The sequence below is a fragment of the Mucilaginibacter gossypii genome (genome assembly GCF_900100945.1).
Classification (GTDB): domain Bacteria; phylum Bacteroidota; class Bacteroidia; order Sphingobacteriales; family Sphingobacteriaceae; genus Mucilaginibacter; species Mucilaginibacter gossypii.
Map to the genome: position 1 here is coordinate 1 of NZ_FNCG01000007.1, position 56736 is coordinate 56736.

Genomic DNA, 56736 nt, shown 5'->3' on the forward strand with positions numbered 1-56736 from the left:
TTACTTATACCGATATGATGAAGCTTATGCAGGCTTGCTTTCATGCCGCTGATTACTTCTCTGCTGCTGGTGCATCTGTTAAAAACGCAGTAAAGCATCGTTACAAGATGTGTATAGGTATCAAAGTAACGGTAGTAGAGATCGTGATCCCCACGTCTTGCTAATGATCGAACATTATTACGATCTATTAAACCTAATAACTGATTCAGGACCGGCTGTCCGGTAAAAAAAGTACTTTTGCTCATGTTGTGTATTTAAGTGTGGTAACTCAAATATCAACACAAAGGGGTAGTCTTTCGGCTATCCCTTCCTTTTTCCCTAAAAAATCTTTACCGGACAACAGTGCATTATATTTGGCGTGACACTTTTGTGTCGCACTAAACCATGTTACAATTAATATCCAAACTACAGCATAATACTTACAAAAAAGGCGAGTACTCAGATGAAGAATATCGCAACCTCGATGACACCATCCAACTCATTAAGGATTTCCCCTGGGATGCCGAGCGTGCATTAACTGATATTCAGTTAACCGGCCCATCAGTAACTATTCAGGATAATGATTTGAATTATCTAAAATTAGGACTTTACTTTAACAGCAAGTTTTGTGTTTATTATCTTGATATAGATAATCACTTGTATGAATATCATGCACCTAATGTTGAAGAAGCTTGTAATCTGGTAAAGGATTTTTTTGGACAAGCTCTGGAACAACATATCATGACTTATTACAAGACTGACATTGAAGAGATAATTCATAAACAAAGTCGTAATACGGCTGATGTAGAAATAAGATTTAAAAACGGAGAGGTTATAAAACCCACCATGTTAATTAGCGATGCCGATCTTCTTCAGAAATTTCCGGAAAAATCAGGCGTTAAAATTACTTTTATCGTAAAAACGAGGTTCTTCGGTGAATCAAAATCCAATTTTAACAGAATTTAATTTGGTTGACCTATTATTTTTTACAAAAAATAAAATTTTCTATTGACAAACTCTTTTTTTACCGTACATTTACGTCGTAATAAAGAAACAACAAATGAAATTAACAGGTGCATATTTTTTTGGCTACTACTTTTACTTTACCAGTGAGAGCCGGGACTAATATGTACAAAACAAACATATAAAGAAACTAAAAAGTCCCGGCCTACCAGCCGGGACTTTTTGCTTTAAGCAGGTTTATGAAAATAGAACAACCAAAAGTTGCAATTCAGGGTATCCGGGCCTCTTTTCACGAAGAAGCTGCATTGAAATACTTCGGCGAAAACACCGAGACCATTGAATGCAACTCTTTCAAACAAACGTTTGAAAGTTTAAAAAACCGTGAGGCCGATTATGTGGTAATGGCTATCGAAAACAGCATTGCCGGCAGCATCCTGCCAAACTATACCTTGCTGCTTGATTATGGCTTTCCCGTAGTTGGTGAAATTTACCTGCCCATCCAGCTGCACCTGATGGCTTTGCCCGGGGTAAAATTCGAGGATATTAAATATGTAACCTCCCACCCCATTGCCTTACGCCAGTGTGTTGATTTTTTTGACGAATATCCACACCTCAAAATTGTGGAGAGCAGTGATACCGCGGCCTGTGCTAAACGCATCAGAGATGAGCAACTAACAGATACGGTTGCTATTGCAAATTCCTTAGCCGCGAAACTTTACGGCCTGGATGTTTTGGAGCGTCGCATCGAATCGAACAAAAGAAACTTCACTCGTTTTCTGATCCTTACCCATCATGATAATATCGAAAAGAAACCGGCTAACAAAGCTTCTTTATGCTTCCAGGTAAGTAACAAAGTTGGTGCATTGGCTAAAGTGCTTAATATTTTTGCCGAAGAAGGCGTAAATATGAGCAAAATCCAGTCGATGCCAATTTTGGGCAAGCGCAACGAGTACAATTTTTATGTAGATATAGAATGGGAGGAGCAAAAACAATATGACGCTTCCATAAGGCAGATCCTTAAGTACACCCATAACTTCAATATCCTTGGCGAGTACGAAAGGCACGATGATGAGCATGCGGTGAGCCCAAAACCTCGCCGGGCCGAACGGAGCATCCGCAAGTATATCAATATCAGGCGTAGTGTATAATAAAGACAATCGGCAAACAGAACCCAAAAAACTAAATAATTTAAATTATCAACTAACACTCCCGGCTACCACCGGACAAACAAAAAAACGATGAAACTAAATTTAAACATACAGCCGCTTAACACCTGGATTAAAACAGGTAAGGAACCTTTGGTTATTTCAGGCCCTTGCAGCGCTGAAACAGAAGAACAATTAGTAGCTACAGCTCATTTATTAGCCCAAACAGGTAAAATCTCAGCTTTGCGTGCAGGTATTTGGAAACCACGTACCCGTCCGGGTGAGTTTGAAGGTATTGGCAGCATTGGTTTGGAGTGGTTAAAACGCGCCAAAGAAGAAACAGGCTTGCCAACTGCTGTTGAGGTTGCTACTGCAAAACACGTTGAAGAAGCTTTAAAAGCGGGTGTTGATATCCTTTGGGTAGGTGCACGTTCAACAGCTAACCCTTTCACCGTTCAGGAAATTGCTGATGCTTTAAAAGGTGTTGATGTGCCTGTAATGGTTAAAAACCCAGTAAATCCTGATCTTTCATTATGGGTTGGCGCATTAGAGCGGATCAACAATGCAGGTATCACCAAATTGGCTGCCATTCATCGTGGTTTCTCATCTTATGAAAAATCAGCTTTCCGTAATGAACCGATGTGGGATGTTGCTATCGCCTTAAAAACCCTGGCCCCTGAACTGCCTCTTATTAATGACCCGAGCCATATTTCAGGTAATCGCGATCTAATCGGTTATGTTTCACAAAAAGCTTTAGATCTTGATATGCAGGGCTTAATGATCGAATCACATATCGACCCAAGCGTAGCCTGGACAGATGCTAAACAACAGGTTACTCCAGCTGCTCTTGCCGATATCATTGACCACTTAACTTTGCGTAAAGCGGAAGTTAGAAATTCTGAAGTAAACGATAAACTGGCTGAACTACGTAATCAAATCGACAAGATAGACGACTTGGTAATCCAGAAAATTGCTGAGCGTATGCAGATTGCCGAAAAAATCGGTCAGTACAAAAAAGATAATAACATTACTATTTTACAGGTTGGCCGTTGGGATGAGATCCTTCAAAAACGTACAACTTACGGTAAAGCATTAAAATTAAGCGCCGAGTTTACTGAAAAATTGCTTGAATTAGTTCACAACGAATCTATCCGCAGGCAAACAGAAGTAATGAACGCCGACGCCGCTCAGGGCCAGGCAGCAGAAAAACTTACACACGCCTAATATTTTAAATGATGCATAACATCATTCTGAAAAGAAACAACAAGTTCATTAACGGCACGGTTAACCTCACCGGTTCAAAAAGTGAGTGTAACCGCGCCCTGGTCATCGAAGCGTTAAGCAAAGGTAAAGTAAGAGTTGAAAACGTATCTGACGCCGCTGACGCTGTTTTACTGGCAGGTATTTTAAGGGAGAACCAAGAGTCAAGAGCCAAGAGCCAGGAGGTTCTGGCAGGAAACGCTTCTCCTGATAATTCCGAAATCGAAAATTGCAAATCCGAAATCGTAGACATCGGTCCGGCGGGTACGGCTATGCGTTTTTTGACGGCTTACTATGCTATACAGGAAGATGAAGTGATCTTAACCGGTAGTAAACGCATGAAGGAACGGCCAATAGGTATACTGGTTGATGCATTACGCGAGCTGGGCGCCAATATTGATTATGAAGAGAATGATGGCTATCCTCCTATCAAATTAAAAGGCGGCTTTAAACAACAAACCGGTCAAATCAGTATCAAAGGCAATATCAGCAGCCAGTACATTACTGCTTTGTTACTTATTGCCCCAGCCCTGCCTTTGGGCCTGGAATTGCATATTGAAGGCAAGTTAACTTCACGTCCTTATGTTGAAATGACCCTGGCTATGCTTGAAACTTCTGGTATCAAGCACACTTGGGAAGGTAATGTTATTGCAATTTCAAATCAGGAATTCACGACAACATCATTGTACGTTGAACCGGACTGGAGCGCTGCCTCATATTGGTACGCTATTGCAGCACTTGCTGATGAGGCCGAGCTATTTTTAACTGGTTTAACACCATATAGCTTACAGGGCGACAGCGTGATCACCGAGATCATGGCTAACTTTGGTATTACTTCGCAGTTCAGGGATGGTGGCGTTCATCTAAAAAAAGAGAACAAACCTATCTCCCGCCGTGAGTTTGACCTGAAAGAATGCCCCGACCTGGCACAAACAGTAATTGTTGTTTGCGCAGCGCTTAATCATGAAGCATCTTTTACCGGCCTTGAAACTTTAAAGATCAAAGAAACCGACCGCATCCTGGCCCTGCAAACAGAACTTGGCAAAATGGGTGTTAAGCTGATTGAAAAAGATGAAGTTTACACGCTTGATTGCAGCGGGAAATTTATCCCCGAAACTGTCTTCATCAACACATATCACGATCACCGCATGGCAATGGCTTTTGCGCCGCTCGCTCTCATTCTTCCTCAAATGGAATTTGAGAACGGACCGGTAGTTGAAAAATCATATCCCGCTTTCTGGAACGATCTGGAAAAACAGGGGTTTGAAGTAGTAGAGAAGGAAGCTTAAAGCTGAAGGCAAAAAGCCTAAAGCAAAAAACAAACAAAAAACGCGTCACTACGGGGTACGAAGTAATCCCAGGCGAGGTTAGACTTACGAAGTTTTAAAACTTCGTAAGTCTGGATTGCAAAATGACGATTATAAAACAACCAATTAAAGATATCCGGATAAGATTTTCTCATATCTCATATCTAACATCTCATATCTAAAACTATGGCAGGCAATTCATTCGGGCAATTATTCAGGATAACAACTTTTGGCGAATCACATGGCGAGGCCATCGGTGTAATTATTGACGGATGCCCGGCCGGCTTACAGGTTGATCTTGATTACATCCAGGGCGAACTGGATAAACGCAAACCAGGCCAGTCAAAGATCACTACCCAACGTAAAGAAAGCGACACGGTAAGAATCCTTTCAGGTGTATTTGAAGATAAAACTACGGGTACCCCTATTGCTATGCTGATCCCCAATGAAGATCAGCGTTCGAAAGATTATAGCCACAATGTGGATGTTTTCCGTCCATCGCATGCAGACTATACCTACGAAGCTAAATATGGCATCCGCGACCATCGCGGTGGTGGCCGTTCCTCTGCCCGTGAAACTGCGGCCCGTGTTGCTGCCGGCGCTTTGGCTAAACTGCTACTTAAAACACTGGGTATAGAAATTGTTGCCCATGTAAGCAGCGTAGGTAAGATCAATGCACCAAATGTATTTATAAACGATCCGATTGAGTTTATTGCAGAGCGCGAAAAAAATATTGTACGCTGTGCCGATCCGGCCACTGCGGAAGAGATGATCGAATTTATTGATAGTGTGCGAAAAGATGGAGATACAGTTGGTGGCAAAATCAGCTGCTATGTAAAAAACTGCCCGGTTGGCCTTGGCGACCCTGTGTTTGATAAATTGCATGCCGATTTAGGCAAAGCGATGCTAAGCATCAACGCCGTTCACGGTTTTGAGTTTGGTTCAGGCTTTGAAGGTAGCGAAATGCGCGGGTCTGAGCATAACGACATCTTTGTAAAATCACATCTGGGTGATATACAAACCATTACCAATTTTTCGGGCGGAATCCAGGGAGGCATCAGCAATGGCATGCCTATCGAATTTAAGGTAGCCTTTAAACCCGTAGCCACCATAATGAAAAACCAGGCAACTATCGACAGCCAGGGAAATGCTGCCGAAATATCAGGCAAAGGCCGTCACGATCCTTGCGTGGTTCCGCGCGCCGTACCTATTGTTGAAGCTATGGCAGCCCTCGTTTTGGCCGATCATTGGTTGAGGAACAGAAACGCCCGTTTAAGCTAAAAGCGCTCAGTTAGCCGAAAGCAAAAAGCCGAAAGCTTAAAGCGTTCCACTGAGAACATTTGAGTTTTCGGCCTTTTATTTTCACCAAGCTTCTTTTGCTTTTGGCTTTCTGCTTTAAGCTTTCAGCCCAATAACCTACCTTTGTAAAGCCATGCTTACCTCAATTATCCAATTATACAAACAAGCCTATAGCGGACTTTCAAAAAACAGCTGGTACCTGAGCATCGTAATGCTTATTAACCGCAGCGGTACCATGGTTGTACCTTTCATGACCATTTATACCATCAGGCAACTGCATTTTACCATTGAACAGTCTGGATATATCATGGCAATTTTTGGCGTGGGTGCTGTATCCGGCGGCTTTATTGGCGGTAAGCTGATCAATAAAATAGGCTTTTATGATTTACAGGTGGGTGCATTACTTACCGGTGGCTTGCTTTTCCTGGTACTGGGTTACCAAACAAGTTTCATCAGCATGGCTATCTTCACGTTAGTTTTAAGCATCTGCAATGAATCGTTCCGGCCCGCAAACTCAACTGCTATAGCGCACTACAGTACTGAAGAAAACAAAACGCGCTCCTACTCGCTTAACCGGTTAGCTACAAACTTAGGCTGGGCCTTTGGCGGCGGGTTAGGGGGATTATTGGCGGCTATAAATTATCATTTACTTTTTTGGGTAGATGGTTGTACCAATATAGCAGCAGGCATACTGTTGCTTACTTTGATGCCCCGTTCAAAAGTAGCCAAAACCATTAAAGAAGCAGTGGCCGGTTTTGATGAAGTATTTTCATCGGCTTATAAAGACGGGGTTTACCTGCTGTTTATCTTATTGGCTACCCTGTTCGCAACTTGTTTTTTCCAGTTCTTTATTATGCAGCCTGTATTTTATAAAATACAATGGCATTTTAATGAGCGTTTTATCGGTTTCCTGCTGGCTTTAAACGGGATACTTATCGTTTTGATTGAAATGATATTGATTAACTGGCTTGAAGGCAAACGCCATGCCCTAACCTATATTATCTCGGGCATCCTGGTTACCGGAGCCGGTTTTGTTTTGCTTAATCTGATGCCGCATGTGCCTTTGGTAGCCATATTAATTGTCTGCATGATAACTTTGGGTGAAATGCTTTCCATGCCATTTATGAACACGTTTTGGATAAGCCGTTCAAATGTACGCAACCGAGGTGAGTATGCTGCATTATACAGCATGTCATGGGCCGGCGCACAAATCATTGCTCCATTTTTGGGCAGCCAGGTTATCGCCTACGGAGGGTTTGAGCTTTTGTGGTGGCTACTTGGCGGTGTCTGCCTGATTGTGGCCTTCGGCTATTTGATCATGAAACGTTCAATACATACCACTAAACGTGTGCCTGTTTTACCTTAATTTGCTATCATGAAAAAAGCCATCATATTAGATCTTGATAATACCATATACCCTGTAAGTTCCATTGCCGATCATTTGTTTAATGAACTGTTCAACTTTCTTGATCAGCATATTGCCGGCGAGGGTATCGAGCATATCAATAAAGCAAAGGAGGATTTAAAGAGGATTCCCTATCAAAAGGTGGCAGACAAATATCAATTCAGCGAACTCGTTAAAAACAAAGGGCTCGAACTATTAAATAACATCGAGTACAACCGGCCGATGCAGCCTTTTGATGATTATAAACAGATCCGCGAAGCAGAGGTCACCAAATTTTTGGTTACCACAGGTTTTACCAAACTGCAATGGAGCAAAGTTAAAATGCTGAACATTGAAGCAGATTTTGAAGCCATCCACATTGTTGACCCTGAACTTTCGCCCCTAACCAAGAAAGATATTTTCGCGTCAATATTAGAGAAATACGATTATAAAACGCGAGACGTACTCATTATTGGTGACGATCCCGAATCTGAAATAAAAGCTGCAAGCGAATTGGGTATCGATACTTTTCTATACGATCCCGAAAATAAACATCCAAACGCCCAGGTAACCTATCGCTCACAAAATCTTAAAGACGCGGCCGCTATTGTTGCTTAAGCACCTTTACCGTAACCAAAAGCTGCCCAAGATGGCGCATGGTATGCTCAGCCGAATGCGTGTACAAGCCGATAACTGTAGATGGTAATTGCCCCCGGCCTACTCCTCGCCATTCGGTTAATATGGTCTCGTCGGTAGCTTTGAGTTGATCGATAGCGTTATCAACCTGGATATTAAACGCTTTTATCAAATCAACAACGGTAATTTCACGTTCACCAGGTTTACCTTCGGCTGCAAGATAATTCAGTTGTGCCGCGCTAAGCCCCTCTCTTTTTGCATAGGTAAAAAGCCGGCTAAGTACCCCAGTGAGGTGTTGTAAATGAAAACCCGGCGATGCCATGCCGGCAAGCTTTTGCCACAGCAGCTTTTCCGGAAAATCGGCCATCAATTCATTAAGCTCCTCTCTTGCCTGCAAAAGAGCATGGGCAACAGGCTGAAGCAGGGCCGACATGTCATCCAGTGGCCCGCGAAGCCAAACTTCAGGTAATTTTTGAGTAGACATTAGTTTTTATTTAACATGGTTTTCACTTGTTCATGATTCAACGTTTGAGGCAGACCATAAATGGCTCTTACGCGCTCATGTGTATTATCAGTCCAAAGCCAGCTCGTCCAAACCATAAACCAGGCCCATTCGGGTTGGGCTGCCAGAATTTCGGGTTTTGGAAGTTCGCCGGTTTCTGTAAGCGCAATGATCTTGCCATTAGCAACCTTTAGCAAATCGTTATAATCCCGTTGTTCATAATCGAAATGATAGATATCAGCACCTAAAATGTCTACGTAATCGGCACCCGGATAAAAGTCTTTATAGTCATACGCTTCATCTAATGGAAGGTCGCGCAAACCGTTTGGGCCCCATACCCAAATCAGATTATTTAAATGATGATAATTGGTATACCGATCGTACATCATTTTCCAAAGCTTGATGATCCCGTCGTTCCCTTTTTTGTTTCCCCACCAAAACCATACGCCGTTCATTTCATGGTAAGGCCGCCACAAAACAGGCACATAGGCATCCCTGAGCTGTTTCAGGTAACCGGCTACCACGTCAATTTGGGCAAGCCATTTTTTATTCAGATCGGTATTGGGTGTAATTAACTCTTTCCATTGGGCATCAGTTATTTTGCCCTGAATGCTTTGCTTCCAATCATATGGCGGGTTATCTAAAGGGCGCCCCTGGTGCCACATGAGTGTTACCAGATAGCCATCCTGCCATTTTTGCTTAGCTTCGTTTACAAGGTCCTGCCCCAGGTCTTTGTCTCCCCAAAGCATGAAATCTGAGCCCCAAACGGCAGGATATTGTCCTGTAATTGCCTTGGCACTGTCTGAAAAAACGTCACGATCGCTGTTATAATTTTGTTGACCCGATAAAATATGTTTGCCTTTTATACTATAAAGGAAGCTAAGCAATTTATTTACCTCAGGCGACGCTTCTTTATTTACTGGTTTAAAACTTTGTGCTAATGCCATGAAAGGCAATGATATGATTAAAGTAAGCGGGAATAGTTTTTTCATTTTAATTAAACTGGCTATTCGGGTTAAAGGAGATAACAGGCTTTGTTCAAAAATAAATAAAAAGCACGGCCGTTTATGGTATGGCTATTGCTATTCATAAGCAATATTTAACTATCTTTCGTCTATATGATACCTATTCCCTTTAGGAAACACTTTATCCCGATTATACTTTCCACGTGTTTGGTTTTGCCTGCTGTATTACAAAGCTGCAAGAAAAAGCATGAAATGATTGCTGAAGATATGTTCAGGATCACACAAAATGAAATTTTTAAAAAGGCCGATACTGAAGGATACATCCCTGTTTTTAAAAGAGTATTCACAAAATACCGGTCTAAGACTGCCAATCCGCTGGCTATCGAATCGTTTTTCAAAAAGAACGAATACCAGCCGCTCTTAGTTATAAACCACTTGAACAATGGCGATCTCGAAGCTTTACCAGAATATCTTGATAAGATCAATGAACACGGCCTCGATCCAACTATGTATCCATCGGCAGAGATCAAAGCACTTGTAGCCAAACTTAAAGACAAAAAGGCGATAAAAACAATTGATGAAGCCTATGAAACTGTTGCCAAACTTGAGGTGTTAACAGCGGGCGCATTAATAAAATATTCCAATGCCCTGCAATACGGTGTGATCAATCCTAAAAAGATCTACTCGAGATATTTTATGGCCACCCGCCGGCCCGATAGCACAACGATGCTTGCCACTTTAAACCGAGCAGACTTTAAGACATTACTTGACAGTATCCAACCCAAAAGCCCTCAATATTTAGCGTTGCAAAAAGCATACAGGGACAGTGTAACTATCGAAGGCCTTTCCCGCGAGGAGAGCAAACGCTACTTATTGGTTAGCCTGGAGCGGCTGCGTTGGAGAAATAAACCTTTCGAACCCAAATACGTGATAGTAAACATCCCCGATTTCAGGCTCGACGTTATCGAAGATGGCAAATCGGTTTTAAATATGAAAGTTTGTGTAGGCCAGGGACGAAACATGAAAAACCAAAACACGCTTGAACATTTTGATGATACAGCGAGAGCCGATAAACCTTTTCCGCGAGAAACGCCAATACTGAACAGCCTGATCCATAGCGTTGAGGTAAATCCTATTTGGAATATTCCCCGCAGTATTGCAACAAAAGAGATCATTGTTGAGGCTGCCGACGACCGTTACTATCTCTCAAATAAAAACATAGATGTTTTTAAGGACGGTAAAAAGATTGAGGATCCGGAAACTATCGACTGGTCGCAGGTTACGCCCGACAATCTGGAATACGAGTTTAAACAACGCCCCGGAGAAGACAACTCGCTGGGTAAAATAAAGTTTCTGTTTAAAAACCGCAGCAGCGTTTACCTGCACGATACACCTAATAAAGAAGCATTCAGGCATGCTATGCGTGCAGTAAGTCACGGCTGTGTACGATTAGGTGATCCGCTTGGCCTGGCACAAAACCTATTTGGAGAAGGTGCAGACCTCGATACCATTTCGAAAGATATGGTTGAAGATAAACCGAACCCTACCAATATCGGCTTGCCAAAGAAAACGCCTATTTACATCACCTATGTAACCTGCTGGGCAGATGATAATGGCACCATTCAATACCGCCCGGATGTTTATGGTTTAGATATAGTGCTTTACGCACATCTGCAAAGTTTTTTGGCCAAATAAAAAAAGCCCGGCAAACTTTTCGGTAAGCCGGGCTTCATGATTTGGTTTATAGTTGGGTTGGATTTAAAACTTTGTAAAATTGAATGACGTATCGGTGCTCGCCATTAAGTTAAGCGGCCCCGTTTCATCCAGGTATTTTGAATAGTACGACTCATCGTTTCCATTAATAAATAAAACGGTTTTGCCGGCAATGGTATTGATAACTTTATTAACCACTTTCGGCGATACAGCAGGGCAACCAAAGCTTCTGCCGATATATCCCTGCTCATTGATAGCAGCCGGCCCAACATAATTAGCGCCATGTACAACAATGCTGCGCATACGGGCATTCCCGTTAAAGCCTTCATCCATACCGTCAAGGTATAGTGAACGGCCATGTTTACCATTATAAACCTTATCAGTTACATAAAATCCGAGACTACTTTCATGTGAATCGTTAGCATCCGAAAAATGATTTGCCATTTCCTGACCGCTGCCTGATCCATGTGCAACCCATGTATTGAGCACCAACTGCTTGTTTAACAAATTTATAATCCACATACGCTTTTCACGGCTTGATTTGGAGAAATCAACCACGGTAAGCACCTCACTGCTTTGAGGTACTAAATGTGAAAGCTTTAAATTGGTATAACCAGTAACCGCTTTTTCAAATACGTTGAAAGCTAAACCGGCCTCCTTAAGGCGCGCTGCCTCGTATAAATTATTAACGTATTGCTCAAATAGTTCCTTTGTTGTAAACGCTACATTTTTTTTCTTTACACTCACTGATCTATTTGCACCATCCGATCTCCAGCTTAAAATTGTTGCCGAAAGGAAAAAGATCGCCATAGTAACCCACAAAAAATGTTTCCTCATACGCTTGCCTGAGTTTAATTTAATTTTAATTAATTAGGGTATAGTAACAGGGTTTGGATAAAAGGTTAACCTGCCATTAACAGATTAATACAAAAATATACTTTAAAACTTGAAATCCAAATTAGCAATATGATATATTTACTAAAATGAAAATAAATTTAAAAATAAGCAATATTTTAAATTCTTATACGGAGCGAAAAAAGGAAAGGTTATAGATTAAATTTATTTAACCCATTTAATTTTATTTTCAAGCGGAATAGTGCGTTTACCTTCGGGATACTGGTCGGCATAACCAAGATATAATACGCCCATTACATTATCTTCATCCCGCAAATTCAAAAATTCTTTAAAAGTGGGTTTCAAGATAGCACCGCCGGTACTCCAGAAGGAGGCCATATTTAAGGCGGTTGCACCTAAAAGGATATTCTGAATAGCGCTCGACACAGCTGCAACTTCCTCGAACGGCGGTATTTTAGGCAAATCGCCGCGCTGCATTATCGTAATGATTACATGCGAAACTTTGTTGCCAAGGGTTTTCAGGTTATTGTATGCAGCCTCATTAAATTCTTCGGCAGATACACTCTGTTTATAAACTTCGGCATGTTCGGCACAAAACTGATCGGGGTTTTCATAAACAATAAAGCGCCAGGGTTCGGTGAAACCATGTGTCGGCGCCCAGTCGGCAAGTTCCAGAAGTGCAGCGATATGACCATTTGGAGCCTTATGACCATTCATCATGGCTGGTTTTACGGTACGGCGGGTTTTGATATTCTCGGCGACTGTTAAAAAAGTATTGTCCATAAACAGATAAAAAGCAGTTGTTGAAAACGGGATTATGAATCACTGATTTCAACAACCTGTAGTTATGTTATTAATAAATAGCGGGATATTTTGAAGGGTTAGCCTCATTCATCATAGCGTAAACGGTTTCAACAACATCATCAACAGAAGGCTTGCTGAAATAATCACCGTCCGAACCATAAGGCGGTCTGTGTTCTTTTGCGGTAAGCGTTTTTGGCTGGGCATCAAGTGCATAATAGCCATTTTGGCCTTCCATTATCTTTTGCAGGATATAAGCTGAACCCGCTCCCGGTAAATCCTCATCAACTACAAGTAACTTGCTGGTTTTCTTTAACGAAACAGCACAAATACCCTCTGTATCAAAAGGGTACAAAGTTTGCGGATCGATAATTTCGATATTGATACCCATTGCTGCAAGCTCTTCCGATGCTTCCTGCACGATGCGCAGCGTTGAACCATAAGATACAACCGTAATATCGTTGCCTTCGCGTAAAACCTCGGCTTTACCAAGCGGTACAGTAAATTCGCCGACATTGGCAGGTAACTTTTCCTTCAAGCGGTAACCGTTCAGGCATTCTATTACGAGCGCAGGTTCATCCCCCCTTAACAGCGTATTGTACATACCTGCTGCCTGGGTCATGTTACGGGGCACACAAATATGAAAGCCGCGCATCGACCCTAGAATAACACTCATTGGCGAACCTGAATGCCAGATCCCTTCTAAACGATGGCCCCGGGTACGGATAATAAGCGGAGCTTTTTGCCCGCCCATAGTACGGTAACTTAAACTTGCTATATCATCACTGATGATGGTTATGGCATAGATCAGGTAGTCAAGGTACTGGATCTCTGCGATTGGCCTTAGGCCGCGCATAGCAAGGCCCATACCCTGCCCTATGATACTTGTTTCGCGAATGCCCGTATCTGTAATGCGGATTTCGCCATATTTTGCCTGTAAACCGGCGAAACCCTGGTTAACATCGCCTATCGCACCCAAATCTTCGCCAAATGCAACGATGCTTTTATCGCGCGCAAAATTAGCGTCGAAAGCTGCGTTCAATACTTCTCTTCCGTCCAATAACTTTGCATCATCGTTATAAATAGCGGGCACAACAGGAACATACAGAGGCGATTCAGGAGTTCCGGTAAAAAGCTTTGAGTTATAACGTTCCGTATTTTTTGCTTTCTCAACTTTTAACCATTCTGTTAAAAGCTGGCGTTCAACATTATTTTCGGTAGTAGTTAACCGTAATGTTTTGCGGATGGCTGAAAAGATTTCGCGACGCCCGGCATCAATACTGGAGCGCACACCAACTGATAATGCTGATATTGCTTCTTTTTTACCCGGTACTGTTTCGGCAAAGGCTTCGATCAATGCTGCAGCTTCTTCTATTTCGCTTTTTATTACGACTGCCAATTCATTAGCGGCCTCACGCTGGCATTCGCGTACATACCTTTTCGCTTCAGCTTCAAGCTCTTCCAGTTCTATTTCGGTCGAGATAGCCGATGTAATCATCCACTCGCGCATTTTTAACAAACAATCGTGCTCATCTTCCCAGGTAAGGCGTTCCCTACTTTTATATCGCTCATGTGAGCCCGAAGTTGAGTGCCCCTGTGGTTGGGTCATTTCGGTAACATGGATCAGTACAGGCACATGTTCCTCACGGCAAATATTAATGGCACGCTCGTAAGTTTCACAAAGGGCTATATAATCCCAGCCACGCACTTTAAAGATCTCGTAACCGTTGCTTCCGTTTTCGCGCTGAAAGCCTTTTAATATTTCAGAAATATCTTCTTTGGTGGTTTGCAGGTTCGCTGGCACCGAAATAGCATAAGCGTCATCCCAAATAGAGATGGCCATAGGTACCTGCAGTACCCCCCCTGCATTAAAAGTTTCAAAAAACGAACCTTCGGATGTAGCGCCGTTACCAACGCTGCCAAAAGCAACTTCATTACCATTAACCGAAAATTGTTTCAGGTAATCCAGTTCTTTATTTTGGCGATATAGCTTTGACGCGTAAGCTAAACCTAATAAGCGAGGGATTTGTCCGGCAGTGGTTGAGATATCCGACGAACTGTTCATTGTTTCGGCCTGGTTAACCCAACTGCCATCAGTATTTACAAAACGCGTAGCGTAGTGGCAGTTCATTTGTCTGCCACCAGAGGCTGGATCTTTTTCAATATCGGGGTTAGCATATAACTGGGCAAAAAACTCTTTCATATTGCTCATGCCCGTAGCAAACATAAAAGTTTGATCGCGGTAGTAGCCCGCGCGCCAGTCGCCGGCGCGGAAAGCCTTGGCCATCGCCAGTTGCGCAACCTCTTTACCGTCGCCGAAAATACCGAACTTTGCCTTGCCCGTTAGCACTTCCCTGCGGCCTATTAAACTGGCCTGACGGCTCTCATAACCAATGCGGTAATCATCAATAACAATCTTCTTGAAATCATCAAAACTGAGCTCGGCAGTATTAAATTTACTGGTAGCGCGTGTTGTAGTTTCAGGCATATAAAATTTTGTTTAGACGGTAAAAGTATAAAATTCTATTCTGTATTAAGCAAACTAACAGATAAAACCCCGAGTTTGAGTAATAGTTTTGTAATTACATTAAACCTTTTATATTTGTAATAATCAAATATAACGTATGAAAAAGATATTAATGATTTGCGCTGTAATATTAGGCTTTGCCTTCACCGCATCAGCACAAGATAGCGGAAAAGCTGAGTTTAAATTTAACGAAGAAAAGCATGATTTTGGTAAAATACCACAAGGCACTCCCGTTACTACTGTGTTTGAATTTACCAACATTGGTAAAGAACCGCTTATTTTAACAGAAGTAAGGCCAACCTGCGGCTGCACCATCGCCGATTACACTAAAACACCGGTAAAAAGCGGTGATAAAGGCATGATCAAGATCACTTACAATGCTGCTGCTGCTGCTCCGTTTAACAAAACTATCGTAGTTAAATCAAACGCAGTAACACCCGAAAAATATTTGAACATTGTTGGTGAAGTAGTAGCTAAACCCGCGGCGAGCAAATAACTGATTACATGCTTTAAATATCCCGTATATCAACCGGGATATTTAAAAATAATATTTAAAAGACCCGGTTTCGGGTCTTTTTTCGTTTACAAAGGTTTTACAAAACAGTATTTTGATTTTTAGTAATTTTGCAGGATGCCAAAAATATCTGAAAAAGGGCAACGGATGCCCGCATCACCGATAAGAAAATTAACACCTTACGCTGATAAAGCTAAGCAGGATGGAAAAAAGGTGTATCATCTCAACATCGGCCAACCCGATATTGCTACACCCGAAGGCATGCTGAATGCCATTAAAAATATTGATTTTAAGGTTTGGGCTTATACCCCGAGCGAAGGTACATTAAGCTATCGCAAAAAGCTTACTGAATATTATAACAAGCTGGATTATAATATTACTCCCGAGGATATTATTGTTACCACTGGAGGCTCAGAAGCAATTACTATTGCCATGATGGCCTGCCTTGATTCGGGCGATGAAGTGATCATCCCTGAACCTTTTTATGCCAATTATAATGGATTTGCAAGCCAGGGCGATGTTGTGGTTAAGCCTATATTGTCATACATTGATAATGGTTTCGCGCTCCCTCCTATCAGCGAATTTGAAAAGCTAATAACGCATAAAACCAGGGCCATCATCATATGCAATCCTAACAACCCTACCGGGTATTTATACTCAAAAGAAGAGATGGAAGCATTGAAGCAATTGGTTTTAAAGCATGACCTGTACCTGTTTTCGGACGAAGCTTACCGCGAGTTTTGCTATGATGGCCGTTCATTTATATCACCGATGCACATGGATGGGCTTGAAGAAAACGTTGTAATACTGGATACAGTAAGCAAACGCTATAGCGCGTGCGGTGCCCGGTTAGGATGCCTGATCACTAAAAATAAAGAGTTGCGTGCCACAGCTTTAAAATTTGCCCAGGCCCGTTTAAGCGCAGGCATGGTAGAACAAATTGCAGGCGAAGCTGCCGTTGATACTCCGGATAGGTATTTTGAAGCTGTAAATAAAGAATATACCAGCAGGCGTAACACACTTGTTAGTGCATTAAACAAAATGGATGGCGTTTATTGCCCTAATCCCGGCGGGGCTTTTTATGTGGTTGCCAAACTGCCTATTGACAATGCCGACAAGTTTTGCCAATGGATGCTTGAAGGCTTCAGCCTCAACAACGAAACCGTGATGATGGCCCCTGCCACCGGCTTTTACAGCACACCGGGCGCGGGACTCAATGAAGTGCGTATGGCATACGTTTTAAATAACAACGAGCTTGAAAAAGCGATGATTTGTTTGGATGAAGCATTGAAAGTTTATCCGGGCAGGACGGTTAGCAGTGAGCAATTATCAGTTGGCAGTTTGTAACAGGCGGTTGTAGCAGGCAGTCGCTTAATTTATAAATGGAAAACCACTGCTTAAAACTGCAAACTATTTCCGTATATTTGTAACCGCTTTACTGCAACTGCCTACCGGCTAATACAAACTAAAAAATGGGGTCGACCGGAATTGACAGGATGGAGATAAGTAGGTAAGCATGCAGCGCGTTGGGTGAATTAGCGCTTTAATCTGAACGCTCAAACTTACAAATGGCGAAAATAACTACGCCTTAGCTGCCTAATTTAGAATTAGCATAGCTTTTGTCCCGCCGGTTTTCCGTTTCATCGGATCGGCAACCGGGGCATCGAAAGATGAAACTGGCCTGCTTAGGGTGTGATAAGCGGGTAAGATAAAGCACCTAAGGAAGACGGTACAGGTAAGCGGCTGACCTTCCCCTTCACTACAATTAAACAGAAGCTAAGCATGTAGAAAGCTTACCTTATACCATGTTTGGACGAGGGTTCGAATCCCTCCGGCTCCACTAAGTAAGTATCAAAAAGCACTAAAACCCCTCATACGCTACGTGTGAGGGGTTTTTTGTTTTGTTTTGGTGCCTTTTGCTCACTTTTGAATGCCCATTTTGGTGAGCATTCTGGTGAGCACCCATTTTCAAAACAAGTGCTCACCAGGACACTTGTAACTAACTGACATATAACATGTTCACCAAGTGAACATCTTGTGAGGATTATGCTGTAAAGGTAAATTTGTTTAACTTTTTTAACAGCTTTTTATGATCAAAAATGTGGCAATCCTCTTTTACTTGAAAAAGAGAACAAATGCAAAAGAAGAAAAAGTCCCGGTTTATGTACGGATCACCTGCGATGGACAGCGTGCCGAACTTGCAACCGGTCAGAAAATCGAGGCAAAGTTCTGGAATCCAAGCGAAGAAAGGGCGAAGGGCAAAACGGATGGCGTTAGTAAACTAAACACAGAACTCAACGAAGTCCAATTAAGGATTACTGACACAATCCGTTATTTAAAGGATTGTGGGGAAGAACTCACTGCTGAAAAAATTAAAAACCGCTTCCTCGGTAAAACCGAAAAGCCAATTATGCTGATTGAAGTATTTAAAGAGCATAACCGGAAAGTTGCGGCTTTGGTGAACCAGGAATTTGCTCCTGCTACAGTTACCCGGTATGAAACCACGCTGAAACACACACAAGACTTTATGCAGTGGAAATACAAGATCAAAGATATACGTGTTAAAGAAATTGATCACAGATTTATTAGCGAATTTGAATTCTATCTCCGTTCTGAAAGAAAATGCAATAATAATTCTGCATTCAAATACATTAAAAATTTCGGCAAAATTATCCGCATTTGCCTTGCAAGCGGCTGGATAACCGTTAATCCATTCCTTAATTATAAAATCAAAATCAAAAAAGTCGACCGCCCATTTCTTTCAAAGGAAGAATTGGAGATTATGGCTTACAAGGAATTTTCCAGCGTACGATTAGAACTGGTTAGAGACATTTTTTTATTTAGTTGTTATACAGGCCTCGCTTATATCGACGTGCAAACGCTTAAACGCTCAGAGGTCGTCAAGGGATTTGATGGTGAGCGGTGGATATTTACAAGCCGTCAGAAAACTGATACTCCTTCACGCATTCCACTTTTGCCTTACGCATTAGGTGTCATAGACAAATATGAAAACCACCCTCAATGCGAAGGCGAAAATAGTTTGCTGCCGATATTAAGCAATCAAAAAATGAATGCTTACCTGAAAGAAATCGCTGATTTGTGCGGTATAAATAAGGATCTTACGTTTCATATTGCCAGGCATACCTTCGCAACTACAGTTACTTTGCTGAATGGTGTCCCAATCGAAAGTGTTTCCAAAATGCTCGGACATACCAACATCAAAACAACGCAACACTACGCAAGGATCTTGGATTTAAAAGTTGGTGAAGATATGGGCTTGCTGAGAAAAAAACTGCAATCATAGTTATCCAAATGAAAATACTACTCTGATATCGATAAACAACCATTTATGAAAGGACTTCATGCCGGCGATCAGGAAATTGCTGAAAAAATATACCTCGTCCAAGGACACAAGATTATGTTAGACAATGATATTGCTGAAATGTATGGTGGGAAACAAAACGATTGATTGAACAGGTCAAAAGAAATCCACTTAGATTTCCTGCGGAATTTATGTTCCGTCTCACTAATGAAGAACTTGATATTTTGAGGTCGCAATTTGCGACCTCAAAAAGAGCTGGCAGGAGATACGCCGCATACGTTTTTACTGAACATAGTATACTTATGCTTTCCAGCGTGCTAAGTAGTACGCAAGCCATTACTATGAGTACTAAGATCATTGAGGTATTTTTTAAATTCAGGGAACGTTTATTTCTCACAGAGATCTCCTACTTAAATTTGAACAGCTTGAAAAGTTGATCATTCATCATGATGATATTCAATCCATTTTTCAGGCGTTAAAGCAATTGATACAGCACAGCATGAACCATGGGAGCCAATCGGTTTCAAGTTGAACGGGTAATTGAACAGACGCTACAATTACACTTTGTTATTTCTCCTGATCACCAAATGCGTTTTTGCCGGATCGTTCAATAACTGTTCAAATACCTCTTCGATGATTTCCCTAACATCCTGTTTGATCTGCAAATAATTGCGTTGAATAATACCCGTATTAATCACCCGCACAGCCGGTAATGGCTGGTAAGCAGCTGCCTCTTTTTTCAAGGCCTCATGATCGTTGACGATCTCGCAATGAAAAGCCTTCAGTTCGATCTTCTCATCCGGGTTATCCGCAACCAACCCGACGAACTCGCCCGAACTCAAAGCCGAGATCCTTGAAGCCGGCACCGCAGCCTCCAATTGCTTCGACCGGCTGATCGACGTATCGCTCCTGTTGATAGATAAACTCTCCCTGTCCTGCATGATGCGCCCGATCTTTTCCGAAACCATTTTGGCCGTATCACCCGCTACCTGGCCGACGGCTATATTGCCGACAATATTCATGATCACATCGGCCGCTTCACGGCCATACTCCTTGCGCAACTGACTGGCATCCTGTATCCCCAAACAGGTACTGATCAGGTTACTTCGCCCGGTCGCAATCGTAGCGATCACATCAGCCACCAGGCTGGGGTACTCATCTAAAATTAAACTGCACTTCAACCGGTTTTTCTGGTTGATGATCTTCAGCAAGCGGTTCACAAAAAGCGACAACACCGCCCCATAGATCTGTATTTTCTGCGGGTTATTCCCCATACAAACGATCTTTGGCTTGGCCGGGTCATTGATATCCAGCGTAAACTCGTTACCCGACAAGATATAATACAGCTGCGGCGAAGCGATACGCGACATCGTGATCTTCGCCGAAGCGATCTGCCCCTCCAGTTGCTCCACCGCGTCCCGCAGGTAAGCGCTGACAAAAGGGTTGATCAGCACATCGATCTCCTGTTCCGTGTGCAACACCGTAAACAGCTTATCATATTCTGCCTGCATCAACTCGATCACATGCGGCAGTGTGCAAAACTCGCCGCCCTGGTAACGCCGCAAAAACCAGATAATCGCCGTCAAAAAGTTAATCGGTGATTCCACAAAGAAGTCCCCCTGCTTCTTCACCCATTCCCGGTTCAGCCCCAGCAGGATCGTCCGCGCAGATTCCACCGCGTCCGTGATATCGTGCATCGCCGACGGGTCCAGCGGGTTACAGCGATGACTGTGCGCCAGGTCATCAAAATTGATACTGTAGAAATCCGGTGCGACCTTATACGCATCTTTATGTTTCAGCCAGGTATTATAAGCGATGACCGAGAGGTCGGGCATCTTAAAATCATACACGAACATCGCAAAGCCCTTGCGGATATGCTGCGTAATAAAATGCCGGATCAGGAAATAACTCTTACCCGCCCCCGGACTGCCGATCACCGCCGTCGAACGGAAGGGATTGATAATATTCAGCCAGCCAACCCGCCATTTCCCCCGCAACCGGTAACGCGTCGGCAGGTTCACCGAAAACTCATTTTCCAGCAGTCGCTCCTCCTGCGGAAAGGCCTCGTTGTCCCGGTTAAAGATATCCCCCGAAAGCCTGTCCCGGATGATCCGCGAGAGCATCGTCCCGCCGCTCAAAAACAGCAGGAAACCCAGCCCGCAAAGCCCCATATAGCCAGCAGCCAGCAACTGCAGATTACCTCTGGTCAGCAGAACCAGCTCACTCCCAAAAAACAGCACCAGCCCAACCGCCAGATAAAGCGCCGCCGTCTTCCAGGTCTGCTTTTCATCCTTCTTCCCCTGCACCCCGATCAGCGCGATCACAAGGAACACCAGCGCAAAAAACTTAGGCCGGTTAAACCCGTCCAGCAAACCCGTTCGTCCCAGGTTCTCCAGCAACCTATCCACCAGCGGCGTCGTCAGCCCCCAGCCGGCAAAAGCACCATAACAAACCACATAACCATGCAGGGCCAACAGCACAATCGCAATCAGCCGCGTCATATCCAGGATCTGGCGCATCGCCTGATCATTCTCTCCCGTTTGCATAACCTCCTCCCAACCCTCCCCGGAAGGGAAGGCTTTTCTAAATCATCCATACTAAATCCTACACTTACACACCCGAAAATCAAAACATAACAATAGCCTGCCAGCCTTTCCTCACCGGAAAAACGGCCCGCTCAACACCAAAAAATTCAGGAATTACCCCAGCGACAAACGCCGTTTTTTCTTACGCTTTGTGCGTCTCAACTCCCAATCCATCGCCTCCGACTGGTAACCGGTATCGAGCAATACCTCCACCAAGCCGGTCCCAGGTTCCTTTTTTCCCCCGCCAGCCCCCGCATATCCACCATACCCGCTCGCCGGTTCGCCGCCCTGCCATGCCCCGCGATTTGGCCGCTGCGCCTCGCCGCTTTGTTTTTTCCCCTCGCTCGCAGCCAAGCCTTTGCAACGCTCCAATATCGCTTTGGCACTATAGTCCTTACCCAACTCACTGCCATTCATCACCACCCGGCGAACATGATCCACATAAGTCATCCCATAAATCAACCCCGCCTCATTCTGCCGCAGAACCAGGTCAATACCCTCTTTTTTTAAAGCCGCTTTTAACGCATCCAGCCCCACTTTCCCACCCGGCAAAGCCAGGTCGATGGCTGTGCGCAAATGCCGTTGTCCCTCAACAGGTTTAACCTTATTCCGTTCAAACTTAGCCCGCAGGTTTTTCAAAACAGGCTTACCCGCAAACAAACTCGCTTTAAGCGGCGTACCCACCTTATTCCCATTCGCATCCAGCACGCGGAACACCAGCCCCTCCTGCCGCCTGACCCGGCTATCCACCGCACCCGGATCAGCCATCACATTATACAAACCCAGCACCGCATTCAATTCCGGCAGAGACGCGAACTTATACTCCTTCAGCACAAAACTCAGCACCCTGCCAATGGCTTTTTTCGTCTCCGACTTCCCATACAATACCCGCGCGGCATCGGCAACTTCGGGCTTTAACACGGCCCGTCTTTGTTTACTTTCCGCCGGCACCAGGCCATACTTTTCCTCAATTGCCAACCGCGCTGGCTCCGACTTATTCACACCCAGTTTATGCAGCGTAATCGCACTGCCGTCTGACCGGATATTCGTTGTCACCAAATGCAGGTGCGGATGCCCTGCATCCCGGTGCCGGTAGACTAAAAACGGCTGCTCCCCAAAGCCGATCCGTTCCAGGTAGTCGCGCGTAATCGCCAGCAATTTGTCTTCCGAAAGCTGCTCCGAAGGATCGAAATTCAACGAGATATGCAGACTGTTTACCCTCGTCCGCTGGTTCAATTCCGTCAGCTTTTCAAAGCGTCGCAGCAACTCCGTAAAACCCAGTAAAGAAGGATGTTTCAGAAAACCCGAAGCCTCCAGCCGGTCAGCCTGATCCGTTTTAACTTTATGCTCATTATAGCTGATCACCCGGGCCATCGAAGTGCTGTTATGGATTACTGCAACCACGCCGATTCGATAACCGCCATCCGCGCATATATGGCCGACAATTGCTTAAATAAAACCATCTTATCCGCATCCCAGCGCCGCAGCCAATCCTGCATCTGCGGCGCATGATCCAGCGTATGCAGCCGGTGTACCGCCTGGTTAAAATTCACGCCGATAGCATTCAGCTCTTTCTTCAGCAGCACCAATTCCGCCACCAGCTCATCCGCCGAAACATTGCGCGTTTTCACCGTCAACTTCTGCCCGAACAATGCCTGCCGGACATAAGCACTCAGCTTTTTCAGCGTCGTTTGCTTCCAGCGCCCAGACAGCAAATCATACTCCTCGGTCGTTAGCCGAAAATTGATCACCCGCCACCGGCCCGTCTTTTTCCGCACTTTTACCTCATCCATCACATCCAATTAAAACAGCCCAAAGTCAGTCTAAACACCCAATAACAGCTCAATTTCTCCACGCGAAGCCGCCCGAGTTCCGAGGGCGGCCGGAAATAGTTGTAAGACAATTATACATCTTGCCGTTTGCGCACAAGGCAAACTCAACCCATGGGCTGACGAGGGAAAAAAGAATAAACCCACCTACCCGCTTCACAAACCGCCGACCTTCAGGCGTTGACGCTGTTCCGGCGCCAACCCCTTACGGCAGAGCCATTCGTTTAAATCCTTAAACTGGCTGTAAAAACCGCTCTCATCCCAATAACGCTTTCCCAAAACCAAGGCCTCGTTCCGGTAACGCTTGCCCGTCGCATCATTGTCCAGCCATAAATGCACCCGCTCATGCGATTCCAGAAAAGGCAGCGCCCGCTCGAACAAAGCCGCGCTATTCAGCACCACCAGATTCGTTGCACGGGGATCATCATAAGGGTGCAGCACCCGCCAGGAAAGCAAATCAAAAAAGCCCTCAAAAACCTGCGCCGAAGGTGCCCCATAATTATAAGTTGTGATCGTTTTTGGCGAGCAACAGCATTTAGCAATCTTGCTCCGGATCTCATACCCACCGGCATCATTTTTAAACCCGATGCCATACAATTCGTGACCGCCCACCTTGTAGCGAACCTCCACACAAAACTCATCCGCAACCGCCACCGGGATGCCCCGCTCATGCAGGTAATTTTTGAGCGGAAACGAAAAGATAGGCCGTACATCACTAACCACCAATTGCGGCTCCGCAACCACCGGCTTCCTGATGTGCAACACCTGCCCGCCAGCGCCCTCGCCATTATTAAACCGCACCAGCAATTCACTAACCGTGCAGCCAAAATAACGCAACCCCAGATCCACCAGGTTGCCACCCGCAGCCAGCCCGAAATCATACCACCGGTTCAGCCGCTGGTTGACCTTGAAACTGGCGTCCGCCTCCTCCCGTAAAGGCGACTGGTACCAGTACTCATAACCCTTTTTCACCACTTCCGGCTCAAAGCCCAGACCCGCCAGCCAGGCCACTATATCCAGCGCCCTGATCTGATCCAATGTCATCCGTTCCGCTTCCATATCCATCTCCTCCATCATCACGAACAACCAAAAGTAAAGCGGCCAAACGACATCCACACATCCCGACTAAATTTCGAACAGGATCGTTTCAATGCTACCCCTTAGCTTTGTCCCATTGTTTAACCATTAAATTTTTACGACATGGCAAAAGATGTGTTGGGAACGGTGTACGAAACCCTGTTATGTACACCGGGGATGAATGAAGGCGTGAAAATCGACCTTAAGGTTAGTCGAAAGGTTGTATTACTATTCAGCAGCGTGATCGAAAACGGCCTGCAACCCGATCAGGCAAAAGCCAACCTGCTGGCCCTGGTTCCTCCGGCAGATGTAGAAGAGCTCAGGAATTTTTCTGATGAATGCCTGAAAAAGGCAGGGCTCAAAGAATTGAGCGGAAAGATCAAACTATTTTAAAATCAGGGGTGGGCAACCACCCCTTTTAATTACCATCAATCAGCCTTGACAACGGATAGCCAACATCCGTTCATTAATCTGCCGGATCACCTTATTGATGAAAGAAGAATAAAAAATCAAGCCCCTAAAAGAGGCTCAATTGTACCATGTTAACCTGTGCCCCTTCAATGGCTTTCAAAGTTTTTAAGATCACATCCTGTTTGTAATTAGTCGTATCTGTTGCACCAATCTTTTCAGTAAACATCACCTTCAGCTTACTAAGCGCGGTGGTCAGCGCAGCCTCGCGGCTCGCAAACGGCGGATCATAAACAGATAAAGCAGAGCCGCCGCCCGCGCAGCCAAAACTATAGCTCAGTGCAAACGACCAGATCCCGTTAACACCCCGGCCAATACGGATCTCGCTATATTCGCCGTAACGGGCGGTGTTCCCTAACTTTACGACTTCGTAATCCAAAAACCGCGGGCGGACAAACCAGCCGTACTGATCAAAAGCGATCTCTGTAAAACCGAATTCCAACCCTTTCCGGTAAGCATGAACATTCATCATTATCGCCCTGAGGCTATTGCCAAAACCGCGAACCATTGCAATGTTTCCAGGCTACCCGAATGGATAGCAGCCGCAATTTCATTCAATATTTCATACTCATAAGGCACCAGGCGCCCGGCGAGCCGCTCATCTATGTCGGGCTGGGACTGCAGGGTCAATGCGAACTTTTCCATAAGCTAAAGTTTTTTAAGGCCATACCGCGCGGCACGGCCTGTCTGTCAAGGGCCGGGCAAAGCCCGGTTTATGTACCCTTGACGGACAGGTTGTGCCCGCGCGACCCTTGCCTGCCCTAAAAACTTTGGCTGATGGACGAAGTGAACGCCCGGCGCCCCAACTCCAGCGCCGCCAGCAACGTGGCCGCTTTTGCCGAACCAACGCCTTTAAATGCGCACAACTGCTCCGTCGTTATTGTCCTCAAACCCGCCGCCTCACCACCGATGGATGCCATCACCTGTCCGCACAAATCCAGCACCGACAGTTCTGAACTGCCCGTACAAAAGAGGATCGCCAGCAACTCCATATTACTTAGCGCAGCTGCCCCAAAAGCATGCAGCTTCTCCCGTGGCCGGTCTTCCAGCGCCACAGCCTCCATACCTGTAACATCTTTGACCAGCTTCATCGCCGGTTCCGCCGAAGCCAGGTCGCCATGTGCCAACCGGCGCAGCACCATCGTCAAACCTTCTACAAACATCCCCAGATCCTCTTCCCAGAGCTGGACCGTCTGCCGGTGATATTCACCTTCTCCATACTGCTCGCTTGAGGTGATCAGCAAAAAATGACTGTCATTCGCCGCCTTCTTCACATCGATAAAATAACGCTTCTTCCCATGAGCGAAATTTTCACTCGCCAGGTTGGGATAACTTGTTGTGCGCTGTGCTTTTTCCATGACCGTTTGAATTAGTAAAGCACAAAACTCCACAGTAAATCAATCAAAAAAGACACAACACTGTTATTTAAACGATTATAAACGTTTCAATCCCAGCCGATCCAATGATACCTGATGACTTGAACAACACAAATGAAAAGGCCTGCCTTGAATGCGGCCAGCCGCTTGGCGCAGGCCGTGATGACCGCAAATTCTGCAATGACATTTGCCGGACCGCCTATAACAACCGCAGGCGCAAGGACAACCAAAAGGAACCCGAAGCAGACCACCGGGACAGCCCCAACTTCCGGAAAATCTATGAAATATTATTAAGCAACCGGGAGCTACTGATGATGCACAGTCTTTACAAAGACGAACCCTACATGCTCCGCGACCTGCTCGGCAAAGGCCTTAACCTGAAATATTTTACCAGCCAGTACGAAATGCCAGAAGTCGGCACCTTTAACTTCTGCTTCGACTATGGGTACCATATCACCTCCACCGGCAGGGTTTACATCGAGGAAAACGTACAGGAAATCTTCTGCTGATCAAAATCAATCCGAAAACCACCTACGCTTCAAAACAGCATCGTCACGAAGCTTGATGGGGATCAGGATCGTTGTCCGCAGGAAATATAAATAATCGACTTGCTGCTGCTTCGTATCCTGCTCGTAGGAACCATGCATGTATTTATTACGCCGGCCCTTGCTGTTACTGAACTCCTTCATATTCAGATGAAAATTAAGACAACTCACCTCATCTTTGGTAAACAGCTTGTCCGATACGTTCAGTAAACCCTCGGCAATTAAACGATCCAATACCTGCGGAAAGGTTCAGCAACATGCCAGTAGCTGTTATAGCCGGTTTCCCTGAGCTTCCCCGCAATAAAAATCTTCACCGGATCAACCATTTCGACTACCCCCATATCGTTAACCTGAAGAAAGCCATCTATAATGACACGTTCCAGGTAAGGAAGCTGGGGTCATTTTGTTGTGTTTTATCCACATTGAGGCTCCCTACGACACTTTTTTCCGCTGCTCACAAGGCCATTCGCTCGAAGCGCAGATCATTTCGGATAAATCATATCAGAAAAATAAATAACATAGCAACGGCCGTGGTTTTGGGCGGTGCAGGGACGGCTTAAGCCGCCTGCGCCGGCGCAGCGTACCCAAAACGGCGGCGGTTGCGTCGGCGGTAATAGCGGGTGAACCGCAGCGGCGTGCGCTCCAGCGCGCAGAGCGAAGGTGAACCGGCTTTTACCGCAGCAAAACCAATCATAAATTTCCCAATCGCTGTAGCTTTTCGGCAATCGCCCACAACAGGCCCACATCCGGCTGCACATCAGCCGGCGCAGCTAATACCCGGTACTGCACTTCTTTATCCGGCTCAAAAACATAAGATACATCATTGATCGGTACAACTATCCGGTAGGTATAGCCCAAACGCTGAAAAGCGGCCGGGAACTCCAGCGGCTTGTTCTGATAAGTGATTTCTAAAGTAAAGGGCTCGTTCATTGCATTTTCAATTGAACCTTACTCGTCACCACGATCTCCGGCTTGCCCTTATAGTCGATCACCTTACAGCAGGCGAAGCAATGATCATTAGTTCAGGGAATACCGGAATTCCAAAGGCGTACGGGTCATAGGCGACGATAAGCAAATTGAATGCAGATTACTATATTAAGGAATGTCGCGCATGACAAATTCAGATTGCCGGTACGAACAATGAGGCCGGAACGGTACGGAACAGCCGAAACTTTGGTATGGAGCGAAGTGTAAATGGCGCGTGAAACGGCATTGAGATCGTCAAGACAAACATTTTGCTGCCGAAAATGTTGGTGGTTTGATGTCTTTTTCTACCGCCAATCTGCTTCAGGTTCTTTCGCGCTCCGCCGATGCGACCGCCGTTTACAGCGGCGAAGATATTGTCATTGAATTTGCCAACAGCGCCATGCTGGCCTTTTGGGGAAAAGATGATCGCATTATTGGTCAACCATTGGAAGAAGGCGTGCCTGAGCTTAAGGGCCAACCATTTAAGGCCATGCTCCAGGAGGTCATGCGCACCGGTATCACCGATGAGGGCGTTATTCCGGCAGAGACCCTGATCGGTGGTGAACTGGTCAGCCGCCAGTACGCTTACCAGTACCTGGCGGTCGATCTGCCGGAGGGACAGCAACGGCTGATCCTGCACACGGCGTCGGATGTTACCGATAAACTGCGGGGCGAACAGGCCCTGCGCGACATTGACGTCCAGCTTGATGCGCTCAGCCGTGAACAGCAATTGAATGAGAAGCTGGCATCGACCAATGAGGAACTGGCGGCGACCAATGAAGAACTCGCTCAGGCGCAGGCCACCTTGGCGCGCCTGAATGCCGAACTGGAACAAAAAGTGCAGGCGCGGACGACTGCCCTGGCAGCCAGCGAAGCGGAATTGCAGGCCCTGAATGAAGAACTGATCTCGATCAATGAAGAGTTGACGGCAACAAATGACGACCTGCGGAATGCCCAGGCCCGCCTGCAGGAGGCGGTTACTGACCTTGTGATCAGCGAGCATAAATTGCGCAGCGTGGTGGCCAGCGCGCCCTTCCCGATCGGCGTTTATACCGGCCGGGAGATGCGCATTGAACTGGCCAACCAGTCGATCATGGACGTCTGGGGTAAAGGCAATGATGTTTCCGGTAAAACTTATGCCGAGGTCCTCCCGGAACTGGCCGGAACAGGTATCTATGAGCAACTTGATGGCGTATTTACCACCGGAGCCCCCTTTCACACACGCGCGCAGCGGGTGGACCTGGTCGTGGACGGCCGCTTACAACTCTTCTACTTCAATTACAGTTTTACGCCCCTGTTCGACCAGCAAGGCCGCATTTACGGCGTGATGAACACGGCGGCCGAAGTCACCGATATGGTCCTGGCGCGCCAGCAAGTAGAACAAAGCGAACGTAACCTGCATAACATGATCCTGCAGGCGCCGGTCGCGATGTGCATTATGTTGGGCCCGGAACACGTGATCAGCGTGGCCAACCCGCTGATCATTGAATTGTGGGGCAAGCCTGAAGCCGAGGTCATGAACAAGCCGATCTTCGAGGCTTTGCCGGATGCCCGCGGCCAAGGCCTGGAGCAGGTACTGGCAGACGTCTATCAAAACGGCGAAACCTTCCGGGCCAGCGAAATGCCCGTCCACCTGCTGCGCAAAGGTCGGCCCGACACCGTATATCAAAACTTTGTTTACGAACCCTACCGCAATGCTAACGGCGAGGTGCTGGGCGTAATCGCCATCACCATTGATGTCACCGAACAGGTCCTGGCGCACCTGCAGAGCGAAGAGAACGAGCGCCGCTTCCGCTTCCTGCTGAATGCCATGCCGCAACAAGTCTGGACCGCCCGTGCCGATGGCACTTTGAATTACGTTAATGAGGTCGTTACCACTGATTTTGCAGAAAGCGCCGAAGCAATCGTAGGCCAGGGCTGGCAGGCTTTTGTGCACCCGGACGACCTGCCCGGCGCGCTTTCCAGGTGGAAGCATTCGCTGCAATCCCGCCGCGAATACCTGACAGAATATCGCCTGCGCTTCGCCGATGGTAATTATTACTGGCACCTCACCCGGGCGATACCGATGGTCAAGGATGACACTGTGACCTTCTGGCTGGGCACCAATACGAACATCGACCAGCAAAAGGCCAATGAGCAGCGTAAGGACGAATTCATCAGCATCGCCAGCCACGAGCTGAAAACGCCGCTCACCACGATCAAGGCCTTTTTCCAGTTAAGTAAACGCGATACCGGTGCACCAGGTAAACTCAACCCATTTGTCGGCAAAGCGGAGCGGCAGATCGAACGCCTTGGCCGGCTGATCGAGGACCTGCTGGATGTCTCCAAGATCAATGCCGGAAAGATGGTCTACAATAAGGAAGCCTTCGATTTTGGTAAGCTCCTGGCCGACACGGCGGAAAGCGTGCAGCAAACAGCGCCGGCACACCACATCGAACTAGAGAACGACTGTAAAATCAACTATCACGGCGACCAGCACCGTTTGGAACAGGTACTCATCAACCTGCTGAACAATGCGATCAAGTATTCGCCGGGAGCTGACCGGATCATCGTACGCTGTGAACTGGAGAACCGGAATATCATTGTATCCGTGCAGGATTTCGGTATCGGGATCGCGGAGGAACACCTGAAAGGTTTATTTGACCGCTTTTACCGGGTCGATAATTCATCGGCACGTTTCCAGGGTTTGGGCCTGGGCCTGTTCATTGCCAACGAGATCGTTAAAAGGCACGGCGGCAGCTTCTGGATCGAAAGCGAACCCGGTAAAGGGTCCACCTTCTTCTTTCTATTGCCGCTCAATGGCCGTCAGGAATTTTACGATACCGACGGTGACGGTCAGACCTTTTACAGCGGTAGTTTCATCGATATGAAATATGTCCCTGAAGCCGGTTACCTGGATGTGGACTGGCAGGGCTACCAAAACTATGAGTCGGTCGTGAAAGGCTGCGAGGTCATGCTGGACCTGCTGAAAAAGAATGATTGCCGCTGGGTACTCAATGACAACACCCATGTCAAAGGCAACTGGTCGGAAGCATCCGACTGGGGCGCTGAATACTGGTTCCCCGCCATGGCCGAGGCCGGCCTGAAAAAGTTCGCCTGGATCTATTCGCCCAGCACCTTCAGCCGCATCGCAGCCAACAAAAGCCTGCCCTCTGAATACGATACGGTACAGGTCGCTTTCTTTGATGATAAAGCCGAAGCTTTAAAATGGTTAGTTAAAAGCTAAAAGACAACATGAGCGGATAAGCGCAACCAGAAAACCCTATGGAATGGTATTTGTTAATTATTTAAACTAACAAAATCATATACCTATGAGCACAAGAGGATCAAAAGTGGAACGCCATTCCTTATCGGAACAGCCCCACGAACTAAAGTATGAAGCCCGCAAAACGGGCACCAGCACCAAAGAAGTGGAAGCCGCTAAAAAATCAGCCGGCTCCAACCAGCGCAAAGCCGTAGAGAAAAAGCTGAAATAAGCGATAGCCGATACTTTAATTATTCAAAGAGCCCCGGACCGGGGCTTTTTGGTCTAAACGATTTCTGATGAATAAAGCGCAATCCCCAAAAAACGAAAAGGGCACGCTGACCCAGCGTGACCTGAAAGCCGGCGTGAAAACATTTGAGGAACAGAAAAAACCCCGCGCCGCACTGGAAACGCGGGAGGACAAGAATAACGGTGCCTAACCGGCCGTTTATCAAAACCAGCGCAAAGCCCAAACCTGAAGATGATGGCGGAACTGGAACAATACAAAGCCAAGCGGAACTTTAAAAATGATTACCGGGAGATGCTTGCACACAACATAAGCGATATACCGGATCTATATTTCAAGGCCGGGCTTATCATGGCCGGAGACAACCATATAGCCAGCCGGTTGCTATTCGATTGTACACCGGCTGGCCGGTTTATGCATATCGCCGTTAATGGCCGACCCCTTGTATTTTCAGAACATGTATTTTACAGACTGTGCGTCAATAAAATCAGCGAGGTTTGGTCGATCATTGATAAAGAGGCGATCCGCGAACAGGTGCTTTCAACAGCGTAATGTCCGCCCTCAAACAATCTGCTCCTGGTCTTGGTTTATTGGACATGCGTATCGTTACACTTGAAGAACACCTCTCGTTTCCGGAAATGGCCGGACAGATACCCCCGGAAAAACTAGGTGGGTTTGGTCAGAACGAAAGAATGAAACAGCTGGTACCCAAACTGGCGGATATCACCGGGGACCGTTTAACATCCATGGATGCCAATGGCATCAGCATGCAGGTATTATCGGTGGACAGTTCGGGCGCCAACCTGCTGGCCGAAGATACAGGCCCGGCATTTGCCATGCAGTATAATGATTTGATCGCTGAAAGGATCAGGGGTTATGAAACGCGGTTCACTGCGTTTGCCCATTTGCCGATGACTGCGCCTGCTGCCGCCGCCGATGAACTGGAACGAACAGTAAAAGAACATCATTTCCGGGGTGCCATGATCCGCGGGCTGACGGAAGACCAGTTCCTGGACCATCCCAGGTTCGCCTCCATACTGGAACGCGCCGAAAAATTGGAGGTACCTATCTATCTGCATCCCGGCCTGCCGCCTAAAGGCGTCGCAGATATTTATTACAGCGGCCTGCCCAATCATTCCGGCATGGCAGAAGCGTTGGCTGTCTATGGCTGGGGTTGGCATTCCGAAACCGCGCTCCACATCCTGCGCCTGGTTTATGCCGGCATCTTCGATCAATACCCCAAATTGCAAATCATCATCGGTCATATGGGTGAAATGCTGCCTTTCCAGATGGCCAGGTCAGAGCGGGCCTTTCAGCCAGGCGCGGGCGGCGCCAACCAGCGCAAGCTAAGCGATATCCTGCGCCAGCAGGTTCATATCACCACCAGCGGCTTCTTTACCCTGCCACCCCTACAAATCGCGCTGGATACTTTCGGCATCGACAACATGATGTTTTCCATCGATTACCCCTTCAGCACCAACGAGCAAGGTATGGAATTTTTTCGCCGGATCGATCTGCCCGATGCCGACCTGTCCAAACTCGCCCACGGCAATGCCGACAGATTATTAAAATTAAACACCTGAGCCAGCGATCGCGTATACCTCTTGCCCAAACACCAAATCATCAAGAAAATGAAACAAGGACTCATGATCGATATGGACGGCGTGATCTACGCCGGCGAAAAACTCATCAGAGGTGCGGACCGCTTTGTCGCGCGGATGCTCAAAGAAAAGATCGATTTTATTTTCCTGTCGAACAACAGTTCGCGATCCCGCCGGGAAGCCGTCGAAAAACTGGAAAACGTGGGCGTCAAAGGAATCACTGAAGATCACATTTATACCAGCGCCATGGCAACCGCCGCCTTCCTGAAAGACGAATTTCCCGGCTGCAGCGCCTATGTGCTGGGCGAGGGCGGCCTGCTCAAAAGCCTGGAACATGCCGGTATCAGGCTGGTCGACAGGCAACCCGACTTTGTCATTTTGGGCGAGGGACATCAATTCGATCTGAAGATGGTGCACAAAGCCGTGGATATGATTATCGCCGGTGCAAGGTTCATCGCCACAAACCGAGATCCCTCACCGCGCAGGGAAGGCTGGAACAACCTCGGTATCGCAGCTACAGCCGCCATGATCGAGGAAGGCAGCGGCCGTGATGCATTTGTGATCGGGAAACCCAGCCCCGTCATGATGCGCTGTGCCAGCGCTTACATGGGATTCTCCCCTGAACAGAACACCGTGCTGGGTGATACCATGGAAACCGATATCAAAGCAGGCATCTATATGGGCTATAAAACAATATTGGTTTTGTCAGGCATTGCGGATAAAGATCAGCTCAACCATTATGGCTACAAACCAAGCCTCGTGGTGGATGCGGTCAAGGATATCCGGTTCCCGCTCGACTGGTGGAAGTAATGCAACTAATCGCTGATCGGCGCCTTCCCGGATCAATCATTCCGGCAATGGGAAACCAATCTTTATTCCTGTAGTTGTCCTTTTAAAAAGGAGGAGCTATGCCCTGGTATAACGGCGACTACCCGCCATCTTATAAAAACCAACCCAAATACCTGCGCGATAAAGCGGTCGAGATCGCGAACGAAGTGTTAAAGTCTACCGGCAACGAAGGCGAGGCTATCCCACCGGGCTGTCGCATGCGCGCAAACATTTTGAGGAACACCCGGAAGAAGTGCCCAAAGAAGAAGCAAAACAATGAACGTCTGCACCGGTTTCCGGACGCGCAGCAGCGAAATTACGCGACCGCATTAGCCGGGACCCGCGGCGGCCGGAAACGCGTGCACTGGATGTGGCATATCTTTCCGCAGGTCGCCGGTCTTGGAACGCGCGCACATTAAGCACAGGATCAATTCAGACCCCGACAGACCGAAGTGTGTAAATTTCCTTCGCAACCATCCCTGTCTTCAGAAAACCTGAAGATTACCTTACGTAAAAACCACCGGGCGTAGTAATGGAACAACCGGCATTATTTGCGGAGGCGGGACAAAGCAAGGGGCCTGCCCACCAATTTTCTGGAATATCTCCCGGGTTTGTTCAGCCCGGGGGAGCGTGATGATCTCCTGCGAAAGTTCATGGCAACGGCACCCTTGAAACAGACAGTACAAAATATGTATGACAAAGAGGTACTGACGCAGCGGCTGAGAAATAACCATAGCAGCGCTGAACTTATTTTTGATCGAAATCAAATGTCGAGGTGTGAAGCGCGATCCGGCGAACCAGCCCGAAATCTCTATGGCCCGCCGCACGTTTATTCAAGAAGTAGCGACAGTGTTATTGCACACTTGGAAACCAGCATTCCCAGGGACAAAAAATACTTGTTGCAAACGATCAGGGCAATAATGACAAATCCAAAACCGGTTATCAAAATTTGATTTCAATCAACCGACACTACACCCACCCTGCCTAACTTTGATAGCAGCAAGCGCCGGCAAACAGTACCGGCGCTACGACAATCTTATAAAAATCAGGAAAAAATCAGGAAACCCCGGCGGCCACCTTTAAATATGGATATGGAAAACAACGACCTGGCACATTACCCCTTTGACTGGCTTGATGAAGTAATCGGCAAAGACCTCAACCCGCAACATCCGGCTGCATCCCGGATTAACCAGGAGGAGCTAACAGGCTGGCAGCACCGACTCCGGTCAGAAACCAGCAGCATCTGGAAAAACCTGAAATCACAAGCTTTTTCTTTACTCAGTTCCAAAAAGGTAAGTACCATGTTAACACATTACCAGGACTGCCTAGAGGAACTCAAACGGCAGGCCATGGTCAACATGGCCGCTTACCCGGAAGACGATCCGCTCAATGCGTTTTGCGGACAGGTCCTTACTGAGCTCGGGCAGTTACAAACGCAATTCCAACGGCGATACGCCCGTTATCTTGCTGGTTGTCCTCCAACTAACTCCGTCCGGCATGCCGGTACAACCGAAAGAACACCACCCCCCCTTTACAAAGTGACATGCAGGCTTAGCGTAGATCAAATCGCCATTATACTCAAGGCGGCAGATGATACCAGGCTGCTGACCGCAAGGTCCTTCAGTCTCGTACTGCGCAGTATAACGCCGTATCTTTCCACCGAAAGGATGCAGGATTTCTCCTGGAAAAGCGCCAGGAGCAGCACGATGAAAATGGAGGACAGGGACAAACAGGTGGCTGCGGCCGCGCTGGAGCAACTGATCAAACGAATCAAAAACTATTGACAGCCCCATTAAAGCGGCCGGTTTCTTTTCTGCGACAGCACTGTTGAAGATCATATCATTTACATTCCTTGTCTTACGCTTTTCCCGCTCCAACCGACCGGGAGATAGAGCAGGAAGAAACGTCAAGGGCAAACAAATGCTGACATGCCTGCATCCGCGCAACTTGCTGAAGCTAAGAAGTATCCGTAAGCACTTGCCCCAGTCTGCAAGATAACGCCGATAAATTTGTTTGAGCGGTTAAAAAAAACCCATAATTTAAGCCGCTTGTTATGGGACATCTTTTATGCAACTGCCTGGAATACAATGATCACACCTTCGGAATCCGGAACGGCGCCTCCGTCTGCCAAGTAAACGGGTTGATTATCCTGTTGTTAAAATGCATGACTTATTCGATGATCAAAAACAGCCAATGCCGGTTACCGAGGGATATCCCGCGGGCTGGTCACCCCCCTAATTCGGGTTGTAACGCTGCAATGACTATATGACCGCAATAGAAAACGAGACCTGTCGTATCACCCCGCTGGGGGCAAGCGACCTGCAACAATATGAGCAACTGGCCGGCGAAATCTATCAGTTGCTTTCTGATGAACTTACCCTGCAATTCCTGCCTGAAAAAAAGCTGGGTTCCGTAGCAGCGGCAAAAAGCTGGCTGAACACCGCCCTCCTGAACTTTCATTCCGGCCGCAACCAGGTTCATCTGATCCGGTCAAAAGGGACCGGCACCCTTTTGGGTGTTATTGACCTGATACCGCCCGCTGTAGCCCGGGAACATTACCGCTTAACAAAATATCCGTATTTTATTGAATTTTATCTGAAAAGCAGTGCCAGGGGCAATGCATTGATGTCGCGTTTATTGCCAAAGGTCGCAGCGCATCTCCGAAACGAGGGTATAGACGAGCTTGCCGCGGTGGCCAACAGGCAAAACCTGGCTGCGCATAAAGTACTGAAACGTTCGGGCTTCCGGCTTCAGGGAAAGTTTGATGAGCTACAGGATATTTACCTGTTTTAAATTGCCGGCAACTTGAAGTACTTTTCCCCGGAGCTTGGATGGCAAATTACCTGCTGCATGATATATGATAGATACGCCCCGGACACCGTATCATTTTACTTATTTTTATAATAATTATTTATTAAAAAAATATATTTATTAACTTTAGCTTATTATCTGTTAACCAAAGGCTAAATTCTATAATATCCGACGGTTTGATCTTAATCAAATTATTATGGATAATATTAACCAGTCGACAGCACTTGACATGCTTTTCCAGATCCTGACCATGATCGCGCCCTTATCGGGTGCGCTGCGGAATCGGTTTGAAGATTTTATCATCACCAGGCAGTACAAGAAAAAACACCTGCTCCTGCGGGAAGGCGAGATTTCCCGGCGGATCTATTTTATCGCCGATGGTTCCGCCCGCGCCTATCACCTGGACCGCGAAGGTCGGGAACATACGACCTGGTTCATGAGCAAATATGACCTCATGATCTCGGTTTATAGCTTCTATACCCAGCAACCCGCTGCCGAGTATATCGAGCTCCTCGAAGATTCCACGCTTTTGTCGATGACCTGGGACCAGCTGCAGATCATTTATGCCGAGTTCCCCGAATATAATTTCCATGGCCGGCTCGTCACCGAAAAGTATTACATCATGGCCGAGGAGCGCGCCATTTTACTGCGTAACAAACAACCGGCCGAACGCTATAAACTGCTGCTGCAAAAACAGCCCGATATCACCCAGCACGCCTCTTTGGGCCAGATCGCCTCCTTTCTCGGCATCACGCTCGAGACCCTTAGCCGGATCCGCGCCAGGAGAGAAATTTGATTTAAATCAAATAATCTCATTCCGGAATCAACCAGTTTTGTATCAAAACCACCACTATGAAAAGAAAGATCATGTATGCCCTCCTCGTACCGGTACTTGTGCTCGGTTGCCGGAAAGAACAGCAGAAAGCATCCCCACCATCAGGATCAGCTCCCGGAACAGCGCTTAGCCTTGACCAGGTCAAAGCATATTATAAGAGCGACACCATCAATAACATTGCCTGGGACAAAGCCACTTACATTTCCGGAAATACCAGCCCCTACTGGCTCGTCGGCATAAGCGGGAGGCCCCGCTTCCAGTCCCTCGGCCTTGGCTACCGCCAATTGTTATTTTACCGGGACACCAATAATAAGATCAATACCCGGATACTGGAAACCATACCCGACGCGATTTACCTCCAGCGAAAACGGCAGGATCCCAACACCGGTTTTACAGGGAGGACATTTGTTTATGACCAGGACTATCATTTTCTATACGGTAAAACGTATCTGAACGGCAAACAGATCGGGCAGATCAAACCCGCCACAGGAAAGCCAAAGCCAATTCAAGCCGACATGCTGGCACCAATTACCGAATGCGCCTGGGTCGATAATAACTATGTCGACGGCGACGGAAACGCCGTTATCTATTCCGAACAGGTCTGTGCCACTTCCTACGTAGACCTTGGAAGTGACGGCGGCGGCAGTGACAACAGCGGGTTTTCCGGCGGTAGCCCCGGCGATGCTTCGCCGGCAGGAGGAGGAGCCGGCCCTGCGCCCGCCCCGGAGGTGTCCAACCTCCCCGGTGAAAACAAAAGCGGCATCAACCCTAAAGACTACATGAAATGCTTTCAGAATATCCCCGAAAACGGCGCAAGCATGACCATAACCATTTATGTGCAGGAGCCCTGGCCGGGAACCACCTTCAATATCGGCCCCAACAGCGTAGGTCATACGGCCATCAGCCTCACCAAGACTAATGGGAATACCAGCATAACCCAAACCGTTGGTTACTACCCGGACGCGACCGGTTTTAACAAAATGCATGCCCCTTCCAAACTGGTGGATAACGGCGGCGACCTGGAGTACAACGTCAGCATCTCCTACCAGGTAACCGCTGAAAATTTCAATAAGATCGTTAATTACATCAGCAACCCGCCAACTGTATACGATATTACCGATTTCAATTGTACCAATTTTGTTAACAGTGCCTGCCTCGCCGGCAGCATCAAGCTGCCTGATCCCTTTACCTACTCTCCGCTGTACCCTTCAAGCCCCGTGCTTGCACCAGGGGCGCTGGGCGACAGCATCGAAAAACTAAAAGGCGATCCAAATGTCAATACAACAGGTGGAAATATCCCTTTAAGTCATGGACCTTGTAATTAAACAAAGAGTTGAAATGAAAAAAGCATTAATTACCATCGTAGCAGCCGTGTTGATCAGCAATTTACCGATCTTCAATTTCTTCCTTCAAGAAAATTATGAATACCAGAATTTCGATTCTTCGTTTACTTATTCAGAAGAATCTGGAAAAGGCAATTCTTTCAAAAGTTGTTTAATTAATTATGGTGCGTTTCTATGTAAACACCCCGAAAAAGACCAGGGCGACAACCGGCTTTACCGCAGCTTTACCATCAAGCCCTGGCGTTTCTGGGAATGGGCCCAAATGCTGTTCAGCGAACGCTACCGCCTGCCTTATAAAGAAAAAACTAACAAATAGTATAAAAAGTAGCTGTTTCACCAAGTGTTATGCAAATGGTAATAGGACATATCCTGCCTCTCCGTCAGGTACTATTTAATGAGGATAGCGAAGACGACGCAATTCTTGAGGCCAGTATTGCATATCTCCATACGCCGGGCGGCTGACCGGAATGCCGGTGCTGGTTGGTGATTTCGCTTAATCCGCTTCACCGGCCACGTTCAGGCCGGGCATTGTTTATACCGCGCGCGGCGGCAGCTGGCGGAGGCCTTACTGAAAGAAGCGCTGCCCATCAGGTCACCTTCACACACTAAATACCAACCCCACATTGAAAAGTACAGGCCATGGGAAAGCAAAGTCAAACTTCAAGCTAAGTTCCCGCGAGATATCGAAAACGCAGCGGGGAAGCGAAATTGTTCTGACTTATTTACTACGTATTATTCTTCCCGGTCAAGAAGCCGCCTGTGATAATTGACCTGCCCCAGGTGATAGCTGAGGTGCGTAGCGAGGTGAACAAGAAAATACCCGGTAGTTTGTTTACCACCGTTTATTTCCAGTGGGTATTCGCTCTGCATTTGAGCGTCAGTGACACGCGGTAGTGTTGCCTCGATAACGGCAATCGTTTGCTCAATCTTACGAACAAGTTCGTTTCTGGGTATATATTTCAATGAAAACTCTTCCGGTCGGTTACGGACGTAGCCGGAGTCGCCGAGAATTGCGCCGATATAAGTATTGAGGTTGCCAACCAGATGCAGGCACAGGTTGCCCGCTGAATTCAGAATGCTGCCGTCTATATGCCAGATGTTGGCTTCATCCCGGTAAAGTTCCAATTCTTCTTTCAGTTTATTCAGGTCGCGGCATAAGAGCGATTGCAAAATATCGGTAAGCATATTTATTTTTTTACAAGGTAGCGATAGCAGCCGGTGTCAACAAGCGGGATTGCAGCTTATCGGGTTCTCTGGCGTATGAATGTGGTGATCGGGGGATGCGATGCATGATCTGTCATTCTATCGCTCCATATAGTGATTATCTCAAGAGGCAGAGTCGGTTATCCATAATTATTCAATCCCAAAAAAAAGTAAACCTACTTACCTCTCGGGTTCCGATCTGCAGAATTATTTAAGATCGTTACCTTCATCAACGTTAGATAAAGTGGAGATCATGACCAACCCGCCGGCAAAATATGACGCCGCCGGCAATGCAGGCGTCATCAACATTAAAACAAAAAAGCGCAAAATAAAGGGTTTTAATATGGGGCTTAACCTCGCGGCGCGGCAGGCAAAAAACATCACGTCAAACAACAGCGCCGACTTTAATTATCGCAATAATAACCTGAATATTTTTGGCACTCTTGGCTACATCAAACGAAACAGCTACAACGATGTCGACATTTATCGCCGGTACTTTTTGGCCGACGGTACCACCAGCGGCGTTTTTAACCAAAATTCGTACATCAGCAGGCTTGGGTATGGGTTTAGTTCAACCCTGGGCGCTGATTTTTTCGCATCGGAAAAAACTACGCTTGGGATAGTATTTACTGGCCTACTGCGCTACCCAGAAACGCAGAATTCCGGCCGCGGTACTTTAAAAAACGCGGTGGGCAGCATCGACTCCTCCCTGTTATCAAACAATGCGGAGAAAGGCATTTTTAAAAATGGTGGAATAAATGTTAATTACCGGCATCAATTAAAAAAGACGGGGTCGGAGATCTCGGCCAATTTAGATTACCTGGGCTACAGCACAAACACCAACCAGGATTTTAACAACTATAATTACTCTCCCACCGGCAAATTGACATCTTACGATCATTCTGTTGGCGCTTTGCCATCGCAAATAAAAATATACGCCGCCAAAACGGACTATAGCCAGCCCTTAAAAAAAGACTGGAAACTGGAAGCCGGCTTAAAAGCAAGCTACACCCAAACCGGTAATGTAGCCAACTATTTCAATGTGATAAATAATATGACGATACCCGACTATAACCGGACCAACAATTTTGATTACAGGGAAAACATCAACGCGGGATACATCAATATCAATAAAGACTTTAAGCGCTTGAGCATACAGGCCGGTATCCGTGTTGAAAATACGATTTCTTCCGGCTCCCAATTAGGCAACGCGATGAAGGCCGACTCCTCATTTAAGCGGAATTATATTAATGTTTTCCCCACCATTTTTATGCTGTATAAGCTGGATAGTTTAGGTGATAACCAAATAAAGCTAAACTACGGGCGACGAATTGACCGCCCCTACTACCAGGACCTGAACCCGTTTATTATCCAGATTGATAAGTTTACCTACTACGTGGGCAACCCCTACCTGAAACCATCACTATCTGATAAAGTAGAATTAGGCTATTTATTTAAAAACCTGGTTGGCGCTACGTTTAGCTATAGCGATACCAAAGATGATGGTAACGAAACGATACAGATAATTGATGGCATTTATTACAGCAAACCTGCAAACATCGGCAGGATAAAAACAATTGCCATTGCGCTGAACAGCGGTTTTGAACCCGCGAAATGGTTTAACTTTCAGCTAAACGCGCAACTGGCGCATGTACATTCGATAAGTGAATTTTATACGGGTTTGTTAAATGCCAAAGGTACATCAGTTTACCTGCAGGGCCTGTTACAATTTAAGCTGGGGCACGACTGGAACATGCAGTGGGATGGAAATTTTCAGAGCAGGCAAACCAGCAACCAGTTTGTTATTGGCAGTAAAGGCAGGCTCAATGCCGGGATTTCCAAAAAGATTTCATCGCAGGCCACGGTGAAGCTAAGTGTGAGTGATATACTCCGCACCAATATAAACCGGGGCGCCATCAATAACCTGCAATTAACCGAGGCCAGTTTCCGTACCCTAAGTGATTCGCGCGCAGTGCTGCTATCCCTAAGCATCCGTTTTGTTAAAAAAATTAGTAACCAACGCAAACCTAGCGATACCGGTGCTGATGAAGAACAGGGACGGATTAAGAATTAAGACGTTAAAACATTTTGTTGTAACCGTATCGCTTAATAGGTCATTCGTTACTCAAAATTTGATGTACTTATGGATGATTTAATCGAGCCGTCAACAAAGGATATATTTTAGCACCCAGAAATTCAATCGGCATTAATTATCAAAAAGTTATAAATGGTAAAATAATAATTGAGTAACACAATCAAGTTCGATATCAGTGATGATTTAAAATAAAGTTTAATAATCTAATTCTTTGGCGGGGCGCTGGGTGTCGATAGGTATTATTAAAATTCTACTGGTCGAAATCTGCGAAAAAACGCAAATCAGCAAGAAAATAGTTGGAGATTTGTACAGTAGGGATCACTTTTTTAGGCAGGTTGTCAATCTTATTGGCAACTTTTTTTATGGGTTCGAACTCAATAAATTTAGTTCACTTGCTAACAAAATTTAAGAATTTTGAAAAGCTTCCCCTTGTCTATCAAATTAAAGTAAAAGCTTCAAGGCGAAAGATCATAGTTTTTTATTTAAATTATAAAGATGCTTTTGGCAATGATCTCTATCTTTTTCAAAACCTGTCAAAATTAAAAACCGAACGATTTGCTTTGATTATCACTAAGAGCGATAAACCTGTTTTATAATTAAAAAAATAACTTATAAATAAAATTTAAAAACAAACAACCAACAACGCAAGTTTACAAAACACAATCTGATCTGCTTGATCACTTTGTTTACCAATTAAAAAAGTCAAAACGTATTGGACAAAATGATAAAGGCAATTTCACCCTGGCTGCTTAATGCCAACGCGGCGCTTATGCATTATGACCTTCCGGTTATTCTGAAGAAAGAACAAAACGGTTATCATTTCAGCATCATCAATCAGGGCGATGCTCTTTGGCTGATAGTGGCGTGGCCTTTAGGTAACACAATAGCTTTCCGGCTGGCTTATTCCCCCGGAGATCAGTTGAATATCAAAAAAGCGAACATTTCCGGCCGGAACATAAAAGTTGAGATTGGATCACTAATTGGCGCACAACATGTAGAGCTAAAGTTGCCCGAACAAGAAGGTTCACCCCTACACTGGACGACAACACTGGTTCCAGCCGCCCCATTGCTCCTGCCCTATTGGCCGCGTGATATCGCGCCCCTGGGTGCAAAGCGCAGTGATGTTTTGGCCTTGGGCGATATTAGGGTTAACCAGGTGGGTACGCGTTGCGGACAACTTTACTTTCATGTTACCCGCCCGGAAGCCGGTGCTGTATTTTATTTCCAAAACCTAACCTCACTTTCAGATTACAACCAGGATACTGAAACATCGGCAGGAAATACGGTGGGCGGCGAATGGCCCGAGATTGGTTTTGCACTGCCACCCACGACCAAACAAAAGCCACTGCAACAAGGTAAATCTTACGTGATCAGTGATGCTTATGTGATGCTTTCGGCAGAGATACCACCGGATGAGCCGGCTATGATCAGGCAATACCTCGATATGCTGGCCGGAATTTATCTTGCCCTGCCAAAACCAGACACACACTACCAGAACTGGCCCGAAATTTTACAAAAAGGCCTGTATGACCTGCAGGATAGTCCAGGTTGCTGGTCACAGTTGGGTGGCAACCATTATTTTAACGCTTATGTAAGTGATTATGATACCCCGCCGGAGATCATGGTACAGTTAGCGGTATTGCTCCCGCTGCTTGATTATGTGGAATGGCACAATGTGGAGTTGGACGTTATGAAAAAGATAAAAGAGGGCCTGCCGGCATTTTATAATGAAAAATATGGCACTATCATGCGCTGGCACCCTAAAGCGGCCGACAGGCTGCAGGGCGAAGAAGAACATAAAAAGCCGCTGGTGATGGACTCCTGGTACCTGCAGCATCCCCTGCTTAACCTTTCACGGATGGCACTGAAGGGTGATACAGAAGCCAAAAAGCTTTTTTTGGATTCGCTGGAATTTGCTATTAAAGTAGCCCGCCATTTTGATTACCAGTGGCCTGTATTTTATAAAATGGACACGCTTGAAATTGTTAAGGCCGAAACACAACCCGGTGCCGGAGGCGAAAAAGACGTACCCGGTTTATATGCGCACGTTTTGCTCCAGGCTTGGGAGTTAACAGGCGAAAAACGTTACCTGGCCGAAGCGGAAAAAGCCGCTTTAAAACTAAAAGGACTTGGCTTCAAAATGTTTTATCAGGCAAATAACACCGCATTTTCCGCGGGGGCGTTACTACGGCTATTTAAGATTACAAAAAAACAAATATATCTGGAACTGAGTTATCTTGCATTGGCCAACGTATTTGTAAATACTCAGTTGTGGGATTGCAATTACGGTTACGGCAAAAACTTCCCTACATTTTTCGCTTTGTTTCCTTTAAGCGATGCTCCTTATACGGCGGTTTACGAAGAACAAGAGGTATTTTGCGCATTTCATGATTACCTACATCATGCTGAAGGTTTAGATATTGCACCCTCGGTTAGGCTGTTATTGGCAGAGTACATCCGTTTTTTGGTAGAACGGGCGGTTTATTATTACCCTACCATGCTGCCGAAAGAAATGTTATCCGATGAGGTTAAAACAGGAGAAGTTGATCATAATTTATGGATCGCGTTGGAAGACTTGCACGACGGCTGGGAAAAGTCTGGTGCGGTTGGGCAGGAAGTATATGGAGCAGGTAATGCGTTTGGGATCCTGCCAAGGCATTACATGCAGGTTGAAGAAGCGGGATTTATGATTTACACAGACTACCCTACTTATGGTTTCTCGCCTACAAAACACCGCCCAGCAACTTTTCGCCTCGCAGGCGATAGCAGGATGATTTGCCGGCTGATGATCGTAAAAAGCGGCCATGCCAAACTACCGGAAATAACGGTAACAACCGGAGGCAAAACGCAGCTTAAGGGCAAACATGCAGAGGGCGGCGACCTCGAGTTTGAATTACCAGGGAATGCGGAGGTACGTATTGACTGGCGTTAATCCCGGATCATAAACTTGGGAATCAAGATTATTAGATTAAATACTTACAAAAAATTGTAGCTATACCCCAGTACTTAATGATGTAATATTAGACAACGCGGGTTGACAGTTAGGTCGGGATTAAATTATTGAAAATGGACATTCTAATTAAATTATTCGGTGAGGGTAAGGACCTCAACGCTTTGCAGATGAGTGACCGGGGGATAGTCATGTTCCTGATCGCGCTCGTGCTGATTCGTATTTCGGGCAGGCGTTCATTCGGATTGCGGATGCCTTTGGATAATATTATTTCAATATCGCTTGGTGCAGTGATGAGCCGGGCCATAGTAGGCGCCTCTGCATTTATACCAGTGGTGGTTTGCTGTTTCGTGATCGTTTTTTTGCACCGGGCAATCGGGTGGTTGGCGGCGCGTAATAAATCTTTTAGCAGGTTTATCGAGGGCGATAAACTGCTCCTTTTTGAACACGGAAAGTTCCATCACGACGCTATGAAACGGGGCTTGGTATGCCATGAAGATGTGATGCAAGGCGTGCGACGATCTGCACTTACCGAAGAACTAAATAATATAGATAAGATCTACATGGAGCGGAACGGTGAGATCAGTTCCGTTAAAAAGCAGGAAAATTAATCTACCATCAAACTAATCAAACGTCATGTCTGAAACACAAACAAAAAAGATAATCAAATGAGGCCGCTGCCTCAAAAACCGAATTGTTAACCATTAACACAGGCCAACCTTACGGATGGCTTATTTTATTATAATATGATTCCAATTAGCGAAGCAGACTTAGAATTTCGGTAATTGAAAAGTGCGCTCCACATACAAATTCATCTGCTGCGCCATAATATACAGTGAGCTTGTCTCCTTCAACCACGTGCCCGTTGGTAAAAACAACATATCCAAAAAAGCCGCTAAGTTCATAAGGTTCAATTGGCACCATAATAGGGTCAACGGTGCGGGCTAACACTTTTGATGGATCGTTAATATCCATCAAAAACGCACCAAGGCAATATTGATGTTCCTGGTTTGCGCCATGATATATCTCCAGCCATCCCGCGGTAGTCCGGATCGGTAAAGCACCCGCTCCAACACGCGCGTTGTCCCATAAACCAGTACGGGTTTTGATAATACACTGGTGATTTCCCCAATGCTTGCCGTCCGGCGACTCGGCCAGCCAGATGTAATTCCCGCCAATCTCCTTGCTGCTTGGCCTGTGCAGGCAATAGTATTTACCATTAATCTTTTCTTCAAATATGGCGCAGTCTTTATTGTGAGGCGGAAGGATCATGCCAGCGTGTTCAAACTCCTGCCAGTCCGTTGTTTTTTGTAAACCCACCCCCACCCCATTATCTGATACTGCGGTATACGTTAAATGATAAGTATCGTCAAGTTTTGCAACCCTGCAATCTTCTATTCCAAACCGTTCAAGATAGCCATGACCAAAAATGCCGGGAAAATCTGCTTGCTCATGAAAGTGCACTCCATCTTCGCTCGCCAGTAAACGCAGATGTGAGATTGTAGTAAGGTAATCCAAACCTTTGTAGCTGATTACCCGCGCATCGGTGGCAATAAGGTCCGGGTCGTTCAGCGGAACTTCAACGATTTCAACATTCCCTGTCGCGTTCAAAGCCGGAAAGAAAACAGAACCTTCTTTTTGCGCCGCGCCCTCCGCAACGCGTACAAGCAACCATATCTTATCATTAAAAACAAAAACGCCAGGATTAAGCAAGCTTATGATCTGTAACCCTTCGCTGCTTGGTTTTAAATCTTTTGGTAAAAGCAACGGGTTTTCCGGAAAACGTTGCGCGATATCTTTCATACATCTGCAACAACGCGAACACCTCCCCTGTTTTAAAAACAGCAAACCTCCTGCTGATAAGATCAATTTAGTAACTGGTCAATGAGTTGAAAAATGAAACTCACATGAGCCTTGGCGAATATCATGAACGCCATGAAAAAGCATTCCATTTCGGTTTCATATCAATGCTTGAAAATAACCCATAGCTAAATATATTATTACGAAATTTTATTAATCTTAAAAAAACATGCTTAAGCTTTGGTTGTATTGTAAGTAACACATTTATGAAGTTATGAAATTAAATATCAACCCTCGTGATGGCGCTCTTAGCAGTCCCTGGCAACAGCAGCATGATAAAATAACTATTACTGCCAATTTAACCGATAAGATTTTTGACTGCCTCATTATTGGCGGTGGAATCACCGGGTTAACAACAGCGTTACAATTACAACTGGCTGGTAAGCAAACTGCTATTGCCGAAGCACATACTATCGGTTTTGGCACAACAGGTGGAACCAGTGCTCACATTAACACCTTTGCGGATACTACCTATAGCGAAGCCGAAAGCGCATTTGGCGAAGAAGGTGCAAGGTTATTTGCGGCCGCGATAAATGAAGGGGCTGAACTGATTAAAACCAATACTGAAAAGTTTAAGATTAATTGCGATTACGAGCTTAAAGCCGGTTACCTGTACGCCGAAAATGAAGATGAGGTTAAACAACTGGATGATATCTATAACGGTGCTGTAAAAGTGAACGTACCTGTTGATTATGCAACGGAAGTGCCAACGCCCGTTACGTTTCAAAAAGCGTTGGTTTTTGAAGGGCAGGCGCAGTTTCACCCAATAAAATATCTGGAGGGGTTAAAGGAAGCATATCTTAATGCCGGCGGTACTATTTATGAACACACGCTGATTGAAAATATCAACACCGAAAATGGTACTCATGAGGCACACTTCGGCGAAAATATTTTCAGGGCAAAAGCAATTGTTTATGCTACACACCTGCCGCCAAATATCAATGTATTTAATTTTGAATGTGCCCCCTATCGAAGCTACGTTTTAGGCGTAAAACTAAAGAGCGGTAAATATCCGGATGCCCTCCTGTACGATTGCCAGGAGCCTTATCATTATGTGCGAAGCCATGAAATAGATGGTGAACAGCTGTTAATCATCGGTGGACTTGATCATAAAACGGGCCACGAAGATCCGGAAAAGGCATTTGCCGGGCTTGAAAAATACACCCGGAAATATTACAACGTATCATCGGTAAAATATCGCTGGTCCAGCCAATACTACGTACCTGTGGATGGTTTGCCTTATATAGGCCAAATGCCAATGGCAGCCGATGGAATTTACTGCGCAACGGGTTACAATGGCAACGGCATGATGCTGGGCAGTGTGGCAGGCAAAATATTAGCCGATCTGATAAGCGGCAAAGGAAGCCGTTATGAAAAATTGTTCAGTCCCGGCCGGGTGAAGCCGGTAGATAGCTTTAACGAGTTTGTCAAGGAAAATGCTGACGTGGCGTATCATTTTATAGCCGACCGTTTTAAGATCAAGGAAACAGATTCGTTAAAGCGCCTAAGCCCCGGCACCGGGAAGTTGGTTGAGGTGGACGGAAAAAAGATAGCTGCCTACCGCGACAATGACGGTGTGATCCACGCCCTGAACCCCATTTGTACCCATGCCGCTTGTATAGTTGGCTGGAACAGTGAAGAAAAAAGCTGGGATTGCCCATGTCATGGCGCACGATATGATATTGACGGCAATGTACTTACCGGTCCGGCTACAAAAAAACTGCAAACTATTACCGATGATGAAAGCTAAAGAAGTATTAACCGCCGGCATAACCGGTACAACTTTCATGACGCTGTTCAGCTACCTGGTTTCTGTAGCTGATAGCGAAAACTTTAGTGAACCTGAAAGGCTTGGGCAATTAGCCGGCAGATTGCTGCCTAAACTGAACGAACAACAACGGGAGGCGCTGGGCTGGCTGGGGCATTACAAAGTCGGCTTACTTTTCGCTGTTGTTTATGTAGAGCTGTGGCGTAGTGGTAAACTAAAACCCGACTTTATCAACAATTTGTGGCTTGGTGGCCTAAGCGGGTTGATCGCGGTAGCCGTTTGGAAAGCCACCTTTAAAATGCATCCTCTCCCACCTGCTTTAAATTTCAATAAATATTACCTGCAATTGGTACCGGCTCATGTGGTGTTCGCGGTATTTGCAGGTATTGGTTACCATATCATACATAACAACAGGCAACAACACAATGCCTTAAAAAAAGAAAATCATGCTGCAACTCATTAATCATTTGCCAGCCAACGTGGTTGGCGTACGTGCCTCGGGCGAAGTAACCCGTGCAGACATGGAAAATGTGCTTCTGCCCGCGATAGATCAATTGGCCGAACGCGAAGGAGAGATCAATTACCTGCTGGTATTGGATACCAATGTACAAAATTTCACTCTTGCGGCCTGGTGGAACGACCTGAAGCTCGGCCTCAAAAACTTCACTAAATGGAACCGGATAGCCGTGGTATCTGAACAAAAGGGCGTGGAATGGTTTACAGACTTATTCAAGTTTTTGATCCCTGGAAAATCCCGTGGGTTTACGCACGATGAATTATCTGAAGCCATAGTATGGGTGAGCGGCGATGGTGAGCAATAACGTTTTGACTCTTTAATCCGGTATAAATTATGGCAGAAGAAAAAATCCAGCATTGCAGTAAAATTATGGCTGAGAAAGGCCTTTCCGTTGCCTTTGCAGAAAGCGCGACAGCAGGATGGCTATGCTCTGAGTTTGCGCTGACCGAAGAATCGGGAAAGGTGCTGAAAGGTGGCATTACCTGTTATGATGCTGATTTGAAGGTTTCATTGCTGGGTGTGCCGCGCGAATTGATCAAGCGGTTCACACCCGAATCAATGGAAGTTACCCGCGAAATGGCCCACCGCCTGGCAAATCTGATCCCTTCAGATATCCAGGTAACTGTTACAGGCCTTACTACGCCCGGCGGCAGTGAAACAGCGGAGAAACCGGTGGGAACAATGTTCGTGTTCGCGATCATCAATGGCCGCGAAGCAAGTTTCAGGAGGGTATTTAATGGCTCGTGCGAAGATATCATCCATCAAACTATCAATGCCGCTGCCGATATGTTAATTAATGAATTAAATAAATGATTTAGGGCAAACGCCTTAATTTTTTCATTGCACAGTCTCACTAAAACCAATTAAGCTTTTAGCGTTGGGAATAGCGGCAACCGCTGCATCATTATTGAAATAACACCATACATTGTCAGGCTTTAACTTCTCTGTCTTACTTACAAAACCCTGTAATGTTTCGTCGCTGTATGCAGACCGGTACAGTTCCGGCACGCCATGAAAACGGTAATATGCTACAGGTCCGGTCACAATTGGCTCATCAGGAAGATCAGGGTGGCTCATGCCGCAAAATGATATGCCGCGTTGCCGTAATTGCTCAAAAACATCATCGCGCCACCAGCCAGGGTGCCTAAACTCCAATACGTTATCAAATGCCGGATCGAGCTGCAAAATTACGCGGGCCAATCTTTCCTCATCGTAATGAAACCGCGGCGGAAACTGAAAAAGGACAGGCCCCAGCTTTTCCTGCAAACCACCCTTAATAGTTTGATAAAAACTGGTTAGCATCTCGGCAGTGCCGTGAAACTGTTTAAAATGAGTTATGGCCTTGGGCGCTTTAACCGAAAAACGAAAATCAGCAGGAGCGTCACTGTACCATTTTTGCAGGGTGGATAATTGTGGAAAACGATAAAAGGTAACATTCAACTCAAGGGTTTTGAACTGACTTGCATAGTATTCAAACCAGCGCCTTTGAGGCAGCCCTTCGGGATAAAATGTACCTTTCCAATGCTTATAATGAAATCCTGAACATCCAACATGCCATTCCATATACTTTTATTTTGAGGATGAACTGCAAACGGTAGCTGCTTTAACTGCTGGTGCCGGGCGCTGTTTAATAAGCCAGCTACCCGATATGGCCAGGCTGATAATAAGTAACAGGATAATTTTAATTTTCATACTGCAGGATTTGGTGTTTTTTGTTTAGGGATGTATCCGTGTTATACTGGCCTTCGCTGTATCCCCTCTTAAATTGCCGGTAATAAGTTTTAACTTTATCAGCATAATCCTTAGCGTAGTTAATTACGGCCGCCTGCCATCCCTGATCAATTCCAAAAGCCATCAGATCATCAATGATACCGGAACCCTGAATTCCACCGCTCCGTAATTGAGCAGAAGCCGTTAGCGCCGCCATATCATCAATCACCTGGTACATGTCGCGGTAATCATCGCGCAATAATTTAAACTTAAGCGTATCCTTTACCGGTTGCAGCTCCTGGATTATAAATGAATCGCCGCGAAATACAGTTGTGCTCAATAACGCTGCGGGCACATGCTGCATTCGCCGCTGAACGCCTATTACTCTTTCCGCCTCGTTGTTCCAACGGAGTTGTTGCACGGGTAAATAGGGCGCAACAGACGATGCACGGGCTTGTTTCATGTCAAGCAGCAGGTATTTGTTTTTAGTGTTGGTGCTTTTAAGCAATAACAGGTAACGCTTTACGCCAACGCTGCCGGTACCAGCCAAACGAAAAACCGCGCTGACCACTTCATAATGATACGGTCCGTCGTTACTTGTTCTAACCCATTCATTAATATGCGCCTTTAATTCCTGCTTAAGTTTATTATCAAGCTTAAAATGCCGTTCATCTTCAAGCGATAGCATGATCTGTTTCTTTTTGCTGACCGTTCGTTTTTTCAGGATATCTTTTTCAGTACTCCGGGCCGCCTTTTTTAAAAACTCACAAACAATCCCTTTGGCGGTCCGGGGTTCGATACTGATTGCCTTACCTGTAGATAAAATAGCCGAATACGTTTTCATATACAGCTCTGCCATTTTATAAGCTTTTTCCGGCTCGATATCAAGATGATCAAAAGCGATAAAAATACTGCACACCATCCTTACCGTTTCATAACTGGCGGGTGCAAGAACGGCTTCATCAAAATCGTTCAGATCAAAATAAACCAGTTGGTTATCTCCCCTGTAGCTACCAAAATTTTCTATGTGGAGGTCGCCGCAAATCCAGGCCAGTGGCGATAAGGGTAAAGGCTCTGCCGCCGCGAGATCTTCATAAAACAGATGGCATGTCCCCCTAAAAAAACGGAACGCGTTCTCGGCCATCGCTTCATATTTTAGCTGCACCTTTTCAGGCAATAACCCAGCGTTAAACGCAGTTAATCTTTCTACTAATTCATTCATGTTTTTTTGTGATAACGCTGTGATTTTACTTCGTTATTTTTTTGAGCCGCGTCTATCGAATGCGTTTGAGTCAGGTCATCCTCCTGCTCCGCAAGTTCGGTCAGGCGGATATAAAATTTGTGCAGCTGGTCTAATTCGTCCTCTGTCAGGTTTTCGATACTTACCATACGGTTGCTGGTACCTTCATGTGAAGCCAGCAATTCATTAAGCTTCAGATGAACAGCTTTCGAATCTTTATTCTGAGCTTTCTGGATAAGAAAAACCATCAAGAACGTAATGATGGTTGTACCCGTGTTGATAATGAGCTGCCAGGTTTGAGAGTAGTTAAATACCGGGCCTGATAATGCCCAAACCATGATAGTTAAACCGGCGATAATAAACGCGGTCGAACTGCCGGTGGCCGTGGTAGCCCAATTAGAAAAACGTTCAAAATAGTTTACTTCATGTTTCATTTATTAACTCAATTACCTTTCGTAATTCATCAAGCGGTTCGGTCTGTTTTATTATACTTTCCTGTTCCGTCCAAATGATCTGAAGTTAGGGCACTGCTTAGTTGCCCTGATCAGATAGAGAGGATGATTTGAAGGAGATTAGCAAATAAATAAGCGGAACTGCTTTAACTGCTATCAAAACACCGCCCGCAGCAGATAGTTTTTAAATAAATATTATCCTAAAAAGATAATTTAGTTGCACAAAACTCAGCAGCAAAACTTTTACCGGCATGATATTAGCAATATCGCAAGTAATCTACCTATAAGTAGAACCTTATGACAACTACCCATGCAACAGGTATAATCAACGATCTGATCGAAATTAATAACGACCGCGTAGCCGGTTTTGAAAAAGCTATCGCGGACATCAAAGCTGAAAGCATCGACCTGAAAGAGCTGTTCCAGGGATATGCTGCTCAATGGCCAGGAACTTGCCGCACTTGTAGGCAACCCGGCTGATACTCAGACAGGAAACAGTGTAAGCGGCACCCTACACCGCGCCTGGATAGATGTTAAATCACTTTTTGGCGGCAGTGACCGTGAACGCATTCTATCCGAAGCAAAGCGTGGTGAAGATGCGATCAGGAAAGCTTACCTGGATGCATTAGCCGATGGCGGACTGCCTGCAAATGCGGTTGAAACTGTTTCTAACCAGGCCTCAGAAATCAACGGGGCGCATGATCAGGTAAAAGCTCTGCGTGACACCGCTAAACTTTAAAATTCGGTTATGAAAGCCGCCCCAAAAGGGGCGGCTACTTTGCGAAGTTGAATCCAAATAAATCAAAATGTTTGTTATTTAAGAAACTTTGTAAGTCGCCAACTTTTCATCAAAATCTGCGAAAGCAGAACCATCAACCACCGGTTATTTTTTAGGCGATTGTCCTTCGGGTGTAACATTGCCCTTTGATGTGGTATCCCCGCTTATAGAATCTTTTTTGTGTTGATCCCTTACCTGGTTTATGGTATTGGTATCCGCTATGGCGGGCCCGCCGCCACGGTTAACACTACTGGTATCTGTTGTTCCGTTTATTTCCTTTTTTTGATCGGATGTGTTACATCCTACAGCGATAAATGCAGCCACAAAGGCAGCAACAATCAAATTCGTTATTTTCATAGAATTTTAATTTGATAGAGCCTGTTTAACGAAACAGGATCTGTTAATCGATTAAATAATCCAGCTTTTGTTACTTTGAATTAAGTTGCTTATCTATAGCTTTAATGTGTTCGAGATGTGCCTTTAATGTTGGCAGCATCTGGCCGGCAAAAGCTTTTACAGCAGGATTTTTACCGTTCACGGCATAGTTTTCAAACGTTTCAACTGTATTTCGATGGCCATTTACCATAGCATGCACATATAGCTGGTCAAAGTTATTACCGGCATTTTTCAGCGCCGGGTCCGGCACAATGCCGCCTGTAGCCGCTGAAGGCAAACCGATATCTTGTTGCTTAGCCAGCTGCATCAGTTTTTGCTCGGCATCGCTATGATCTTTAATCATCATTTGCCCGAATGCTTTCACATCGGGCCGCTTTGCTTTTTGAGCAGCCAATCGACCTGCGTTTGCTTCCTGCAGGTTACCGATACTCGCTACAATTAAAAAATGTTTAGCCGTGGTATCGGGATCGGGCTGCGGAATTTGAGCGGTGGCCCCTAATGAAGAACCAGCGGCCAGGATGATGAGAAATATTTTTTTCATAATGATTTAATTAGGGTTGCCCTACCCCTCCTGATGAACCGTAAATCTGTCCGCTGGCGAAACTGGCGTCTGATGCGGCAAGTTGCACGTAGATAGATGCAAGCTCGGCCGGTTGGCCGGGCCTGCCCAACATTGTCCAGCTACCAAACATTTGTTGTTTTTCCGGCTGCGCTCCACCACTGATCTGTAATGCTGTCCAAACCGGCCCGGGCGCAACACCATTTACACGGATGCCTTTAGGCCCTAATTGCTTGGCAAGCGATTTTACATAATTCATGGTAGCTGCCTTGGTTTGCGCGTAGGCATAGAGATCGGGCGAGGGATCATAAGCTTGTTCAGAAGTTGTGCCGATAATTGCCGAACCTGGCGGCAGATGCGGCAACGCTTCGCGGATGATCCAGAATGGGGCGTAAATATTGGTTTTCATGGTGGCGTCAAACTCCTCGGTGGTAACATCGGTAATGGAGTTTATGGATTGCTGCCTGCCGGCATTATTCACAATAATGTCCAGGCCACCTAATTCGCTGACGGCTTTTTGTACCAGTTGTTTGCAAAAAGCCTCGTCACGCAGATCACCCGGAATTGCGATGGCCTTTCTCCCTTCCTTTTTAATTAGGGCGATTACCTCACGCGCATCGGGTTCTTCAGTCGGATAGTAATTAATAGCAACATCCGCACCTTCACGTGCGTATGCAATTGCGGCAGCACGGCCCATTCCTGAGTCGCCGCCTGTTATAAGTGCCTTTCGTCCCATTAACCTGCCCGATCCTTTGTAGCTGGTTTCGCCGCAATCCGGCACAGGACTCATTTTACTTTGCAACCCCGGCCATGGCTGCGGCTGACTTTTATAAGGCGGTTTTGGATATAAGGTTGTAGGATCGCTGATTTTCACTGCGTTATCAGCCGGATCAATTGAAGATTTTGTTGCTGCAAAGACGGGTGCTACAGCGGCAGCACCCAGCGTGGTGCCCAACCCTGCAATCACCTGCCTGCGGGTCATTTTATCATTACTTTCCATAATTACAGTTGTCTTTTCATAAGTGTATGTTATATTAGTTAGCCGGGCTACCCATTCACTACTTCTCCTCCGTTTACGTGGATTACCTGCCCCGTAATAAACGATGAATCATCCGAAGCAAGGAATACATAAGCCGGGCCTAACTCTGATGGCTGGCCGGCACGTTTCATAGCCGTTTCACTTCCGAACTCCTTGATCTTTTCTTCATCAAATGTTGAAACAATGAGCGGTGTCCAGACCGGGCCGGGCGCTACAGCGTTTACCCTGATACCTTTTTCAACCAGGTTAGTAGCTAAGGAACGGGTGAAGGTGGTGATAGCTCCTTTAGTCGAGGAATAATCAACAAGAGATGGGGATGAGCGGTAAGCTGTTACCGAAGTGGTATTGATAATAGTATCGCCGGCATTTAAATGTTCTAAAGCGGCTTCAGCAAAATAAAAATAAGCAAATATATTGGTGCGGAACGTGGTATCCAGTTGTTCAGGGTCAATCGCTTTAACGTCCTTTTGCGGAAACTGCATACCCGCGTTGTTAACCAGGATATTCAGCTTACCAAACTCTTGTACTGTTTTCTCTACCGCCTCTCTGCAAAAGGTTACGTCTTTTACATCGCCTTTAATCAACAAACATCGCTGACCGGTAAGTTCAACCAGATCTTTTGTGACCCGGGCATCCTCGTCCTCATCAAGATAAACAATGGCAATCTGGGCACCTTCCTGTGCAAAGTGAACGCTTACTGCCCGCCCGATACCGCTGTCGCCGCCGGTGATCAACGCGATTTTCCCTTCCAGCTTTTCGGCCGCCCTATAGGTCTTTTTAATATATTCTGGAGCAGGGTTCATTTCGGCTTCAATACCGGGTTGTTCGTCCTGTTTTTCTGGTCTTTCTTCCTGGGTTATCATAACAAATGTTTTAGTATTAACTTATGGTCTTAAAACAACTTTCACACAGTCGTCTTCTTTCTCGTCAAATATTTTATAAGCGTGGCTTACATCACTTAAGGGCAGCGTGTGGCTGATAATATCGTCCAAAACAACTTTCTCTTCCTGAACCAGCTTAATCAGATGGTTGATATAATTCAACACCGGGGCCTGGCCCATTTTCAGGGTAATCCCTTTATCAAAAATCCGGTGCAGCGGGAAGTTGTCATAAGGCGAGCCATATACCCCCATAATGGATACCGTACCCGAGCGGCGAACCGCTTTAAAGGCCATCTCCAATACTTTGATACTGCCTTTTTCAAAATTGATAGTAGCTTTCACTTTATCTAAAAATGATCTT

General features: G+C 45.9%; 61 protein-coding genes and 1 other RNA gene (1 of these 62 only partly in view). 36 read left to right on the top strand and 26 right to left on the bottom strand.

What is annotated here, in order from left to right; all coding sequences use genetic code 11:
- Positions 1–245: DUF4372 domain-containing protein (locus tag BLS28_RS31570; protein ID WP_143020763.1), on the bottom strand; the 245-nt coding region annotated here is incomplete at its 3' end.
- Between the two features lie 139 nt (positions 246–384).
- On the opposite strand from BLS28_RS31570, the gene BLS28_RS14450 reads away from it, so the two are divergent.
- From BLS28_RS14450 to BLS28_RS14480, 7 genes are all read left to right on the top strand, one after another.
- A complete protein-coding gene (locus tag BLS28_RS14450; protein ID WP_091168350.1) occupies positions 385–945 on the top strand; it encodes a hypothetical protein in 561 nt (186 codons plus the stop codon).
- 236 nt (positions 946–1181) lie between these two features.
- Positions 1182–2090: a prephenate dehydratase gene (locus BLS28_RS14455; RefSeq protein WP_091168353.1), complete on the top strand. Its 909-nt coding sequence runs from the start codon at positions 1182–1184 to the stop codon at positions 2088–2090.
- A gap of 90 nt (positions 2091–2180) precedes the next feature.
- The gene (locus BLS28_RS14460; RefSeq protein ID WP_090525833.1) at positions 2181–3311 is read left to right on the top strand and encodes a chorismate mutase; all 1131 of its coding nucleotides are present in this window, start codon (positions 2181–2183) and stop codon (positions 3309–3311) included.
- Positions 3312–3319: 8 nt separating this feature from the next.
- On the top strand, positions 3320–4636 hold the full coding sequence (gene aroA / locus BLS28_RS14465; RefSeq protein ID WP_091168357.1) for a 3-phosphoshikimate 1-carboxyvinyltransferase: 1317 nt from the start codon (positions 3320–3322) through the stop codon (positions 4634–4636).
- Between the two features lie 204 nt (positions 4637–4840).
- Positions 4841–5935 carry a chorismate synthase gene (aroC, locus tag BLS28_RS14470; protein WP_091168359.1) on the top strand — a complete coding sequence of 365 codons (1095 nt, stop codon included), beginning with the start codon at positions 4841–4843 and terminating at the stop codon, positions 5933–5935.
- A gap of 151 nt (positions 5936–6086) precedes the next feature.
- On the top strand, positions 6087–7319 hold the full coding sequence (locus tag BLS28_RS14475) for an MFS transporter (protein WP_091168364.1): 1233 nt from the start codon (positions 6087–6089) through the stop codon (positions 7317–7319).
- 9 nt (positions 7320–7328) lie between these two features.
- On the top strand, positions 7329–7955 hold the full coding sequence (locus BLS28_RS14480; protein ID WP_091168367.1) for an HAD family hydrolase: 627 nt from the start codon (positions 7329–7331) through the stop codon (positions 7953–7955).
- Here the strand turns inward: BLS28_RS14480 and BLS28_RS14485 are convergent.
- Both BLS28_RS14485 and BLS28_RS14490 read right to left on the bottom strand, forming a co-directional pair.
- Complete coding sequence (locus BLS28_RS14485; protein WP_091168371.1) at positions 7942–8457, bottom strand: DinB family protein; 516 nt, start codon at positions 8455–8457, stop codon at positions 7942–7944. The two genes, BLS28_RS14480 and BLS28_RS14485, sit on opposite strands and share 14 nt — an antisense overlap.
- Positions 8457–9467, bottom strand: a complete 1011-nt coding sequence (locus tag BLS28_RS14490; RefSeq protein WP_091168374.1) for a glycosyl hydrolase — start codon at positions 9465–9467, stop codon at positions 8457–8459. Before BLS28_RS14490 ends, BLS28_RS14485 begins: the two co-directional genes overlap by 1 nt.
- 126 nt (positions 9468–9593) lie before the next feature.
- Here BLS28_RS14490 and BLS28_RS14495 point away from each other — a divergent pair, with 126 nt between their 5' ends.
- A complete protein-coding gene (locus BLS28_RS14495) occupies positions 9594–11135 on the top strand; it encodes a L,D-transpeptidase scaffold domain-containing protein (RefSeq protein ID WP_256337426.1) in 1542 nt (513 codons plus the stop codon).
- A gap of 63 nt (positions 11136–11198) precedes the next feature.
- Here BLS28_RS14495 and BLS28_RS14500 read toward each other — a convergent pair whose 3' ends face one another.
- The 3 genes from BLS28_RS14500 to BLS28_RS14510 all read right to left on the bottom strand — a co-directional run bounded on the left by BLS28_RS14500 (position 11199) and on the right by BLS28_RS14510 (position 15297).
- A complete protein-coding gene (locus tag BLS28_RS14500; RefSeq protein WP_091168379.1) occupies positions 11199–11990 on the bottom strand; it encodes a murein L,D-transpeptidase catalytic domain family protein in 792 nt (263 codons plus the stop codon).
- Between the two features lie 222 nt (positions 11991–12212).
- Complete coding sequence (locus BLS28_RS14505; RefSeq protein WP_091168381.1) at positions 12213–12791, bottom strand: nitroreductase family protein; 579 nt, start codon at positions 12789–12791, stop codon at positions 12213–12215.
- A gap of 70 nt (positions 12792–12861) precedes the next feature.
- Entirely contained in the window at positions 12862–15297 is a 2436-nt protein-coding gene (locus tag BLS28_RS14510; RefSeq protein WP_091168384.1) for an alpha-ketoacid dehydrogenase subunit alpha/beta, read from the bottom strand.
- 136 nt (positions 15298–15433) lie between these two features.
- Between BLS28_RS14510 and BLS28_RS14515 the strand changes: the two genes are divergently transcribed.
- The 5 genes from BLS28_RS14515 to BLS28_RS31575 all read left to right on the top strand — a co-directional run bounded on the left by BLS28_RS14515 (position 15434) and on the right by BLS28_RS31575 (position 19609).
- On the top strand, positions 15434–15832 hold the full coding sequence (locus BLS28_RS14515) for a DUF1573 domain-containing protein (protein ID WP_091168388.1): 399 nt from the start codon (positions 15434–15436) through the stop codon (positions 15830–15832).
- Positions 15833–15967: 135 nt separating this feature from the next.
- Complete coding sequence (locus BLS28_RS14520; protein ID WP_091168391.1) at positions 15968–17197, top strand: pyridoxal phosphate-dependent aminotransferase; 1230 nt, start codon at positions 15968–15970, stop codon at positions 17195–17197.
- 127 nt (positions 17198–17324) lie between these two features.
- Positions 17325–17693: a transfer-messenger RNA gene (gene ssrA / locus BLS28_RS14525) on the top strand.
- Positions 17694–17939: 246 nt separating this feature from the next.
- Entirely contained in the window at positions 17940–19154 is a 1215-nt protein-coding gene (locus tag BLS28_RS14530) for a site-specific integrase (protein ID WP_091168394.1), read from the top strand.
- A gap of 209 nt (positions 19155–19363) precedes the next feature.
- The gene (locus tag BLS28_RS31575) at positions 19364–19609 is read left to right on the top strand and encodes an ORF6N domain-containing protein (RefSeq protein WP_369596627.1); all 246 of its coding nucleotides are present in this window, start codon (positions 19364–19366) and stop codon (positions 19607–19609) included.
- Between the two features lie 120 nt (positions 19610–19729).
- On the opposite strand, the gene mobC is transcribed toward BLS28_RS31575, so the two are convergent.
- The 4 genes from mobC to BLS28_RS14555 all read right to left on the bottom strand — a co-directional run bounded on the left by mobC (position 19730) and on the right by BLS28_RS14555 (position 24663).
- Positions 19730–21718 carry a conjugal transfer protein MobC gene (gene mobC / locus BLS28_RS14540; protein WP_091168399.1) on the bottom strand — a complete coding sequence of 663 codons (1989 nt, stop codon included), beginning with the start codon at positions 21716–21718 and terminating at the stop codon, positions 19730–19732.
- Positions 21719–21871: 153 nt separating this feature from the next.
- Entirely contained in the window at positions 21872–23131 is a 1260-nt protein-coding gene (locus BLS28_RS14545) for a relaxase/mobilization nuclease domain-containing protein (RefSeq protein ID WP_091168403.1), read from the bottom strand.
- A gap of 17 nt (positions 23132–23148) precedes the next feature.
- Positions 23149–23550: a plasmid mobilization protein gene (locus BLS28_RS14550; RefSeq protein WP_091168407.1), complete on the bottom strand. Its 402-nt coding sequence runs from the start codon at positions 23548–23550 to the stop codon at positions 23149–23151.
- Positions 23551–23742: 192 nt separating this feature from the next.
- On the bottom strand, positions 23743–24663 hold the full coding sequence (locus BLS28_RS14555) for a DUF8464 domain-containing protein (RefSeq protein WP_091168411.1): 921 nt from the start codon (positions 24661–24663) through the stop codon (positions 23743–23745).
- A 123-nt stretch (positions 24664–24786) separates the two neighbouring features.
- Between BLS28_RS14555 and BLS28_RS14560 the strand changes: the two genes are divergently transcribed.
- Complete coding sequence (locus BLS28_RS14560) at positions 24787–25056, top strand: hypothetical protein (protein ID WP_091168413.1); 270 nt, start codon at positions 24787–24789, stop codon at positions 25054–25056.
- A gap of 124 nt (positions 25057–25180) precedes the next feature.
- On the opposite strand, the gene BLS28_RS14565 is transcribed toward BLS28_RS14560, so the two are convergent.
- The 3 genes from BLS28_RS14565 to BLS28_RS14570 all read right to left on the bottom strand — a co-directional run bounded on the left by BLS28_RS14565 (position 25181) and on the right by BLS28_RS14570 (position 26489).
- Positions 25181–25603, bottom strand: a complete 423-nt coding sequence (locus tag BLS28_RS14565; RefSeq protein WP_091168416.1) for a hypothetical protein — start codon at positions 25601–25603, stop codon at positions 25181–25183.
- The gene (locus tag BLS28_RS30830) at positions 25603–25776 is read right to left on the bottom strand and encodes a hypothetical protein (protein WP_176844465.1); all 174 of its coding nucleotides are present in this window, start codon (positions 25774–25776) and stop codon (positions 25603–25605) included. Before BLS28_RS30830 ends, BLS28_RS14565 begins: the two co-directional genes overlap by 1 nt.
- A 116-nt stretch (positions 25777–25892) precedes the next feature.
- Complete coding sequence (locus BLS28_RS14570) at positions 25893–26489, bottom strand: UPF0758 domain-containing protein (RefSeq protein WP_091168420.1); 597 nt, start codon at positions 26487–26489, stop codon at positions 25893–25895.
- Positions 26490–26608: 119 nt separating this feature from the next.
- On the opposite strand from BLS28_RS14570, the gene BLS28_RS14575 reads away from it, so the two are divergent.
- The gene (locus BLS28_RS14575) at positions 26609–27016 is read left to right on the top strand and encodes a hypothetical protein (protein ID WP_143020765.1); all 408 of its coding nucleotides are present in this window, start codon (positions 26609–26611) and stop codon (positions 27014–27016) included.
- Positions 27017–27022: 6 nt separating this feature from the next.
- Here the strand turns inward: BLS28_RS14575 and BLS28_RS14580 are convergent, their stop codons facing one another.
- On the bottom strand, positions 27023–27286 hold the full coding sequence (locus BLS28_RS14580) for a hypothetical protein (RefSeq protein WP_091168427.1): 264 nt from the start codon (positions 27284–27286) through the stop codon (positions 27023–27025).
- A 456-nt stretch (positions 27287–27742) separates the two neighbouring features.
- On the bottom strand, positions 27743–27982 hold the full coding sequence (locus tag BLS28_RS14585; RefSeq protein ID WP_091168431.1) for a hypothetical protein: 240 nt from the start codon (positions 27980–27982) through the stop codon (positions 27743–27745).
- 331 nt (positions 27983–28313) lie between these two features.
- Between BLS28_RS14585 and BLS28_RS14590 the strand changes: the two genes are divergently transcribed.
- The 12 genes from BLS28_RS14590 to BLS28_RS14645 all read left to right on the top strand — a co-directional run bounded on the left by BLS28_RS14590 (position 28314) and on the right by BLS28_RS14645 (position 39243).
- On the top strand, positions 28314–31244 hold the full coding sequence (locus BLS28_RS14590) for a PAS domain-containing protein (RefSeq protein WP_091168434.1): 2931 nt from the start codon (positions 28314–28316) through the stop codon (positions 31242–31244).
- 85 nt (positions 31245–31329) lie between these two features.
- Positions 31330–31494: a DUF3606 domain-containing protein gene (locus tag BLS28_RS30535; protein WP_143020766.1), complete on the top strand. Its 165-nt coding sequence runs from the start codon at positions 31330–31332 to the stop codon at positions 31492–31494.
- Positions 31495–31561: 67 nt separating this feature from the next.
- Positions 31562–31702 (top strand): hypothetical protein, encoded by a 141-nt coding sequence (locus BLS28_RS30835; RefSeq protein ID WP_176844466.1) that lies wholly within the window; start codon positions 31562–31564, stop codon positions 31700–31702.
- Between the two features lie 41 nt (positions 31703–31743).
- The gene (locus BLS28_RS14595; protein WP_091168437.1) at positions 31744–32061 is read left to right on the top strand and encodes an ester cyclase; all 318 of its coding nucleotides are present in this window, start codon (positions 31744–31746) and stop codon (positions 32059–32061) included.
- Complete coding sequence (locus BLS28_RS14600; protein ID WP_218134418.1) at positions 32061–33092, top strand: amidohydrolase family protein; 1032 nt, start codon at positions 32061–32063, stop codon at positions 33090–33092. The genes BLS28_RS14595 and BLS28_RS14600 overlap by 1 nt, the downstream gene beginning before the upstream one ends.
- A 48-nt stretch (positions 33093–33140) precedes the next feature.
- The gene (locus tag BLS28_RS14605; RefSeq protein WP_091168443.1) at positions 33141–33920 is read left to right on the top strand and encodes an HAD-IIA family hydrolase; all 780 of its coding nucleotides are present in this window, start codon (positions 33141–33143) and stop codon (positions 33918–33920) included.
- Positions 33921–34018: 98 nt separating this feature from the next.
- A complete protein-coding gene (locus tag BLS28_RS31335; RefSeq protein WP_256337428.1) occupies positions 34019–34357 on the top strand; it encodes a DUF1810 family protein in 339 nt (112 codons plus the stop codon).
- A gap of 672 nt (positions 34358–35029) precedes the next feature.
- The gene (locus BLS28_RS14625; RefSeq protein ID WP_143020767.1) at positions 35030–35722 is read left to right on the top strand and encodes a hypothetical protein; all 693 of its coding nucleotides are present in this window, start codon (positions 35030–35032) and stop codon (positions 35720–35722) included.
- Positions 35723–36203: 481 nt separating this feature from the next.
- The gene (locus BLS28_RS14630; RefSeq protein WP_091168459.1) at positions 36204–36731 is read left to right on the top strand and encodes a GNAT family N-acetyltransferase; all 528 of its coding nucleotides are present in this window, start codon (positions 36204–36206) and stop codon (positions 36729–36731) included.
- A 214-nt stretch (positions 36732–36945) separates the two neighbouring features.
- A complete protein-coding gene (locus tag BLS28_RS14635) occupies positions 36946–37545 on the top strand; it encodes a Crp/Fnr family transcriptional regulator (protein ID WP_256337429.1) in 600 nt (199 codons plus the stop codon).
- A gap of 56 nt (positions 37546–37601) precedes the next feature.
- Positions 37602–38909: a hypothetical protein gene (locus BLS28_RS14640; RefSeq protein WP_143020768.1), complete on the top strand. Its 1308-nt coding sequence runs from the start codon at positions 37602–37604 to the stop codon at positions 38907–38909.
- Positions 38910–38922: 13 nt separating this feature from the next.
- Entirely contained in the window at positions 38923–39243 is a 321-nt protein-coding gene (locus BLS28_RS14645) for a hypothetical protein (protein ID WP_143020769.1), read from the top strand.
- 416 nt (positions 39244–39659) lie between these two features.
- Here the strand turns inward: BLS28_RS14645 and BLS28_RS14650 are convergent, their stop codons facing one another.
- Positions 39660–40097: a DinB family protein gene (locus tag BLS28_RS14650; RefSeq protein WP_256337430.1), complete on the bottom strand. Its 438-nt coding sequence runs from the start codon at positions 40095–40097 to the stop codon at positions 39660–39662.
- A gap of 286 nt (positions 40098–40383) precedes the next feature.
- Between BLS28_RS14650 and BLS28_RS14655 the strand changes: the two genes are divergently transcribed.
- The 3 genes from BLS28_RS14655 to BLS28_RS14675 all read left to right on the top strand — a co-directional run bounded on the left by BLS28_RS14655 (position 40384) and on the right by BLS28_RS14675 (position 45786).
- Positions 40384–42204 carry an outer membrane beta-barrel family protein gene (locus BLS28_RS14655; protein ID WP_091168478.1) on the top strand — a complete coding sequence of 607 codons (1821 nt, stop codon included), beginning with the start codon at positions 40384–40386 and terminating at the stop codon, positions 42202–42204.
- A 742-nt stretch (positions 42205–42946) separates the two neighbouring features.
- Positions 42947–45157, top strand: coding sequence for a glycoside hydrolase family 88 protein (locus BLS28_RS14670; protein ID WP_256337431.1), 2211 nt, complete (start codon positions 42947–42949; stop codon positions 45155–45157).
- A 134-nt stretch (positions 45158–45291) separates the two neighbouring features.
- Positions 45292–45786: a DUF421 domain-containing protein gene (locus BLS28_RS14675; RefSeq protein ID WP_091168487.1), complete on the top strand. Its 495-nt coding sequence runs from the start codon at positions 45292–45294 to the stop codon at positions 45784–45786.
- Positions 45787–45931: 145 nt separating this feature from the next.
- On the opposite strand, the gene BLS28_RS14680 is transcribed toward BLS28_RS14675, so the two are convergent.
- Positions 45932–46978 (bottom strand): glycoside hydrolase family 130 protein, encoded by a 1047-nt coding sequence (locus tag BLS28_RS14680; protein ID WP_091168491.1) that lies wholly within the window; start codon positions 46976–46978, stop codon positions 45932–45934.
- A gap of 271 nt (positions 46979–47249) precedes the next feature.
- On the opposite strand from BLS28_RS14680, the gene BLS28_RS14685 reads away from it, so the two are divergent.
- From BLS28_RS14685 to BLS28_RS14700, 4 genes are read left to right on the top strand one after another with little or no spacing between them, the layout of a single operon-like run.
- Complete coding sequence (locus tag BLS28_RS14685; RefSeq protein ID WP_091168495.1) at positions 47250–48785, top strand: FAD-dependent oxidoreductase; 1536 nt, start codon at positions 47250–47252, stop codon at positions 48783–48785.
- Positions 48772–49266: a hypothetical protein gene (locus tag BLS28_RS14690; RefSeq protein WP_143020770.1), complete on the top strand. Its 495-nt coding sequence runs from the start codon at positions 48772–48774 to the stop codon at positions 49264–49266. The genes BLS28_RS14685 and BLS28_RS14690 overlap by 14 nt, the downstream gene beginning before the upstream one ends.
- Positions 49250–49624: a SpoIIAA family protein gene (locus tag BLS28_RS14695; RefSeq protein WP_091168503.1), complete on the top strand. Its 375-nt coding sequence runs from the start codon at positions 49250–49252 to the stop codon at positions 49622–49624. The genes BLS28_RS14690 and BLS28_RS14695 overlap by 17 nt, the downstream gene beginning before the upstream one ends.
- 29 nt (positions 49625–49653) lie before the next feature.
- Positions 49654–50133: a CinA family protein gene (locus tag BLS28_RS14700; protein WP_091168506.1), complete on the top strand. Its 480-nt coding sequence runs from the start codon at positions 49654–49656 to the stop codon at positions 50131–50133.
- 24 nt (positions 50134–50157) lie between these two features.
- Here BLS28_RS14700 and BLS28_RS14705 read toward each other — a convergent pair whose 3' ends face one another.
- The 4 genes from BLS28_RS14705 to BLS28_RS14715 are packed head-to-tail and all read right to left on the bottom strand — an operon-like array spanning position 50158 to position 52704.
- Positions 50158–50883 (bottom strand): DUF72 domain-containing protein, encoded by a 726-nt coding sequence (locus BLS28_RS14705; RefSeq protein ID WP_091168509.1) that lies wholly within the window; start codon positions 50881–50883, stop codon positions 50158–50160.
- 6 nt (positions 50884–50889) lie between these two features.
- Positions 50890–51012, bottom strand: coding sequence for a hypothetical protein (locus BLS28_RS31340; RefSeq protein WP_256337432.1), 123 nt, complete (start codon positions 51010–51012; stop codon positions 50890–50892).
- Complete coding sequence (locus tag BLS28_RS14710) at positions 51002–52252, bottom strand: DUF2252 domain-containing protein (protein ID WP_091168512.1); 1251 nt, start codon at positions 52250–52252, stop codon at positions 51002–51004. Before BLS28_RS14710 ends, BLS28_RS31340 begins: the two co-directional genes overlap by 11 nt.
- On the bottom strand, positions 52249–52704 hold the full coding sequence (locus BLS28_RS14715; protein ID WP_091168516.1) for a low affinity iron permease family protein: 456 nt from the start codon (positions 52702–52704) through the stop codon (positions 52249–52251). Before BLS28_RS14715 ends, BLS28_RS14710 begins: the two co-directional genes overlap by 4 nt.
- Positions 52705–53019: 315 nt before the next feature.
- Here BLS28_RS14715 and BLS28_RS31345 point away from each other — a divergent pair, with 315 nt between their 5' ends.
- The gene (locus BLS28_RS31345; RefSeq protein ID WP_256337433.1) at positions 53020–53202 is read left to right on the top strand and encodes a ferritin family protein; all 183 of its coding nucleotides are present in this window, start codon (positions 53020–53022) and stop codon (positions 53200–53202) included.
- A complete protein-coding gene (locus BLS28_RS14720) occupies positions 53153–53461 on the top strand; it encodes a PA2169 family four-helix-bundle protein (protein ID WP_256337434.1) in 309 nt (102 codons plus the stop codon). Before BLS28_RS31345 ends, BLS28_RS14720 begins: the two co-directional genes overlap by 50 nt.
- A gap of 144 nt (positions 53462–53605) precedes the next feature.
- Here the strand turns inward: BLS28_RS14720 and BLS28_RS14725 are convergent, their stop codons facing one another.
- The 5 genes from BLS28_RS14725 to BLS28_RS14745 all read right to left on the bottom strand — a co-directional run.
- Positions 53606–53857, bottom strand: a complete 252-nt coding sequence (locus BLS28_RS14725; RefSeq protein ID WP_091168518.1) for a hypothetical protein — start codon at positions 53855–53857, stop codon at positions 53606–53608.
- A gap of 70 nt (positions 53858–53927) precedes the next feature.
- Positions 53928–54437: a DUF4142 domain-containing protein gene (locus tag BLS28_RS14730; protein ID WP_091168520.1), complete on the bottom strand. Its 510-nt coding sequence runs from the start codon at positions 54435–54437 to the stop codon at positions 53928–53930.
- Between the two features lie 10 nt (positions 54438–54447).
- On the bottom strand, positions 54448–55455 hold the full coding sequence (locus BLS28_RS14735) for an SDR family oxidoreductase (RefSeq protein ID WP_091168521.1): 1008 nt from the start codon (positions 55453–55455) through the stop codon (positions 54448–54450).
- Positions 55456–55502: 47 nt separating this feature from the next.
- Positions 55503–56357, bottom strand: a complete 855-nt coding sequence (locus tag BLS28_RS14740; protein WP_091168524.1) for an SDR family oxidoreductase — start codon at positions 56355–56357, stop codon at positions 55503–55505.
- Between the two features lie 21 nt (positions 56358–56378).
- Positions 56379–56736, bottom strand: partial view of a zinc-dependent alcohol dehydrogenase gene (locus BLS28_RS14745; RefSeq protein ID WP_091168526.1) — the 3' portion only. 800 nt of this gene lie beyond the right edge of the window; the window shows 358 of its 1158 coding nt (coding positions 801–1158); its start codon lies beyond the right edge, outside the window — the gene reads right to left on this strand; the stop codon is at positions 56379–56381.

Excerpts from the sequence above, each read along its gene's own strand:
- BLS28_RS14625 (WP_143020767.1), top strand. The coding sequence starts at position 35,030 with ATGGAAAACAACGACCTGGCACATTACCCCTTTGACTGGCTTGATGAA.
- BLS28_RS14675 (WP_091168487.1), top strand. The coding sequence starts at position 45,292 with ATGGACATTCTAATTAAATTATTCGGTGAGGGTAAGGACCTCAACGCT.
- BLS28_RS14480 (WP_091168367.1), top strand. The coding sequence starts at position 7,329 with ATGAAAAAAGCCATCATATTAGATCTTGATAATACCATATACCCTGTA.
- aroC (WP_091168359.1), top strand. The coding sequence starts at position 4,841 with ATGGCAGGCAATTCATTCGGGCAATTATTCAGGATAACAACTTTTGGC.
- BLS28_RS31345 (WP_256337433.1), top strand. The coding sequence starts at position 53,020 with ATGACAACTACCCATGCAACAGGTATAATCAACGATCTGATCGAAATT.
- BLS28_RS14495 (WP_256337426.1), top strand. The coding sequence starts at position 9,594 with ATGATACCTATTCCCTTTAGGAAACACTTTATCCCGATTATACTTTCC.
- BLS28_RS14555 (WP_091168411.1), bottom strand. The coding sequence starts at position 24,663 with ATGATGGAGGAGATGGATATGGAAGCGGAACGGATGACATTGGATCAG.
- BLS28_RS14590 (WP_091168434.1), top strand. The coding sequence starts at position 28,314 with ATGTCTTTTTCTACCGCCAATCTGCTTCAGGTTCTTTCGCGCTCCGCC.
- BLS28_RS14570 (WP_091168420.1), bottom strand. The coding sequence starts at position 26,489 with ATGGAAAAAGCACAGCGCACAACAAGTTATCCCAACCTGGCGAGTGAA.
- BLS28_RS14705 (WP_091168509.1), bottom strand. The coding sequence starts at position 50,883 with ATGGAATGGCATGTTGGATGTTCAGGATTTCATTATAAGCATTGGAAA.
- BLS28_RS31340 (WP_256337432.1), bottom strand. The coding sequence starts at position 51,012 with ATGAAAATTAAAATTATCCTGTTACTTATTATCAGCCTGGCCATATCG.
- BLS28_RS14530 (WP_091168394.1), top strand. The coding sequence starts at position 17,940 with ATGATCAAAAATGTGGCAATCCTCTTTTACTTGAAAAAGAGAACAAAT.
- BLS28_RS30835 (WP_176844466.1), top strand. The coding sequence starts at position 31,562 with ATGAATAAAGCGCAATCCCCAAAAAACGAAAAGGGCACGCTGACCCAG.
- BLS28_RS14450 (WP_091168350.1), top strand. The coding sequence starts at position 385 with ATGTTACAATTAATATCCAAACTACAGCATAATACTTACAAAAAAGGC.
- BLS28_RS14685 (WP_091168495.1), top strand. The coding sequence starts at position 47,250 with ATGAAATTAAATATCAACCCTCGTGATGGCGCTCTTAGCAGTCCCTGG.
- BLS28_RS14500 (WP_091168379.1), bottom strand. The coding sequence starts at position 11,990 with ATGAGGAAACATTTTTTGTGGGTTACTATGGCGATCTTTTTCCTTTCG.
- BLS28_RS14725 (WP_091168518.1), bottom strand. The coding sequence starts at position 53,857 with ATGAAAATAACGAATTTGATTGTTGCTGCCTTTGTGGCTGCATTTATC.
- BLS28_RS14735 (WP_091168521.1), bottom strand. The coding sequence starts at position 55,455 with ATGGAAAGTAATGATAAAATGACCCGCAGGCAGGTGATTGCAGGGTTG.
- BLS28_RS31335 (WP_256337428.1), top strand. The coding sequence starts at position 34,019 with ATGCCCTGGTATAACGGCGACTACCCGCCATCTTATAAAAACCAACCC.
- BLS28_RS14695 (WP_091168503.1), top strand. The coding sequence starts at position 49,250 with ATGCTGCAACTCATTAATCATTTGCCAGCCAACGTGGTTGGCGTACGT.
- aroA (WP_091168357.1), top strand. The coding sequence starts at position 3,320 with ATGATGCATAACATCATTCTGAAAAGAAACAACAAGTTCATTAACGGC.
- BLS28_RS14630 (WP_091168459.1), top strand. The coding sequence starts at position 36,204 with ATGACCGCAATAGAAAACGAGACCTGTCGTATCACCCCGCTGGGGGCA.
- BLS28_RS14565 (WP_091168416.1), bottom strand. The coding sequence starts at position 25,603 with ATGATGAATGTTCATGCTTACCGGAAAGGGTTGGAATTCGGTTTTACA.
- BLS28_RS14720 (WP_256337434.1), top strand. The coding sequence starts at position 53,153 with ATGCTGCTCAATGGCCAGGAACTTGCCGCACTTGTAGGCAACCCGGCT.
- BLS28_RS14520 (WP_091168391.1), top strand. The coding sequence starts at position 15,968 with ATGCCAAAAATATCTGAAAAAGGGCAACGGATGCCCGCATCACCGATA.
- BLS28_RS14640 (WP_143020768.1), top strand. The coding sequence starts at position 37,602 with ATGAAAAGAAAGATCATGTATGCCCTCCTCGTACCGGTACTTGTGCTC.
- BLS28_RS14490 (WP_091168374.1), bottom strand. The coding sequence starts at position 9,467 with ATGAAAAAACTATTCCCGCTTACTTTAATCATATCATTGCCTTTCATG.
- BLS28_RS14460 (WP_090525833.1), top strand. The coding sequence starts at position 2,181 with ATGAAACTAAATTTAAACATACAGCCGCTTAACACCTGGATTAAAACA.
- BLS28_RS14710 (WP_091168512.1), bottom strand. The coding sequence starts at position 52,252 with ATGAATGAATTAGTAGAAAGATTAACTGCGTTTAACGCTGGGTTATTG.
- BLS28_RS14550 (WP_091168407.1), bottom strand. The coding sequence starts at position 23,550 with ATGGATGAGGTAAAAGTGCGGAAAAAGACGGGCCGGTGGCGGGTGATC.
- BLS28_RS14740 (WP_091168524.1), bottom strand. The coding sequence starts at position 56,357 with ATGATAACCCAGGAAGAAAGACCAGAAAAACAGGACGAACAACCCGGT.
- BLS28_RS14595 (WP_091168437.1), top strand. The coding sequence starts at position 31,744 with ATGATGGCGGAACTGGAACAATACAAAGCCAAGCGGAACTTTAAAAAT.
- BLS28_RS14680 (WP_091168491.1), bottom strand. The coding sequence starts at position 46,978 with ATGAAAGATATCGCGCAACGTTTTCCGGAAAACCCGTTGCTTTTACCA.
- BLS28_RS14700 (WP_091168506.1), top strand. The coding sequence starts at position 49,654 with ATGGCAGAAGAAAAAATCCAGCATTGCAGTAAAATTATGGCTGAGAAA.
- BLS28_RS14475 (WP_091168364.1), top strand. The coding sequence starts at position 6,087 with ATGCTTACCTCAATTATCCAATTATACAAACAAGCCTATAGCGGACTT.
- BLS28_RS14730 (WP_091168520.1), bottom strand. The coding sequence starts at position 54,437 with ATGAAAAAAATATTTCTCATCATCCTGGCCGCTGGTTCTTCATTAGGG.
- BLS28_RS14510 (WP_091168384.1), bottom strand. The coding sequence starts at position 15,297 with ATGCCTGAAACTACAACACGCGCTACCAGTAAATTTAATACTGCCGAG.
- BLS28_RS14645 (WP_143020769.1), top strand. The coding sequence starts at position 38,923 with ATGAAAAAAGCATTAATTACCATCGTAGCAGCCGTGTTGATCAGCAAT.
- BLS28_RS31575 (WP_369596627.1), top strand. The coding sequence starts at position 19,364 with ATGTTCCGTCTCACTAATGAAGAACTTGATATTTTGAGGTCGCAATTT.
- BLS28_RS14485 (WP_091168371.1), bottom strand. The coding sequence starts at position 8,457 with ATGTCTACTCAAAAATTACCTGAAGTTTGGCTTCGCGGGCCACTGGAT.
- BLS28_RS14505 (WP_091168381.1), bottom strand. The coding sequence starts at position 12,791 with ATGGACAATACTTTTTTAACAGTCGCCGAGAATATCAAAACCCGCCGT.
- BLS28_RS14605 (WP_091168443.1), top strand. The coding sequence starts at position 33,141 with ATGAAACAAGGACTCATGATCGATATGGACGGCGTGATCTACGCCGGC.
- BLS28_RS30535 (WP_143020766.1), top strand. The coding sequence starts at position 31,330 with ATGAGCACAAGAGGATCAAAAGTGGAACGCCATTCCTTATCGGAACAG.
- BLS28_RS14690 (WP_143020770.1), top strand. The coding sequence starts at position 48,772 with ATGATGAAAGCTAAAGAAGTATTAACCGCCGGCATAACCGGTACAACT.
- BLS28_RS14715 (WP_091168516.1), bottom strand. The coding sequence starts at position 52,704 with ATGAAACATGAAGTAAACTATTTTGAACGTTTTTCTAATTGGGCTACC.
- BLS28_RS14560 (WP_091168413.1), top strand. The coding sequence starts at position 24,787 with ATGGCAAAAGATGTGTTGGGAACGGTGTACGAAACCCTGTTATGTACA.
- mobC (WP_091168399.1), bottom strand. The coding sequence starts at position 21,718 with ATGCAAACGGGAGAGAATGATCAGGCGATGCGCCAGATCCTGGATATG.
- BLS28_RS14515 (WP_091168388.1), top strand. The coding sequence starts at position 15,434 with ATGAAAAAGATATTAATGATTTGCGCTGTAATATTAGGCTTTGCCTTC.
- BLS28_RS14635 (WP_256337429.1), top strand. The coding sequence starts at position 36,946 with ATGGATAATATTAACCAGTCGACAGCACTTGACATGCTTTTCCAGATC.
- BLS28_RS14600 (WP_218134418.1), top strand. The coding sequence starts at position 32,061 with ATGTCCGCCCTCAAACAATCTGCTCCTGGTCTTGGTTTATTGGACATG.
- BLS28_RS14455 (WP_091168353.1), top strand. The coding sequence starts at position 1,182 with ATGAAAATAGAACAACCAAAAGTTGCAATTCAGGGTATCCGGGCCTCT.
- BLS28_RS30830 (WP_176844465.1), bottom strand. The coding sequence starts at position 25,776 with ATGGAAAAGTTCGCATTGACCCTGCAGTCCCAGCCCGACATAGATGAG.
- BLS28_RS14545 (WP_091168403.1), bottom strand. The coding sequence starts at position 23,131 with ATGGCCCGGGTGATCAGCTATAATGAGCATAAAGTTAAAACGGATCAG.
- BLS28_RS14670 (WP_256337431.1), top strand. The coding sequence starts at position 42,947 with ATGATAAAGGCAATTTCACCCTGGCTGCTTAATGCCAACGCGGCGCTT.
- BLS28_RS14655 (WP_091168478.1), top strand. The coding sequence starts at position 40,384 with ATGACCAACCCGCCGGCAAAATATGACGCCGCCGGCAATGCAGGCGTC.
- BLS28_RS14585 (WP_091168431.1), bottom strand. The coding sequence starts at position 27,982 with ATGAACGAGCCCTTTACTTTAGAAATCACTTATCAGAACAAGCCGCTG.